This is a genomic window from Streptomyces lavendulae subsp. lavendulae (assembly GCF_002803845.1).
In the GTDB taxonomy this organism is placed as follows: Bacteria; Actinomycetota; Actinomycetes; order Streptomycetales; family Streptomycetaceae; genus Streptomyces; species Streptomyces lavendulae.
The window spans coordinates 5,157,501-5,215,171 of record NZ_CP024985.1; the positions used below are offsets into that span (position 1 = coordinate 5,157,501).

Annotated in this window: 40 protein-coding genes, 3 rRNA genes, 1 other RNA gene and 2 pseudogenes (2 of these 46 cut by a window edge); 24 read left to right on the forward strand and 22 right to left on the reverse strand. The window is 72.0% G+C overall.

Annotated elements, in window-relative coordinates:
* From SLAV_RS22855 to rrf, 3 genes are all read left to right on the forward strand, one after another.
* A 16S ribosomal RNA gene (locus SLAV_RS22855) occupies positions 1–43 on the forward strand (it extends 1,482 nt beyond the left edge of the window).
* Between the two features lie 284 nt (positions 44–327).
* Positions 328–3,450, forward strand: a 23S ribosomal RNA gene (locus SLAV_RS22860).
* A gap of 74 nt (positions 3,451–3,524) precedes the next feature.
* Positions 3,525–3,641 (forward strand): 5S ribosomal RNA (rrf, locus tag SLAV_RS22865).
* The 16S, 23S and 5S rRNA genes sit together here, the layout of an rRNA operon.
* 92 nt (positions 3,642–3,733) lie before the next feature.
* Here rrf and SLAV_RS22870 read toward each other — a convergent pair.
* The 6 genes from SLAV_RS22870 to SLAV_RS22895 form a co-directional block, all read right to left on the reverse strand.
* The gene (locus tag SLAV_RS22870) at positions 3,734–4,330 is read right to left on the reverse strand and encodes a Uma2 family endonuclease (RefSeq protein ID WP_051841595.1); all 597 of its coding nucleotides are present in this window, start codon (positions 4,328–4,330) and stop codon (positions 3,734–3,736) included.
* 68 nt (positions 4,331–4,398) lie between these two features.
* Positions 4,399–5,709, reverse strand: a complete 1,311-nt coding sequence (locus tag SLAV_RS22875; protein WP_030242250.1) for a DUF58 domain-containing protein — start codon at positions 5,707–5,709, stop codon at positions 4,399–4,401.
* Positions 5,709–6,671 (reverse strand): AAA family ATPase, encoded by a 963-nt coding sequence (locus tag SLAV_RS22880; protein WP_030242247.1) that lies wholly within the window; start codon positions 6,669–6,671, stop codon positions 5,709–5,711. Before SLAV_RS22880 ends, SLAV_RS22875 begins: the two co-directional genes overlap by 1 nt.
* Complete coding sequence (locus SLAV_RS22885; protein ID WP_244225244.1) at positions 6,668–8,131, reverse strand: DUF4350 domain-containing protein; 1,464 nt, start codon at positions 8,129–8,131, stop codon at positions 6,668–6,670. Before SLAV_RS22885 ends, SLAV_RS22880 begins: the two co-directional genes overlap by 4 nt.
* Complete coding sequence (locus tag SLAV_RS22890; RefSeq protein ID WP_030241809.1) at positions 8,128–8,808, reverse strand: DUF4129 domain-containing protein; 681 nt, start codon at positions 8,806–8,808, stop codon at positions 8,128–8,130. Before SLAV_RS22890 ends, SLAV_RS22885 begins: the two co-directional genes overlap by 4 nt.
* Positions 8,809–8,815: 7 nt before the next feature.
* A complete protein-coding gene (locus SLAV_RS22895; protein ID WP_030241807.1) occupies positions 8,816–10,042 on the reverse strand; it encodes a hypothetical protein in 1,227 nt (408 codons plus the stop codon).
* A 234-nt stretch (positions 10,043–10,276) separates the two neighbouring features.
* Here SLAV_RS22895 and mtrA point away from each other — a divergent pair, with 234 nt between their 5' ends.
* The 6 genes from mtrA (at position 10,277) to SLAV_RS22930 (ending at position 17,665) form a co-directional block, all read left to right on the forward strand.
* Positions 10,277–10,966: a two-component system response regulator MtrA gene (gene mtrA / locus SLAV_RS22900; protein ID WP_199922253.1), complete on the forward strand. Its 690-nt coding sequence runs from the start codon at positions 10,277–10,279 to the stop codon at positions 10,964–10,966.
* A 1-nt stretch (position 10,967) separates the two neighbouring features.
* Positions 10,968–12,932: an MtrAB system histidine kinase MtrB gene (gene mtrB / locus SLAV_RS22905; RefSeq protein WP_234333976.1), complete on the forward strand. Its 1,965-nt coding sequence runs from the start codon at positions 10,968–10,970 to the stop codon at positions 12,930–12,932.
* Positions 12,919–14,811 carry an LpqB family beta-propeller domain-containing protein gene (locus SLAV_RS22910; RefSeq protein WP_051841561.1) on the forward strand — a complete coding sequence of 631 codons (1,893 nt, stop codon included), beginning with the start codon at positions 12,919–12,921 and terminating at the stop codon, positions 14,809–14,811. The genes mtrB and SLAV_RS22910 overlap by 14 nt, the downstream gene beginning before the upstream one ends.
* 65 nt (positions 14,812–14,876) lie before the next feature.
* The gene (locus tag SLAV_RS22915) at positions 14,877–15,626 is read left to right on the forward strand and encodes a ComF family protein (RefSeq protein WP_030241797.1); all 750 of its coding nucleotides are present in this window, start codon (positions 14,877–14,879) and stop codon (positions 15,624–15,626) included.
* 364 nt (positions 15,627–15,990) lie between these two features.
* A complete protein-coding gene (gene hpf / locus SLAV_RS22925) occupies positions 15,991–16,686 on the forward strand; it encodes a ribosome hibernation-promoting factor, HPF/YfiA family (RefSeq protein WP_030241794.1) in 696 nt (231 codons plus the stop codon).
* A 229-nt stretch (positions 16,687–16,915) separates the two neighbouring features.
* Positions 16,916–17,665: a response regulator gene (locus SLAV_RS22930; protein ID WP_030241791.1), complete on the forward strand. Its 750-nt coding sequence runs from the start codon at positions 16,916–16,918 to the stop codon at positions 17,663–17,665.
* 50 nt (positions 17,666–17,715) lie between these two features.
* Here the strand turns inward: SLAV_RS22930 and SLAV_RS22935 are convergent, their stop codons facing one another.
* Complete coding sequence (locus SLAV_RS22935) at positions 17,716–18,903, reverse strand: winged helix-turn-helix domain-containing protein (protein WP_030241789.1); 1,188 nt, start codon at positions 18,901–18,903, stop codon at positions 17,716–17,718.
* Between the two features lie 10 nt (positions 18,904–18,913).
* Positions 18,914–19,522: a GNAT family N-acetyltransferase gene (locus SLAV_RS22940; protein ID WP_030241786.1), complete on the reverse strand. Its 609-nt coding sequence runs from the start codon at positions 19,520–19,522 to the stop codon at positions 18,914–18,916.
* Between the two features lie 227 nt (positions 19,523–19,749).
* Between SLAV_RS22940 and secA the strand changes: the two genes are divergently transcribed.
* From secA to SLAV_RS22970, 6 genes and pseudogenes are all read left to right on the forward strand, one after another.
* Positions 19,750–22,545 carry a preprotein translocase subunit SecA gene (gene secA / locus SLAV_RS22945; protein WP_030241783.1) on the forward strand — a complete coding sequence of 932 codons (2,796 nt, stop codon included), beginning with the start codon at positions 19,750–19,752 and terminating at the stop codon, positions 22,543–22,545.
* 503 nt (positions 22,546–23,048) lie between these two features.
* Entirely contained in the window at positions 23,049–23,492 is a 444-nt protein-coding gene (locus tag SLAV_RS22950; protein WP_030240522.1) for an Rv3235 family protein, read from the forward strand.
* Between the two features lie 31 nt (positions 23,493–23,523).
* Positions 23,524–24,024: a DUF6912 family protein gene (locus SLAV_RS22955; protein WP_030240519.1), complete on the forward strand. Its 501-nt coding sequence runs from the start codon at positions 23,524–23,526 to the stop codon at positions 24,022–24,024.
* Positions 24,021–24,689, forward strand: coding sequence for an HAD family hydrolase (locus tag SLAV_RS22960; protein ID WP_030240517.1), 669 nt, complete (start codon positions 24,021–24,023; stop codon positions 24,687–24,689). Before SLAV_RS22955 ends, SLAV_RS22960 begins: the two co-directional genes overlap by 4 nt.
* A 365-nt stretch (positions 24,690–25,054) precedes the next feature.
* On the forward strand, positions 25,055–30,022 hold the full coding sequence (locus tag SLAV_RS22965; RefSeq protein ID WP_030240514.1) for an NAD-glutamate dehydrogenase: 4,968 nt from the start codon (positions 25,055–25,057) through the stop codon (positions 30,020–30,022).
* A gap of 701 nt (positions 30,023–30,723) precedes the next feature.
* A pseudogene (locus tag SLAV_RS22970) lies at positions 30,724–31,026 on the forward strand (immunity 49 family protein); the annotation flags it as partial.
* A 26-nt stretch (positions 31,027–31,052) separates the two neighbouring features.
* Here SLAV_RS22970 and SLAV_RS22975 read toward each other — a convergent pair.
* Together SLAV_RS22975 and SLAV_RS22980 are read right to left on the reverse strand one after the other, a co-directional pair.
* On the reverse strand, positions 31,053–31,865 hold the full coding sequence (locus SLAV_RS22975) for an ABC transporter ATP-binding protein (RefSeq protein ID WP_234333933.1): 813 nt from the start codon (positions 31,863–31,865) through the stop codon (positions 31,053–31,055).
* Positions 31,858–32,751, reverse strand: a complete 894-nt coding sequence (locus SLAV_RS22980) for an ABC transporter permease (protein WP_051841491.1) — start codon at positions 32,749–32,751, stop codon at positions 31,858–31,860. The genes SLAV_RS22975 and SLAV_RS22980 overlap by 8 nt, the downstream gene beginning before the upstream one ends.
* 159 nt (positions 32,752–32,910) lie before the next feature.
* Between SLAV_RS22980 and SLAV_RS22985 the strand changes: the two genes are divergently transcribed.
* Entirely contained in the window at positions 32,911–33,525 is a 615-nt protein-coding gene (locus SLAV_RS22985) for a TetR/AcrR family transcriptional regulator (protein ID WP_030240508.1), read from the forward strand.
* Between the two features lie 9 nt (positions 33,526–33,534).
* Here the strand turns inward: SLAV_RS22985 and SLAV_RS22990 are convergent, their stop codons facing one another.
* From SLAV_RS22990 to SLAV_RS23010, 5 genes are all read right to left on the reverse strand, one after another.
* Positions 33,535–35,823, reverse strand: coding sequence for a bifunctional glycosyltransferase/CDP-glycerol:glycerophosphate glycerophosphotransferase (locus tag SLAV_RS22990; protein WP_051841490.1), 2,289 nt, complete (start codon positions 35,821–35,823; stop codon positions 33,535–33,537).
* A gap of 98 nt (positions 35,824–35,921) precedes the next feature.
* On the reverse strand, positions 35,922–36,779 hold the full coding sequence (locus tag SLAV_RS22995) for a carbohydrate ABC transporter permease (protein WP_030240502.1): 858 nt from the start codon (positions 36,777–36,779) through the stop codon (positions 35,922–35,924).
* Positions 36,776–38,041, reverse strand: coding sequence for a carbohydrate ABC transporter permease (locus SLAV_RS23000; protein ID WP_037689035.1), 1,266 nt, complete (start codon positions 38,039–38,041; stop codon positions 36,776–36,778). The genes SLAV_RS22995 and SLAV_RS23000 overlap by 4 nt, the downstream gene beginning before the upstream one ends.
* Before the next feature lie 235 nt (positions 38,042–38,276).
* On the reverse strand, positions 38,277–39,638 hold the full coding sequence (locus SLAV_RS23005; protein ID WP_051841489.1) for an ABC transporter substrate-binding protein: 1,362 nt from the start codon (positions 39,636–39,638) through the stop codon (positions 38,277–38,279).
* A gap of 129 nt (positions 39,639–39,767) precedes the next feature.
* A complete protein-coding gene (locus SLAV_RS23010; RefSeq protein ID WP_030240495.1) occupies positions 39,768–42,815 on the reverse strand; it encodes an FtsK/SpoIIIE domain-containing protein in 3,048 nt (1,015 codons plus the stop codon).
* Between the two features lie 456 nt (positions 42,816–43,271).
* Here SLAV_RS23010 and SLAV_RS23015 point away from each other — a divergent pair, with 456 nt between their 5' ends.
* Together SLAV_RS23015 and SLAV_RS23020 are read left to right on the forward strand one after the other, a co-directional pair.
* Positions 43,272–45,062, forward strand: a complete 1,791-nt coding sequence (locus SLAV_RS23015) for a serine/threonine-protein kinase (protein ID WP_030240492.1) — start codon at positions 43,272–43,274, stop codon at positions 45,060–45,062.
* Between the two features lie 170 nt (positions 45,063–45,232).
* On the forward strand, positions 45,233–46,486 hold the full coding sequence (locus tag SLAV_RS23020) for a serine/threonine-protein kinase (RefSeq protein ID WP_030240489.1): 1,254 nt from the start codon (positions 45,233–45,235) through the stop codon (positions 46,484–46,486).
* Positions 46,487–46,547: 61 nt separating this feature from the next.
* Here SLAV_RS23020 and SLAV_RS23025 read toward each other — a convergent pair whose 3' ends face one another.
* On the reverse strand, positions 46,548–47,612 hold the full coding sequence (locus tag SLAV_RS23025; protein ID WP_234333932.1) for an isopenicillin N synthase family dioxygenase: 1,065 nt from the start codon (positions 47,610–47,612) through the stop codon (positions 46,548–46,550).
* A gap of 316 nt (positions 47,613–47,928) precedes the next feature.
* Here SLAV_RS23025 and prfB point away from each other — a divergent pair, with 316 nt between their 5' ends.
* Positions 47,929–49,038 carry a peptide chain release factor 2 gene (prfB, locus tag SLAV_RS23030; protein ID WP_030240484.1) on the forward strand — a complete coding sequence of 370 codons (1,110 nt, stop codon included), beginning with the start codon at positions 47,929–47,931 and terminating at the stop codon, positions 49,036–49,038.
* A 91-nt stretch (positions 49,039–49,129) separates the two neighbouring features.
* On the opposite strand, the gene SLAV_RS23035 is transcribed toward prfB, so the two are convergent.
* Complete coding sequence (locus SLAV_RS23035; RefSeq protein ID WP_030240481.1) at positions 49,130–49,318, reverse strand: hypothetical protein; 189 nt, start codon at positions 49,316–49,318, stop codon at positions 49,130–49,132.
* Positions 49,319–49,540: 222 nt separating this feature from the next.
* Between SLAV_RS23035 and ftsE the strand changes: the two genes are divergently transcribed.
* Both ftsE and ftsX read left to right on the forward strand, forming a co-directional pair.
* Positions 49,541–50,230 carry a cell division ATP-binding protein FtsE gene (gene ftsE / locus SLAV_RS23040; protein WP_030240478.1) on the forward strand — a complete coding sequence of 230 codons (690 nt, stop codon included), beginning with the start codon at positions 49,541–49,543 and terminating at the stop codon, positions 50,228–50,230.
* A gap of 16 nt (positions 50,231–50,246) precedes the next feature.
* Positions 50,247–51,209, forward strand: a complete 963-nt coding sequence (gene ftsX, locus SLAV_RS23045) for a permease-like cell division protein FtsX (protein WP_030240471.1) — start codon at positions 50,247–50,249, stop codon at positions 51,207–51,209.
* Positions 51,210–51,226: 17 nt separating this feature from the next.
* Here the strand turns inward: ftsX and SLAV_RS23050 are convergent.
* Positions 51,227–52,447: pseudogene (locus tag SLAV_RS23050) on the reverse strand (RNA-guided endonuclease InsQ/TnpB family protein); the annotation flags it as partial.
* A gap of 133 nt (positions 52,448–52,580) precedes the next feature.
* Here SLAV_RS23050 and SLAV_RS23055 point away from each other — a divergent pair.
* The 3 genes from SLAV_RS23055 (at position 52,581) to ssrA (ending at position 54,742) form a co-directional block, all read left to right on the forward strand.
* Positions 52,581–53,765, forward strand: coding sequence for a S41 family peptidase (locus tag SLAV_RS23055; protein WP_030240468.1), 1,185 nt, complete (start codon positions 52,581–52,583; stop codon positions 53,763–53,765).
* Between the two features lie 18 nt (positions 53,766–53,783).
* Positions 53,784–54,269 (forward strand): SsrA-binding protein SmpB, encoded by a 486-nt coding sequence (gene smpB, locus SLAV_RS23060; RefSeq protein WP_030240466.1) that lies wholly within the window; start codon positions 53,784–53,786, stop codon positions 54,267–54,269.
* Between the two features lie 84 nt (positions 54,270–54,353).
* Positions 54,354–54,742: a transfer-messenger RNA gene (ssrA, locus tag SLAV_RS23065) on the forward strand.
* An 87-nt stretch (positions 54,743–54,829) separates the two neighbouring features.
* Here the strand turns inward: ssrA and SLAV_RS23070 are convergent.
* The 4 genes from SLAV_RS23070 to SLAV_RS23095 form a co-directional block, all read right to left on the reverse strand.
* Positions 54,830–55,093 carry a Txe/YoeB family addiction module toxin gene (locus SLAV_RS23070; protein WP_030240465.1) on the reverse strand — a complete coding sequence of 88 codons (264 nt, stop codon included), beginning with the start codon at positions 55,091–55,093 and terminating at the stop codon, positions 54,830–54,832.
* Positions 55,090–55,362, reverse strand: coding sequence for a type II toxin-antitoxin system Phd/YefM family antitoxin (locus SLAV_RS23075; RefSeq protein ID WP_030240463.1), 273 nt, complete (start codon positions 55,360–55,362; stop codon positions 55,090–55,092). The genes SLAV_RS23070 and SLAV_RS23075 overlap by 4 nt, the downstream gene beginning before the upstream one ends.
* Before the next feature lie 142 nt (positions 55,363–55,504).
* Positions 55,505–56,728 carry an SH3 domain-containing protein gene (locus SLAV_RS41830; RefSeq protein WP_051841488.1) on the reverse strand — a complete coding sequence of 408 codons (1,224 nt, stop codon included), beginning with the start codon at positions 56,726–56,728 and terminating at the stop codon, positions 55,505–55,507.
* A gap of 45 nt (positions 56,729–56,773) precedes the next feature.
* On the reverse strand, positions 56,774–57,671 hold the 3' portion of the coding sequence (locus tag SLAV_RS23095; RefSeq protein ID WP_391470831.1) for an MFS transporter. It continues 407 nt past the right edge of the window; 898 of the gene's 1,305 nt are visible here — the last part of the coding sequence; its start codon lies off the right edge, out of view — the gene reads right to left on this strand; its stop codon occupies positions 56,774–56,776.

Genomic DNA, 57,671 nt, shown 5'->3' on the forward strand with positions numbered 1-57,671 from the left:
ACAAGGTAGCCGTACCGGAAGGTGCGGCTGGATCACCTCCTTTCTAAGGAGCATATAGCCGACTGCGATCGAATGAATCGCACGGTTGCTCATGGGTGGAACGTTGATTATTTGGCACGGTTTCCAGAACATCCTGTAAGTACTGCTTCGGCGTGGAAAACAGTGATAGTCGAGGGGATCGTGCCTGGCACGTTGTTGGGTATCTGAGGGTACGGCCGTAAGGTCTTATCTTCGCGATGCCGGCCCCAGTGAACCTGGTCCTTTGGGATGAGGGTGATGGGTGGCTGGTCGTTGCTTGAGAACTACACAGTGGACGCGAGCATCTGTGGCCAAGTTTTTAAGGGCGCACGGTGGATGCCTTGGCACCAGGAACCGATGAAGGACGTGAGAGGCCGCGATAGGCCCCGGGGAGCTGCCAACTGAGCTTTGATCCGGGGGTGTCCGAATGGGGAAACCCGGCAGTCGTCATGGGCTGTCACCCATGCCTGAACACATAGGGCATGTGGAGGGAACGAGGGGAAGTGAAACATCTCAGTACCCTCAGGAAGAGAAAACAACCGTGATTCCGGGAGTAGTGGCGAGCGAAACCGGATGAGGCCAAACCGTATGCGTGTGATACCCGGCAGGGGTTGCGCATGCGGGGTTGTGGGAATGAGCTTGATCGGTCTGCCGGCCGGTCGGCGAGTCAGAAACCGTTGATGTAGTCGAAGGACATGCGAAAGGTCCGGCGTAGAGGGTAAGACCCCCGTAGACGAAACATCAGCGGCTTGCTTGCTCATCTCCCAAGTAGCACGGGGCCCGAGAAATCCCGTGTGAATCTGGCGGGACCACCCGCTAAGCCTAAATATTCCCTGGTGACCGATAGCGGATAGTACCGTGAGGGAATGGTGAAAAGTACCGCGGGAGCGGAGTGAAATAGTACCTGAAACCGTGTGCCTACAAGCCGTGGGAGCGTCGCTGTATGTGCTTGCACATACAGTCGTGACTGCGTGCCTTTTGAAGAATGAGCCTGCGAGTTAGCGGTGTGTAGCGAGGTTAACCCGTGTGGGGAAGCCGTAGCGAAAGCGAGTCCGAATAGGGCGATTGAGTTGCACGCTCTAGACCCGAAGCGGAGTGATCTAGCCATGGGCAGGTTGAAGCGGAGGTAAGACTTCGTGGAGGACCGAACCCACCAGGGTTGAAAACCTGGGGGATGACCTGTGGTTAGGGGTGAAAGGCCAATCAAACTCCGTGATAGCTGGTTCTCCCCGAAATGCATTTAGGTGCAGCGTCGTGTGTTTCTTGCCGGAGGTAGAGCACTGGATAGGCGATGGGCCCTACCGGGTTACTGACCTTAGCCAAACTCCGAATGCCGGTAAGTGAGAGCACGGCAGTGAGACTGTGGGGGATAAGCTCCATGGTCGAGAGGGAAACAGCCCAGAGCATCGACTAAGGCCCCTAAGCGTACGCTAAGTGGGAAAGGATGTGGAGTCGCAGAGACAACCAGGAGGTTGGCTTAGAAGCAGCCACCCTTGAAAGAGTGCGTAATAGCTCACTGGTCAAGTGATTCCGCGCCGACAATGTAGCGGGGCTCAAGCGTACCGCCGAAGTCGTGTCATTGCAGCAATAGGGCCAACGCCCGCTGTGATGGGTAGGGGAGCGTCGTGTGCCGGGTGAAGCAGCAGCGGAAGCTAGTTGTGGACGGTTCACGAGTGAGAATGCAGGCATGAGTAGCGATACACACGTGAGAAACGTGTGCGCCGATTGACTAAGGGTTCCTGGGTCAAGCTGATCTGCCCAGGGTAAGTCGGGACCTAAGGCGAGGCCGACAGGCGTAGTCGATGGACAACCGGTTGATATTCCGGTACCCGCTTTGAAACGCCCAATATCGAATCAGGCGATGCTAAGTCCGTGAAGCCGTTCCGGACCCTTCGGGGAAAGGAAAGTGGTGGAGCCGACGAACCAGACTTGTAGTAGGTAAGCGATGGGGTGACGCAGGAAGGTAGTCCAGCCCGGGCGGTGGTTGTCCCGGGGTAAGGGTGTAGGCCGAGGGGTAGGCAAATCCGTCCCTCATTAAGGCTGAGACCTGATGCCGAGCCGATTGTGGTGAAGTGGATGATCCTATGCTGTCGAGAAAAGCCTCTAGCGAGTTTCATGGCGGCCCGTACCCTAAACCGACTCAGGTGGTCAGGTAGAGAATACCGAGGCGTTCGGGTGAACTATGGTTAAGGAACTCGGCAAAATGCCCCCGTAACTTCGGGAGAAGGGGGGCCATCACTGGTGATCGGACTTGCTCCGTGAGCTGGGGGTGGCCGCAGAGACCAGCGAGAAGCGACTGTTTACTAAAAACACAGGTCCGTGCGAAGCCGTAAGGCGATGTATACGGACTGACGCCTGCCCGGTGCTGGAACGTTAAGGGGACCGGTTAGTGACCTTTCGGGGTTGCGAAGCTGAGAACTTAAGCGCCAGTAAACGGCGGTGGTAACTATAACCATCCTAAGGTAGCGAAATTCCTTGTCGGGTAAGTTCCGACCTGCACGAATGGCGTAACGACTTCTCGACTGTCTCAACCATAGGCCCGGTGAAATTGCACTACGAGTAAAGATGCTCGTTTCGCGCAGCAGGACGGAAAGACCCCGGGACCTTTACTACAGTTTGATATTGGTGTTCGGTTCGGCTTGTGTAGGATAGGTGGGAGACTTTGAAGCCGTGACGCCAGTCATGGTGGAGTCGCCGTTGAAATACCACTCTGGTCGTGCTGGATGTCTAACCTCGGTCCGTGATCCGGATCAGGGACAGTGTCTGATGGGTAGTTTAACTGGGGCGGTTGCCTCCCAAAGGGTAACGGAGGCGCCCAAAGGTTCCCTCAGCCTGGTTGGCAATCAGGTGTTGAGTGTAAGTGCACAAGGGAGCTTGACTGTGAGACCGACGGGTCGAGCAGGGACGAAAGTCGGGACTAGTGATCCGGCGGTGGCTTGTGGAAGCGCCGTCGCTCAACGGATAAAAGGTACCCCGGGGATAACAGGCTGATCTTCCCCAAGAGTCCATATCGACGGGATGGTTTGGCACCTCGATGTCGGCTCGTCGCATCCTGGGGCTGGAGTCGGTCCCAAGGGTTGGGCTGTTCGCCCATTAAAGCGGTACGCGAGCTGGGTTTAGAACGTCGTGAGACAGTTCGGTCCCTATCCGCTGTGCGCGTAGGAATATTGAGAAGGGCTGTCCCTAGTACGAGAGGACCGGGACGGACGAACCTCTGGTGTGCCAGTTGTCCTGCCAAGGGCATGGCTGGTTGGCTACGTTCGGGAGGGATAACCGCTGAAAGCATCTAAGCGGGAAGCCTGCTTCAAGATGAGTATTCCCACCTCCTTGAGAGGGTAAGGCTCCCAGTAGACGACTGGGTTGATAGGCCAGATGTGGAAGCCCGGTAACGGGTGGAGCTGACTGGTACTAATAGGCCGAGGGCTTGTCCTCAGTTGCTCGCGTCCACTGTGTTAGTTCTGAAGTAACGGACCGTGTCCATGCCCGGTTGGTCAACTTCATAGTGTTTCGGTGGTCATAGCGTTAGGGAAACGCCCGGTTACATTCCGAACCCGGAAGCTAAGCCTTTCAGCGCCGATGGTACTGCAGGGGGGACCCTGTGGGAGAGTAGGACGCCGCCGAACAATCATTGTGGGAAAGCCCCGCACCTTATGGTGCGGGGCTTTTCTGCGTTTACGGACCGGTTCCGGGACTGACGTATCCCGGCGCAGCCCCTTCACCAGTCGGCGGGATAGCTCTTGAGGCTGGTCGTGTCGAGCGTCCAACGGCCGGCGGTGACGGTGTCGCCGAAGGCGTAGGGGACCGTCTTGCGGTAGCGGATGCCGTCGGGGCCCTGTGAGGGGTCGCTGTGCACGGTCACGGCCTTCTTGTCCCTGCGGGGGTCCACGACGACATACGTTGGGACGCCCATCCTCGGGTAGTCGTGCAGCTTGTCACGGATGTCGGTGAGCGAGTTCGTGCGCGAGACGACCTCCACCACCATCAGGACATCGCGCGAGTTGACGACCTTCGCCGTGTCATCGGTGTCCTCTTCCGCGATGACCATGAGATCGGGGACCTTGGTCAGGCCTGTGTGGGGATCGCCCATGTTCGTGTCGTTGAGCGCCATGACCTCCGGGGTCTGGGCCTCGATCTGGCGGCGGAGCCGCACCACGTTGAGTCCGTGGGGAGCCGTGGGGCTCATCAGCGTGAGGAAGATCTGACCGTCGGTGGTCTGTACCTTCCACTGGTCCTCCTGGTGCTCCGCCAGCTCCGCGAGCTGCTCCGCGAAATCGTGCATGCGGCGCATCTGCTCGGGGGTGAGGTCGGCCATGGTGTCCTCCTGGTGGGTCCCCGACCAGGGTATCCAGCTGAAGCCTGTGGGCGAGCGGTGCGGGAAGGCTAGAGCCGGCCGGCGGCCTTGAGGGAGAGGTAGGCGTCGGCCAGGGCGGGGGCCAGGGTGTCGGGGGTGGCGTCGACGACGTGGACGCCGTGGCGGGAGAGCTGCTCGGCCGTGCGCAGCCGCTGGGAGCCGGTACGGGTGGCCGCGGCGGCCTCGTAGACGGCGTCCAGGGAGCCGCGGGAGGCGGCCATCTCCGCGATGTGCGGGTCCGCCACGGACGCCAGGATCACCGTGTGCCGCTGGGTGAGGCGCGGCAGGAGCGGGAGCAGGCCCTCCTCGATCGGGGCCGCGTCCAGGCTGGTCAGCAGCACCACGAGGGAGCGGCGCGGGGCGCCGCGCAGGATCGTGGAGACCAGTGCGCGGGAGTCCGTCTCGACGAGTGCCGGTTCGAGGCCGGCCATGGCGTTCACGAAGGCGGGCAGGGTGTCGGCCGCGGAGCGGCCCTGGACCTGGGCGCGCGGTCGCCGGTCGTGGGCCAGCAGGTCGACGCGGTCGCCGGCGCGGGTCGCCAGGGCGGCGAGCAGCAGGGCCGCGTCCATGGCGGAGTCCAGGCGGGGGGCGTCGCCTACGCGGCCCGCGGCGGTGCGGCCGGTGTCCAGGCAGATCAGGATGTGCCGGTCGCGTTCGGGGCGCCAGGTGCGGACGGCGACCTTGTTCCGGCGGGCGGTGGCCCGCCAGTCGATGGAGCGGGTGTCGTCGCCGGGGACGTAGTCGCGGAGGCTGTCGAACTCGGTGCCCTCGCCGCGGGTGAGGACGCTGGTGCGGCCGTCCAGTTCGCGCAGGCGGGCGAGGCGGGACGGGAGGTGCTTGCGGCTCGTGAAGGGGGGCAGGACCCGCACGGTCCAGGGGACGGTGTGCGAGCCCTGGCGGGCGAGCAGGCGGAGCGGACCGTAGGAGCGGATCGTGATGCGGTCCGCCCGGCGGTCGCCGCGCCGGGTGGGGCGCAGGCGGGTGGTCAGGCGGCGGCGCTCGCCGGCGGGGACCGTCAGGGAGTGGCGGGAGGCGGCGGCCTCGGTGCCCGGGGTCCAGCTGCTCGGCGGCCAGGCGTCGCGCACGTCGGCGCGGAGCGTGCGGGTGCCCGGGTTGGTGAGGGTGAGGTGCACGTCGGCCGGCTCGCCGAGGCGGACCGAGGTGGCGCCCGAGCGGGCCGGCTTCAGGGTGCGTACGGGGGCCGCCAGGGCGTAGTCGACGGCGCAGGCCAGGGCGAGGGAGCCGTTGACCGCGAGGAGGCCCGTCCAGCTCGGTCCGAGGAGCCCTACGGGGACGCTGCCGAGGGCCGCCAGCAGGGCGGCGCGTCCGGTGAGGGCCATCAGCGGGGGACCGGGACGCGGGTGAGGATCGCGGAGATGACGCTGTCGGAGGTGACGCCCTCCATCTCGGCTTCCGGGCGGAGCTGCACGCGGTGGCGCAGGGTCGGGAGGGCGAGGGCCTTCACGTCGTCGGGGGTGACGTAGTCGCGGCCGGTGAGCCAGGCCCAGGCGCGGGCGGTGGCGAGCAGGGCGGTGGCGCCGCGCGGGGAGACGCCGAGGGTGAGGGAGGGCGATTCGCGGGTGGCACGGCAGATGTCGACGACGTAGGCGGTGATCTCGGGGGAGACGGTGGTCTCCTCGACGGCCTTGCGGGCGGCTTCGAGGTCGCGGGGACCGGCGACCGGGCGGATGCCGGCGGCGTGCAGGTCGCGCGGGTCGAAGCCGGCGGCGTGCCGGGTCAGGACCCCGATCTCGTCCTCGCGGGAGGGCAGCGGGACCGTCAGCTTGAGGAGGAAGCGGTCCAGTTGGGCCTCGGGGAGGGGGTAGGTGCCCTCGTACTCGACCGGGTTCATGGTGGCGGCGACGAGGAACGGCTCGGGGAGCCTGCGGGGGGTGCCGTCGACGGTGACCTGGCGCTCCTCCATCGCTTCGAGGAGCGAGGACTGGGTCTTGGGGGGCGTGCGGTTGATCTCGTCGGCGAGGAGGAGGTTGGTGAAGACCGGGCCGTCCTGGAAGGAGAACTCGGCGGTCCGGGCGTCGTAGACGAGGGAGCCGGTGACGTCGGTCGGCATCAGGTCGGGGGTGAACTGGACGCGCTTGGTGTCGAGTTCGAGGGAGGCGGCGAGGGCGCGGACCAGGAGGGTCTTGGCGACGCCGGGGACGCCTTCGAGGAGGACGTGGCCCCGGCACAGGAGGGCGACGACGAGACCGGTGACGGCGGAGTCCTGGCCGACCACGGCCTTGGCGATCTCGGTGCGGAGCGCTTCCAGGGAGGAACGGGCGCTGTCCGTGGTGGCCGTCATGAGGAGCGGACCTCTCTTTCGAGGGCGTCGAGGTGGTCGGCGAGCGCGACGAGTGCCGCGTCGTCGGCGGGGGTGGTGCCGAAGAGGAGGGCGGCCGGGTCGGACGGGCGTCCGCCGGCGGTGAGGCGGGCCGATACGGCGGGGACCAGGGCAGCGGGGTCGTGGGCCTGCGGGGCCGGTACGCCGACCAGCGGGGCGAGGCGTTCGCGGGCGGCGGCGCGCAGCACGGTCGCGGCGCGGTCGCGGGCGTCGGCCCTGCGGTAGAGGCGGGCGTGGCCCTCGGTGGCCTCGGAGGCGCGGATGGCGACCGGGAGGTCCTCGGTGACGAGGGGGCCGAGCCGGCGGGCCCGCCACAGGGCGGCGAGGGCGGCGGCGAAGAACAGCTGGAGCAGGGCCCAGGTCCAGCCGGCCGGGACCAGGTCGAGGAGGGAGGGGTCCTGGGCGTCGGTGCCGGGGTCGGCGGACATGTCCGCGGGGGTGGGCAGGTACCAGACCAGTTCCGGGCGGGAGCCGAGGAGCTGGAGGGCGAGGGAGGCGTTGCCCTCGTCGGCGAGGCGCTTGTTGAGCAGGAAGGTCTCGGAGCCGAGGAGGACGGTGTCGCCGCCCTTGGTGGTGCTGGGGAGCACGAGCAGGGTGGGGTGGCCGCCGCTGGGGTAGCAGCCGGTGGCCCCGGGGAGGTCGGTGGTGTAGCGGAGGCCGTCGCCGGTGCCGGCCCGGCCGGCCGTGCCGGCGGAGGGGAGGGTGCAGGCGGGGGTGCCGGGGTCGAGGTCGCGCTGGTGGGCGAAGCCCTTGGCGTGGGCGGCGGGGGCCAGTTCCGGGAGGGCGGGGCTGCCGGGGGCGACGAGGACGGTGCGGCCGCCGGAGAGGTCGATGGCCGAGCGGATGGCGCGCCGCTGGGGTTCGCCGAGCAGGTCGGGGTCGGCGACGAGGAGGGTGGTGCCGGGGCCGGCGGCCGCGGCGGCCTCCTGGGCGTCGGTGACCACGCGGGTGGTGACGCCGCGCTCCTTGAGGAGCTGGGCGAGGGCGCGGCTGCCGTCAGGGTCGGCGGAGCGGGGGTCGAGCCGGCCGTGGTGGTCGCCGGCCTGGAGGCCGGCGAGGGCGACGGCGGCGGTGAGCAGGACGGCGACCGCGAGGAGGAAGCCGCGGGCCCGGGTCCAGAGCTGGGCGCGGGTGAGGGCGGTGGAGGTGGTGCCCGTGCCCTGGCCGGGCGGGGTGGTGGGGTGGCCGGGGCCGCCGGAGCCGCCGGGGTGCGTGCCGTCCGTTCCGTGATCGGTGCCTGGACGGGCGGGCCCGGTGTCGGTGGTGGTGCCCGAAGGGGCCGGCATGGCGGTGTTCCGGGGGTGTCCGGTCCCGTTTCCGGTGCCCGAAAGGGCGGGCGTGGTGGTGTCCTGGGCGGGGCCGGTGCCGTTGCCGGGGTCCGGAGGGGTGGGCCGGGTGGGGTCGGGTGGGGTGGGTGTCATGGGGTGGGGCCCGTCAGGAGGGGCTTCGTGCGGGTCAGGGTGAGGTCGAGGTCGCGCAGGCGGGCGTAGGTGCCGGGGTCGCCGGTGCGGCCGCCGTAGGTGACGTCGTCGAAGGCGCGGGCCGCCGCGCGCAGGTCCTCGGCGTGGCCGGGGAGGGAGGCGGCGGCTTCGGCGGCGGCCTCGTCGGCGGTGCGGCCGGGGCGGGGGTCGAGGAGGGTGCGTTCCTCCAGGGAGCGGACGACGGCGCGCATGCGTTCCTGGACGGCCTCGGTCCAGCGGCCGGCGTCGGCGTGGGCCTCGGCGGCCGCGCGGTGGTCGGCGGCGCTGCGCGGGCCGTCGTCGAAGAGGGTGCCGGCGCCGGTGGCGGTGCGGCGGGGGGTGCCCAGGCGCCACCACAGGGCGGCGACGGCCAGGACGACGAGGAGGACGATGGCGAGGAGACCGAGCCCGCCGCCCGGAGTGGCTCCGGCGGCGCGGTCGAGGAACTCGCCTATCCACTCCCAGAAGCGGTCCAGGGCGCGCTGGAGGAGCCCCGGGTCGTCCTGGTGGTACACGGGCTTGGACAGCTCGTGTTCGGCCGCCTCGCGGGCCGCCTCGCGCGACGTGGTCGGTGGTGGTGTCCCGTCGCGCGGCAGCAGGGCCGCCGCGGCCGTGACGATGAGTCCCCCCGTGCTCATCAGTGCGTCAGCCTCCGGTGACCAGTCCGCCGCCGTCCTGGCCGGCGGCCCGGGCGAGTTCCAGGTCCAGGGCCTCGCGGCGGATGCGCTGGTCGACGTAGAGGAGGGTGGTGACACCCGTCTGCATCGGCAGGGTGACGGTGGCGGCGACGACCGATCCGATCGCGGTGATGATCAGGAAGGGCCAGCCCATTTCCGCGGAGCCGTCGAGCAGGGAGCCGAAGCCGCCGGGGGTCAGGAACAGGGCGACGGCCGCGAACGGCATGACGATGATCGCGGAGGTGATCCCCCGGAGCACCCAGGTCAGCAGGCTGATGCCGAAGATCCGCCACCACGAGCCGCGGACCAGCTTGGCGGAGCGCTTGAGGGAGGCGGTGACCGAGCCGCGCTCCAGCACCAGCGCGGGCGGCGCCAGCACGAAGGTCACGTAGAACCAGGCCAGGAGCGCCATGGAGACGGGGACGCCCAGGACCGCCAGACCGGCGCTGCCCGCGAGGATGCCGGGCAGCAGCGGCAGGACGGCGGCGGCGAGGGCGCCCAGCAGAAGGAGGGCGATGAGGCCGGCCAGGCGCGGGGCCAGCGGGCGGACGGCCCGCAGGGTGGCGGGGAGCGTGGAGGACCGGCCGAGGACGGCGTGGCTGACGACGGGCGCGAGCAGTGCGGTGACCAGGAACAGCCCGAGGATCTCCAGGTAGTACTCGGCGCCGTACAGGAGCGCGGTGTCGCCGAGGAGCTTGCTCGTCTCGGCGGCGCTCGGCGTCCGGCCGGTGGTGATCACGGCGCTGTCCATGGTGGCGCGCTGGACGAAGAGCAGCGCGATCTGGGAGAGGGCGGCGACGACCAGGCTGATGGACAGGACGGGGCGCCAGTGGCCGCGCAGGGTGCTCACGGCGCCGTCGAGGATCTCGCCGAGGCCCAGGGGGCGCAGCGGGATGACGCCGGGCTTGGCGGCGGCCGGCGGGCCGCCCCAGCCGCCGGGGTGGGCGTACGGGGCGCCGTAGGGCGTGCCGGGCTGCTGCTGCGGTCCGGAGTCGTACGATCCCCAGCCGGTCTGCTGCTGCGGAGCCGGGGCCTCGGGCGGGGTCCGGCCCTCGGCCGGGCTCGACCACTGGCCGGGCGGCGGCTGGGTGGCCGACCATTTGCCGTCGGCGGGCGGCGCGGCGGGCCGGTCGCCTTCGGGGCGCCGGTCGTCGGACGGGGATCCGGGCGTGGCCCAGCCCGGAGAGTCGTTCATCGTCGCTCCTTCACGTGCGCCCGCCGCGGCCGGCGCGCTGGTCGGCTGCCATCGTGCCACGGGGACCACGGAACGAACCGGCCGTACCCCCGGGTTCCCGGGCCGCTCGCCCTTCAATTGTCGCGTGGATCCGGGGCAGACTGGTCGTCCTGATCACCACGCAGGTCCGAGGGGCGATTTCCAGCCCTTTTGGCTGTGGGACAGCTCACCGCCGGGTAACGATTAGCTAATGGGATGATGTCAAGCATGAAGGGACGAGTCCTTGTCGTCGACGACGACACCGCGCTGGCCGAGATGCTCGGCATTGTGCTGCGTGGAGAAGGTTTTGAGCCGTCGTTCGTAGCGGACGGCGACAAGGCACTGGCTGCCTTCCGGGAGGCGAAGCCGGATCTGGTGCTGCTCGACCTCATGCTGCCCGGACGGGACGGCATAGAGGTCTGCAGGCTGATCCGCGCGGAGTCGGGCGTACCGATTGTCATGCTCACCGCCAAGAGCGACACGGTGGACGTGGTGGTGGGCCTGGAGTCCGGCGCCGACGACTACATCGTCAAGCCGTTCAAGCCGAAGGAGCTGGTCGCCCGCATCCGGGCGCGCCTGCGCCGGTCGGAGGAGCCCGCACCCGAGCAGCTGGTCATCGGTGACCTGGTCATCGACGTGGCCGGGCACTCGGTCAAGCGCGAGGGCACCTCGATCGCCCTGACCCCGCTGGAGTTCGACCTGCTGGTCGCCCTGGCGCGCAAGCCCTGGCAGGTGTTCACCCGCGAGGTGCTGCTGGAGCAGGTCTGGGGCTACCGGCACGCGGCGGACACCCGCCTGGTCAACGTGCACGTGCAGCGGCTGCGCTCCAAGGTCGAGAAGGACCCGGAGCGCCCCGAGATCGTCGTGACGGTCCGCGGTGTGGGCTACAAGGCAGGACCGAGCTGACGTGCAGCCCGGCACGCCCCGGGGCGGCCCCCGACGGGGAGTCCTGAGGGGCGGCCGGCTGCTCCAGGAGGGAGCGCCCGGCGGCCCCCTGTTGCGGTTGTTCCGGCGTCTCGTCCGGCGGCCGCTGCTTCCGGCTGTCCGCCTGTGGCGGCGCAACATCCAGCTGAGGGTGGTCGCGGCGACGCTGCTGATGTCGCTCGCCGTGGTCCTGGCCCTGGGCTTCGTGGTCATCGCGCAGGTCAGCAAGGGCCTCCTCGACGCCAAGGAAGAGGCCGCGCAGAGCCAGGCCGCGGGCGGTTTCGCGGTCGCACAGGAGAAGGCCAACACGCCGTCCGTGGCCGACGGGGCCGAAACCACCGACAACAAGGTCGGCCAGGACGCCAGCACCTGGATGAACGCGCTGGTCAAGCAGCTCGCCAGTGGGGGGCAGACCGCCTTCGAGGTGGTCGCGCTCGGTGCGGGCACCGGTGAGCAGGCGGCCGGCGCCCAGGGCGTCAAGGGCGCCCGTGCCTCCGGCAACGTGGACCCGACCGCGAGCGTCCCGGCGGCGCTGCGCAGGTCCGTCAACCACGGCACCGGGACCTTCAAGACCTTCTGGCAGATCCGGTACACCGCGGGCACCGGCGACAAGGCGCCGGAGCCGGCGCTGGTCGTCGGCAAGCGGCTGACCGACATCAACGGGGACCCGTACGACCTGTACTACCTGTTCCCGCTCACCCAGGAGGAGGAGTCCCTCAACCTGGTCAAGGTCACCTTCGCCACCGCCGGCGTGTTCGTGGTCGTCCTGCTCGGCGCCATCGCCTGGCTCGTCGTACGTCAGGTCGTGACCCCCGTCCGGATGGCCGCCGGGATCGCCGAGCGGCTCTCGGCCGGACGGCTCCAGGAGCGGATGAAGGTCACCGGCGAGGACGACATCGCCCGTCTGGGCGAAGCCTTCAACAAGATGGCCCAGAACCTCCAGCTCAAGATCCAGCAGCTGGAGGACCTGTCCCGGCTGCAGCGCCGCTTCGTCTCCGACGTCTCCCACGAGCTGCGCACCCCGCTGACGACGGTCCGGATGGCCGCCGACGTGATCCACGACGCCCGCGTCGACTTCGACCCGGTCACCGCTCGGTCCGCGGAGCTCCTCGCGGGGCAGCTCGACCGCTTCGAGTCCCTCCTCGCCGACCTGCTGGAGATCAGCCGGTTCGACGCGGGCGCGGCCGCGCTGGAGGCGGAGCCCATCGACCTGCGGGACGTCGTACGCCGGGTCATCGACGGCGCCGAGCCGCTCGCCGAGCACAAGGGGACCCGGATCCGGGTCCTCGGCGACACCCAGCCGGTGATAGCCGAGGCCGACGGGCGGCGGGTGGAGCGCGTGCTGCGCAACCTGGTCGTCAACGCCGTCGAGCACGGCGAGGGCCGTGACGTGGTCGTCCGGCTCGCCTCGGCGGGCGGGGCCGTGGCGGTGGCCGTCCGCGACTACGGCGTCGGGCTCAAGCCCGGCGAGGCCACCCGTGTCTTCAACCGGTTCTGGCGCGCCGACCCGGCGCGGGCGCGCACGACCGGCGGGACGGGCCTGGGCCTGTCCATCGCCGTCGAGGACGCCCGGCTGCACGGCGGCTGGCTCCAGGCCTGGGGCGAGCCCGGCGGCGGCTCGCAGTTCCGCCTCACCCTGCCGCGCACCGCCGACGAGCCGCTGCGCGGTTCGCCGATCCCGCTGGAGCCCGAGGACTCCCGGGCCAACCGGGCGCGGGCCGCGGCGGAAGCCGCCGGGCGCGGCAACGGGACCGCCGGTCCGGGCGCCCGCCCCGGCGCGGCCGCCGAGCGGGACGGCCGTTCGCCGATCCCGCCGCGGCCGGCCGTCACCACCGCCCAGCCGGTGCCCGCCGACCCGACGGCGCTGCCCGGCAACGGCGCCCGGGTCGTGTCCAGGCCCGCCGATCAGGGAGCAGCACAGGAGGATGGATCCGGTGGAGGACGCTGAGCGCGCGTCGGCGTACGCAGGACGTGCGGGGCGGGCGGTGCCCGGGGACCGGGTGCGGGGCGTGCGGCGCGCGGGCGCGGCGGGCGGGCGGGCCGTGGCGGCCCTCGGGGCGGCCGGGCTGCTGCTGTCGGGCTGCGCCTCCATGCCCGACCACGGGGAGATCCGCCGGGTGGACGCCTCGCAGGGCGTCGACTCCCAGGTACGGGTCTTCGGCGCGCCGCCGGCCGACAAGGCCAGCCCCGCCGACATCGTCGACGGCTTCCTGGAGGCCATGACCAGCGACGACCCGCAGCTGGCCACCGCCCGCAAGTACCTCACCGAGGACGCCGCGAAGGACTGGCGGCCGGGTTCGGCCGTCACCGTGCTCTCCGCCGGTCTCGACCGGGTGCGCGTCGAGGGCGAGAAGGACCCGGACTCGCCCCGCTGGAAGGTCACCGGCAAGAAGCTGGCGACGGTCGACGAGCGCAGCGCGTACCAGCCGGAGACCGGCGGCAAGCGCTACGAGGAGTTCCTGCAGCTGGTCCAGGTCAACAAGCAGTGGCGGATCTCGACCCCGCCCAGCAGCCTGGTGCTCAGCGAGTCCGACTTCCAGCGCATCTACAAGCCGGTGAACAAGTACTACTTCTCGGGCGGCACGCTCGTCGCCGATCCGGTGTACGTGCGCCAGCGCAGCGATCCCGACTCCCGGATGGACCCGACCACACAGACGGTGCAGTCGCTGCTGGACGGGCCCTCGAAGTGGCTCGGCCCGGTCGTCTCCACCGCCTTCCCCAGCGGTACGGCGCTGCGCGAGGGCACCAAGTCCCTTTCCTACGACGGCCAGAACACCCTGCGCGTGCCGCTCAACGAGAAGGGCAGCAACGTCGGGCAGCCGCAGTGCCAGAAGATGGCCACCCAACTCCTGTACACGGTGCGGGACCTGACGGCCTCCCGGCTCGACCGGGTCGAACTGCTGCGCTCCGACGGCAAGTCGTCGCTGTGCTGGGTGACCGGTGTGGCCGCCGCGTCCATCGCCGGGCGTCCGGCGCCGCCGGAGCACCAGTACTACGTGGACAAGGACTCCAAGCTGGTCCGGATGGTCCTGAACGCCAACGCCGACGAACAGCAGCAGGACAAGCCGGAGGTGGCGCCGGGGCCGCTGGCGACGGCCGCCGGCTTCAAGGTGGGTTCGGCGGCGATCGCCTACGACGAGAAGCGGGCCGCGGTCGTCTCCGACGACGGGCACGGGCTGTACGTGGTGACGCTGACGACGGCCGGGCAGATGCCGCAGCCGCTGCTGACGAGCAAGACCGGCAAGCTGACCCCGCCCAGCTGGGACGCCCAGGGCGACCTGTGGGTGGCGGACCTCGACCCGCAGACCCAGGGCCTGTACCGGATCCCGGGCGGGACGGGGGCCCCGCAGAAGGTGGACGTCGCCGGGCTGGACGGCGGGCGGATCAGTGCGCTGAAGGCCTCCTCGGACGGGGTGCGCATCGCGCTGCTCGTCGAGAAGGAGGGCGGTCGCAAGAACCTCTTCATCGGGCGGATCGAGCGGCCCGAGGGCAAGGGGGACACCTCGCGGCTGTCGGTGCGGGAGCTGCGGCCCGCGGCCCCGCAGATGGCGGAGGTCACGGCGATGAGCTGGGCGCCGCGGGGCCGGCTGCTGGTGGTGGGCCGGGAGAGCGGCGGGGTCGACCAGGCCCGTTACATGCTGGCCGACGGTTCCATGGTCGCCGCGGGGCTGCCGGGGGCGACCGGGCTGACCGCGATCGCGGCCGCCGACGACGACTCCAAGCCGGTGGTGGCGTTCTCCGGTGAGGACGGGATCGTGTGGCTGCCGCCGGGGGCGCAGTGGCGCACGGTGGCGGCGGGCGGCAAGGCCCCGGTCTACCCGGGCTGAGGGGCCCGCGGGGCCGGTTGTCCACAGGGGTCGCGCGGACGGTGGGCGCCGGGCAGGCTGGAGGCATGCGGGGGTGGTGGCAGGAGCTGGCCGGGCTGGTGCTGCCGGGTGACTGCGCGGGCTGCGGGGCGGCGCGGGCCGTGCTGTGCCCGCGCTGCCGGGATGCGCTGAGCGGGGCCGGTGCCGGGCCGGTGCGTCCCGCGACGCGGCGGGCGGGTCCGGTCGGGCTGCCGGGTGTGCACGCGGGGGCCCGGTACGAGGGGGCCGTACGGGCGGTCGTACTGGCCCACAAGGAACGCGGGGCTCTGCCCCTGGCGGGCCCGCTGGGCACGGCCCTGGCGGCGGCGGTGCTGCGGGGCGGCGGGGGAGGGGCGGGGGCCGGGGCGGGGGAGCTGGTGCTGGTGCCGGTGCCCTCGGCGCGGCGGGCGGTGCGGGCGCGCGGGCACGATCCGGCGCGCCGGATCGCCCTGGCGGCGTCGGGGCGGCTGCGCCGTGCCGGTGCGCCCGCGCGCGTGGCGCCCGTGCTGCGGCCGCGGCGGCGGGTCGCGGACCAGGCGGGCCTGGGGGCGCGGGAGCGGCTGGAGAACCTGGCGGGGGCCCTGGAGGTGTGCCGCGGCGGGGCCCGGGTGACGGCCGGGGCGCGGATCGTCCTGGTCGACGACGTGATCACCACCGGGGCCACGCTCGCGGAGGCCGCGCGGGCGCTGCGGGCGGCGGGTCTGGGGGTGGCGGGGGCGGCCGTGGTCGCGGCGCCGGCGGACTCCTTCGTACGGATCCGGTCGGCAACTCGTACAGAGCAAAAATCTTGTGAATAGATTTGGAACTGCCGGGGAATGCGCATCGTTGCAGGTAGTAAGAGGGAACAGCCACCTGAACGGAGGTACGTTCCAGTAGCGGGTGCCGACAACCGGCTTTGAGGGATATGTTCGGTTGTGAGGAACTGGCGATCCTTGGGCACCGGGTACCGGAGCACCAGTCCGCCCGTTTTATTGCCAACCTTGTGTCAGTACCTGTTCAGGGGGTTTCTCTCTACTCCGAAGTCGGTGGGATGTGGATCTTGCCGATGGGGGAGGAGGAGGTGAAAGTCGCCAAGTCCGAGGCTCCGGTGTTCACCGGGGCCTGGTGCGAAAGGGAGCGCTTCGCCGCTGATGGCGGGGCTCTCCGGGAACGGAGTTCTGCGTGGACATCGTCGTCAAGGGCCGCAAGACCGAGGTGCCCGAGCGGTTCCGCAAGCACGTGGCCGAGAAGCTGAATCCGGAGCGGATCCAGAAGCTCGACGCCAAGGTGATCAGCTTGGACGTCGAGGTGTCCAAGGAGCACAACCCGCGCCAGGCCGACCGTTCCGACCGCGTGGAGATCACCCTGCGTTCGCGGGGCCCGGTGATCCGGGCCGAGGCCGCCGCCGCCGACCCGTACGCGGCGCTCGACCTCGCCCAGGACAAGCTGGAGGCCCGGCTGCGCAAGCAGCACGACAAGCGGTTCACCCGCCGTGGCAACGGACGGCTCTCGGCGGCCGAGGTCGCCGACGTGGTGCCGGGCGTCGCCACGCTCAACGGCAACGGCGAGCCGGTCGGTGAGGAGAAGGCGGACGGGATCCCGACGACCCGGATCGGTTCCCTGGAAGTGCAGGGCGAAGGCCCGCTCATCGTCCGCGAGAAGACGCACTCGGCCGGCCCCATGTCGCTCGACCAGGCCCTGTTCGAAATGGAACTGGTCGGACACGACTTCTACCTGTTCGTCGACTCCGAGACCAAGATGCCCAGCGTCGTCTACCGCCGTCACGCCTACGACTACGGCGTCGTCCACCTGAACTCCGACGGAGCCTCCAGCTCGGACGAACCGGCCGCGGGCGCGGGCGGCGCGCTGGGCGGCTGATCATCCATCCGTTGCCCCTGCGGAACGCCCCGGCGATCCGCAGGGGCACTCGTGTGCGGTGCGGTGGCCAGTAGTCATCGGCGGGTGGCCGGTAGTGGCGTGTATGAGCCAGACGGGCTTCCGCGGACCCCCTCGCGGTCATCCGGGCATGGAATCATGGCGGGCAGTCAACCGGCGGCCGCTCCCGCCGGATTGGCCCAGCGGCTCAGCACATGCAGGGGGAGGAACGATGGCGGACACCTTCGGGCCGGTACGCGGTGACGACGGCGCGGACTGTCGTGCGGCGGACCCGGCGGACCCGGCGGCGGACGCGGCCGGCGAGCCCATCCGGGTGCTCGTGGTCGACGACCACGCCCTCTTCCGGCGCGGCCTGGAGATCGTCCTCGCGCAGGAGGAGGACATCCAGGTCGTCGGCGAGGCCGGGGACGGGGCGGAGGCGGTGGACAAGGCCGCCGACCTGCTGCCGGACATCGTGCTGATGGACGTGCGGATGCCGCGCCGGGGCGGGATCGAGGCGTGCACCTCGATCAAGGAGGTGGCCCCCTCCGCGAAGATCATCATGCTGACGATCAGCGACGAGGAGGCGGACCTCTACGACGCGATCAAGGCCGGTGCGACGGGCTACCTGCTGAAGGAGATCTCGACGGACGAGGTCGCCACGGCGATCCGCGCCGTGGCGGACGGGCAGTCGCAGATCAGCCCCTCGATGGCGTCGAAGCTGCTGACCGAGTTCAAGTCGATGATCCAGCGCACCGACGAACGCAGGCTGGTGCCCGCGCCGCGGCTGACCGACCGCGAGCTGGAGGTGCTGAAGCTGGTGGCCACGGGGATGAACAACCGGGACATCGCCAAGCAGCTGTTCATCTCCGAGAACACCGTCAAGAACCACGTCCGCAACATCCTGGAGAAGCTGCAGCTGCACTCGCGGATGGAAGCGGTCGTCTACGCGATGCGCGAGAAGATCCTGGAGATCCGCTAGCCGCAGCCGCAGCCGCAGCCCGGGGTCCCTCGCCCGGCTGCGGGCCGGGGCTAGAGCGCGGCCAGCTCCGCCGTGACCGCCGCGGCCTCCGCGGGCGAGGAGGCGCGCTCGACGCGGACCGCGTCGCAGCCGACCCACTCCGCCGCCTCCCGCAGGGCGCGGGCCATCGCGGGCGCCGCCTTCGGGGTCGTCAGCGAGAGCTGGCGGGCCACCAGCGTGGTCCCCTCGCGGCCCGGGTCCACCCGGCCCTGGAGCCGCCCCCCGGCCAGCAGCGGCATCGCGAAGTAGCCGTGGATCCGCTGGGGTTTGGGGACGTAGGCCTCCAGCTTGTGCGTGAAGCCGAAGATCCGCTCGGTGCGGGGGCGGTCCCACACGAGCGAGTCGAACGGCGACAGCAGCGTGGTGCGGTGGCGGCCCGCGGGGGCCTCGGCCAGGGCGGCCGGATCCGCCCAGGTGGGCTTGGCCCAGCCCTCCACCGTCACCGGGACCAGCCCGGAATCCGCCACCACCGCGTCGAACTGCTCGCCCTTGAGGCGGTGGTAGTCGGCGATGTCCGCGCGGGTGCCGACGCCCAGGGACCGCCCGGCCAGGGCCACGAGCCGGCGCAGGCACTCGTGGTCGTCCAGGTCGTCGTGGAGCAGGGCGTCCGGGACGACCCGCTCGGCGAGGTCGTAGACCCGCTTCCAGCCGCGCCGCTGCGAGCAGACCACGTCACCGGTGTCGAGCAGCCACTCCACCGCGATCTTGGTCTCGGACCAGTCCCACCAGGGGCCGCCGTTCTTCGCGCCGCCCAGCTCCGTCGAGGTGAGCGGGCCGTCCGCCTTCAGCCGGTCCAGGACCAGGGCGCAGGAACCCTCCCGGTCCTTCATCCTGTGCCAGCGGTAGCCGTGCGCCCGCTTGACCCGGCGGCGGAACGCGAAGTGCGGCCACTCCTCGATCGGCAGGATGCACGCCGCGTGCGACCAGTACTCGAAGGCGTGGTTCTCGCTCCAGTAGGCCTTCTCCACGGTGTCCCGGCCGACCGCGCCCAGGCGCGCGTACGGGATCAGCTCGTGCGAGCGGGCCAGCACCGAGATCGTGTCCAGCTGTACGGCGCCCAGGTGGCGCAGCACCCCGCGGACCCCTCCCCGGCGGTCGGGCGCGCCCAGGAAGCCCTGTGCGCGCAGGGCGATGCGGCGGGCCTCGTCGGCGGAGAGGGACGCGGACGGCTGTGGCGTGCTGGCCGGGCTGCTGGTCATGGTGGGCAGCCTAGGCGGCGCCACCGACAGCGGGTCCGGGCTCCCGGGCGGGGAGGTGGGGCAGCCCGGGGGTCAGGCCGAGGTCAGAGGGGAGCAGGGCGGCGATCCAGCAGTCGCGCGTGGTGCCGTTGCGGAGCAGGGCGGCCCGCAGGGTGCCCTCGAAGCGGAAGCCGACCTTCTCGGCGACGGCCCGGGAGCCCGTGTTGCCGACCTCGGCGCGCCATTCGAGCCGCAGGGCGCCGAGCGCGGTGAACGCCCAGCGGGAGACGGCGTCCAGGGCCTCGGCCATGTAGCCGTTGCCGCGGTGTTCCCGGGTCGCCCAGTAGCCGACCTCGTACAGCTTCTCCCCGAACGCCTCGTGCACGTAGACGCCCGTGGCCGCGACCAGCGGGCCGCCGGCGCCGAGGCGGACCGCGAAGGCGTACCCCGTGTCCTCGCGCCATCCGGCGGGGACCCGCTCGCTCACGAAGGTCTTCGCGTCGGCGCGCGTGTAGGGGGAGGGGACCATGGTCCAGCGCTGGATGTCGGGGTCCTGCCCGGCGGCGTGCGCCTCCTCCTCGTCCGACGGGGCGAAGGGCCGCAGGTCGAGGCGGGGGGTGCTCAGTATCACGGGTTCCATGGACGGATTGTGGCGGTGCGGGGGGTTGCGGGCGAGCAGTTTTCATCCGGCCCGGCACCTTCGGCCGGGTCCACACGTTCTCATTCCGGGCACCCGTGCCCTGCGGACACGGCGGACCTCCCGGCGCGACCACGTCCTCGCTTACGATGGCCGTTGCGGTGGGGCCCACCTGCCGTGCCCGGTTACGAAACAGTGCCCAGGCCCGACCGGCAAGGAGACAAACCTCGGTGTCCGTCTTCAACAAGCTCATGCGTGCAGGCGAAGGCAAGATCCTGCGCAAACTGCACCGCATCGCGGACCAGGTCAACTCCATCGAAGAGGACTTCGTCAACCTCTCCGACGCCGAGTTGCGCGCGCTCACGGACGAGTACAAGCAGCGCTACCAGGACGGCGAGAGCCTGGACGACCTGCTGCCCGAGGCCTTCGCGACCGTTCGCGAGGCCGCGAAGCGCGTGCTCGGCCAGCGGCACTACGACGTCCAGATCATGGGTGGCGCCGCGCTGCACCTCGGCTACGTCGCCGAGATGAAGACCGGTGAGGGCAAGACCCTCGTCGGCACGCTGCCGGCGTACCTGAACGCGCTGTCCGGCAAGGGCGTCCACCTGATCACGGTGAACGACTACCTCGCCGAGCGCGACTCCGAGATGATGGGCCGGGTCCACAAGTTCCTGGGCCTGTCGGTCGGCTGCATCCTGGCGAACATGTCCCCGGCCCAGCGCCGGGAGCAGTACAGCAGCGACATCACGTACGGCACGAACAACGAGTTCGGCTTCGACTACCTGCGCGACAACATGGCGTGGTCGCAGGACGAGCTCGTGCAGCGCGGCCACAACTTCGCCGTGGTCGACGAGGTCGACTCGATCCTCGTCGACGAGGCCCGTACCCCGCTGATCATCTCCGGTCCGGCCGACCAGGCCACGAAGTGGTACGCGGACTTCGCCAAGCTGGTCACCCGGCTGACCAAGGGCGAGGCCGGGCAGCCGCTCAAGGGCATCGAGGAGACCGGCGACTACGAGGTCGACGAGAAGAAGCGCACCGTCGGCATCCACGAGGCCGGTGTCGCGAAGGTCGAGGACTGGCTCGGCATCGAGAACCTGTACGAGTCGGTGAACACCCCCCTCGTCGGGTACCTCAACAACGCGATCAAGGCCAAGGAACTCTTCAAGGTCGACAAGGACTACGTCGTCATCGACGGCGAGGTCATGATCGTCGACGAGCACACCGGCCGTATCCTCGCCGGCCGCCGCTACAACGAGGGCATGCACCAGGCGATCGAGGCGAAGGAAGGGGTGGACATCAAGGACGAGAACCAGACCCTCGCCACGATCACCCTGCAGAACTTCTTCCGCCTGTACTCGAAGCTGTCGGGCATGACCGGTACGGCCATGACCGAGGCCGCCGAGTTCCACCAGATCTACAAGCTGGGCGTCGTGCCGATCCCGACGAACCGGTCGATGCAGCGCAAGGACCAGCCCGACCTGATCTACCGCACCGAGGTCGCCAAGTTCGCGGCGGTCGTCGACGACATCGCGGAGAAGCACGAGAAGGGCCAGCCGATCCTCGTCGGCACGACGTCGGTCGAGAAGTCCGAGTACCTCTCCCAGCAGCTCTCCAAGCGGGGCATCCCGCACGAGGTGCTGAACGCCAAGCAGCACGAGCGCGAGGCCACGATCGTCGCCCAGGCCGGCCGCCGCGGCGCGGTCACGGTCGCCACGAACATGGCCGGCCGCGGTACCGACATCAAGCTCGGCGGCAACCCGGACGACCTCGCCGAGGCGGAGCTGCGCCAGCGCGGCCTCGACCCGGAGGAGCACATCGAGGAGTGGGCGCACGCCCTGCCCGAGGCGCTCAAGCGGGCCGAGGCGGCCGTGAAGGCCGAGTTCGAGGAGGTCAAGGAGCTCGGCGGGCTGTACGTGCTGGGCACCGAGCGGCACGAGTCGCGCCGTATCGACAACCAGCTGCGCGGCCGCTCCGGCCGTCAGGGCGACCCGGGCGAGTCCCGCTTCTACCTGTCGCTGGGCGACGACCTGATGCGCCTGTTCAAGGCGCAGATGGTCGAGCGGGTCATGGCGATGGCGAACGTGCCGGACGACGTGCCGATCGAGAACAAGATGGTCACGCGGGCCATCGCCTCGGCGCAGTCGCAGGTCGAGACCCAGAACTTCGAGACCCGCAAGAACGTCCTGAAGTACGACGAGGTCCTCAACAGCCAGCGCGAGGTCATCTACGGCGAGCGCCGCCGCGTCCTGGAGGGCGAGGACCTGCACGAGCAGGTCGTCTTCTTCATGGACGACACGATCGACGCGTACATCGCGGCCGAGACGGTCGAGGGCTTCGCCGAGGAGTGGGACCTGGACCGGCTGTGGGGCGCCTTCCGGCAGCTCTACCCGATCAAGGTGACGGTGGAGGAGCTGGAGGAGGCCGCCGGCGACCGCGCGGGCATCACGGCCGAGTTCATCGCCGAGTCCGTCAAGGACGACATCCACGAGCAGTACGCGGCGCGCGAGAAGACGCTCGGCTCCGACGTCATGCGCGAGCTGGAGCGGCGCGTGGTGCTGTCGGTGCTGGACCGCAAGTGGCGCGAGCACCTGTACGAGATGGACTACCTGCAGGAGGGCATCGGCCTGCGGGCGATGGCCCAGAAGGACCCGCTGGTCGAGTACCAGCGCGAGGGCTTCGACATGTTCAACGCCATGATGGAGGGCATCAAGGAGGAGTCCGTCGGCTACCTGTTCAACCTGGAGGTCCAGGTCGAGCAGCAGGTCGAGGAGGTTCCGGTGCAGGCCGCGGCGCCGTCCCTGACGAAGGAGCCGGCCGCGGGCGGGCGTCCCGAGATCCGGGCGAAGGGGCTGGACGCCCCGCAGCGGCCGGACCGGCTGCACTTCTCCGCGCCGTCGGTGGACGGTGAGGGCGGGGTCGTCGAGGGCGACTTCGACGCGGACGGCTCCGCCGGTGACGGGATGACGCGGGCGGAGCGGCGCAAGGCGCAGAAGGCCTCCGGCGGTCGTCGGCGCAAGAAGTAACCCCGCTGGGGTTCGCAGCACCACCACCGGCCGGGGCCGGACACCGAGGGGTGTCCGGCCCCGGCCGCGTTGCGTCGCACGGCGGTGCGGCGCCACTGCCGGGGGCTCCGCCCCCGGACCCCCGCGCCTCAAACGCCGGCGGGGCTGGATTTGGCGGGGCCGGGTCCGGAGGGCTGGGGTCGGCGGGGCTGGGTTTGGCTGGGCCGGGTGGGGCGGGGCCGGGTTTGGCGGGGCCCGGTGGGGTGGGGGCGGGTGCCGCCGGTTGGGTGAGTGGGGGTCGCCCATTGGGGGGTGGCGTACGGCCTGCGGGCCCCGGGTGAGCGGCTTGGGCGGCCGGCCCCAGGGGTTTCGGGGGCGGGTGGTCACCCGGATAGGTGGTGTGGGGGTGGTGGGGGGGCGGGAGGGGCGGTGTGGTTGCGGAGGGTGATCGGCGGTCGTAGAAAAAACGCGTCGAGTTACCGCCCGGTACCACCGCCGGGCCCGGCCCGTACGGGGGAACCGCCATGGACACCACCAAGAGCCCGAACCGCAGCCGTCCCGCCGGGCGGCGCGACTCGTCCCGGCCGGCCGGGACCCCGCGGGCCCGGCGCCGGCCCGGACCGCACGACTGGTTCGCGGAGCGCCTCCTGGCGGTGCTGAGCGGCCAGCGGCCCGTCCACTCGCTGCTGGGCCTCACCGTAGGCCCGGCCTACGAGCAGCTGGCCGACCTGGCCCCCACCGGGCCCCCGCTGGGCCGCCCCCGGCCCGTCCTGCGCCACTGCGGCCGCTTCCACCCCGGCCCTGGGGTCATCGAGGCCTTCGCCCGCATCGCCACCGGCGACCGCGTCTCGGCGATGGCCTTCCGCCTGGAACAGGGCCCCGACCTGCGCTGGCGCTGCGCGGCGATCGAGATCCGGGGCCCGCGCACCCGGGGGGATTCGGCCCGCGGGGCGGCGGTCGTATCCTGAGGGCGTTTCCGCCTACCGAAAGCAGCCGGCCATGCGCGTGTACGTCCCCCTGACACTCCCCGGGCTCGCCGAGGCGCACAAGGCGGGCGAGCTGGGGCCCGCCCCGCTCCGCGCCTACGCGGTGACCCCCGGGCTGCGGGAGTGGTACGTCTCGGACGACATCGAGGAGCTGGAGTACGCCGCCCTCAGCCGTGCCGCCGAGGCCTCCCTGCGCCTCCTGGCGGCCGACGCGGACGCCCCCCGCCGACGGGTCGTCGTCGCCGTGGACGTCGACGACAAGGCCGCCTCCGCGGTCCCCGGCGTCGACGAGGCCACCCTGGGCCAGGTCGCCCTCGCCGCCGCCGTACGGCTCAAGGTGGCCGCCGCCGTGCACGTCGACGCCGACGACGCGACCGAGGACGTCGCCGCGGCCGCCGCGGCGCTGCCGGCCGCCGACGCCGGGGACGACGACGCCCGCTTCACCGTCGACGGCGCCGAGGACCACGAGCTGCTGTGGTTCGGCGTCCAGGAGATCCCGGGGCTGCTGACGTGAGCGGCGGCGGAGCCCACATCGTCTGGGACTGGAACGGCACGCTGCTGCACGACATCGACGCCGTCATCGTCGCGACCAACGCCTCCTTCGCGGAGTTCGGCTTCGCGCCGATCACCCTGGAGACGTACCGCGACCTGTACGTCGTACCGGTCCCCAAGTTCTACGAGCGCCTCATGGGCCGGCTGCCCACGGAGGAGGAATGGCTCGTCATGGACGAGACCTTCCACCGGTACTACTGGGCGGCCGCCGACGACGCCGGTCTCGCCGAGGGCGCGCTGGAGCTGCTGCGCGGCTGGCAGGCCGACGGACTCACCCAGTCCCTGCTGTCCCTCGCACCCCACGAGAAGCTGCTGCCGCTGGTGCGCACGCACGGCATAGACGGGCACTTCCTGCGCGTGGACGGCCGCACCGGCCCCTCCCACACCACCAAGGCGGGACACCTCGTACGCCACATGGCCGCCATGGAGTCCGCCGGGGTGACCGCCGGACGGACGGTGCTCATCGGCGACGCCGTGGACGACGCGCTCGCCGCCGCCCACGTGGGCGCACGGGCCGTGCTCTACACGGGCGGTTCGCACAGCCGCACCAGTCTCGAAGCCGCGGGCGTGCCCGTCGTCGACACCCTGGCCGAGGCCGTCGCCACCGCCCGCGAGCTGGCCGGATAGGCACCGGCACGACCGGTCCGGCCGCGTCGCTGGCCAGAGTGTCCAGGTTTCCCCCCGGGATTTGTACAGATGCTGTCAATGACGACCGGGGGGTGGGGCGAGATAGCCTGGACCCGTGATCAGCGCGATAGTCATCGGGGGCACGGACGCCCCCGGCCCGCGCCCGGCGCACATCCGTGCCCGGGCCCTCGCTGGTCCCCACCGCCGGGACGTCCTGCCGATCATGGCCGAATCCCTCCCGGTCGGTTTTCCCGACGCCTCGGCGTCGACACAGAATCCGGACGCACCCACCGCCCCAGGGCGGCGCTGTGTCATTCCTTCCTTCACCTACGTCACGCAACGGCGCGCGACAGGAGCCAGAGGACATGCAGACCAAGCTGGACGAAGCAAAGGCCGAGCTGCTCGCGCGGGCGGCACGGGTAGCTGAGAACAGCCCGGCCGGGGGGCTACTTCCGACTGGGTCCGAGCAAGGGGAGCGTCCCGAACAGGGATCGACGCTCGCCTACCTCCAGCGCTACTACCTGCACACCGCCCCCGAGGACCTCGCCGACCGGGACCCGGTCGACGTGTTCGGAACGGCGCTCTCCCACTACCGGCTCGCCGAGAACCGGCCGCAGGGCACCGCGAACGTGCGCGTGCACACCCCCACGGTCGAGGAGAACGGCTGGACCTCCAGCCACTCCGTGGTCGAGGTCGTCACCGACGACATGCCCTTCCTCGTCGACTCCGTCACCAACGAGCTGTCCCGCCAGGGTCGCGGCATCCACCTGGTGATCCACCCGCAGGTGGTCGTGCGCCGTGACGTCACCGGCAAGCTGATCGAGATCCTCGGCCCCGACTGCGACGCCCACGGTCCCCGGACCGCCCGTCCGCACGACTCCCTCGTCGAGTCCTGGATCCACGTCGAGATCGACCGCGAGACCGACAAGGCCGACCTCAAGCAGATCACCGCCGACCTGCTGCGCGTCCTGTCCGACGTCCGCGAGTCCGTCGAGGACTGGGAGAAGATGCGCGACGCCGCGCTGCGCATCGCCGACGAGCTGCCGAACGAGCCCACCGCGCCCGACCTGCGCGAGTTCGAGCTCGAAGAGGCCCGCGAGCTGCTGCGCTGGCTCGCCGACGACCACTTCACCTTCCTCGGCTACCGCGAGTACAACCTCGTCGACGGCGACGCCCTCGCCGCCGTGCCCGGCACCGGCCTCGGCATCCTGCGCTCCGACCCGCTGCACAGCGGCAAGGAGGACGGCCACCCGGTGTCCCCGTCCTTCAACCGGCTGCCCGCCGACGCCCGCGCCAAGGCCCGCGAGCACCGCCTGCTGGTGCTGACCAAGGCCAACAGCCGCTCCACGGTGCACCGCCCCTCGTACCTCGACTACGTCGGCGTGAAGAAGTTCGACGCCGACGGCAACGTGGTCGGCGAGCGCCGCTTCCTCGGCCTGTTCTCCTCCGCCGCCTACACCGAGTCGGTGCGCCGCGTCCCGGTCATCCGCCGCAAGGTCGTCCAGGTCCTCGACGAAGCCGGCTTCGCCCCGTCCAGCCACGACGGCCGCGACCTCCTCCAGATCCTGGAGACCTACCCGCGCGACGAGCTGTTCCAGACCCCGGTCGACAAGCTCCGCGAGATCGTCACCTCCGTCCTGTACCTCCAGGAGCGCCGCCGGCTGCGGCTGTACCTGCGCCAGGACGAGTACGGCCGCTACTACTCCGCGCTGGTCTACCTGCCGCGCGACCGCTTCACCACCGGCGTCCGCCTTCGCCTGATGGACATCCTGCGCGAGGAGCTCGACGGCATCAGCGTCGACTTCACCGCCTGGAACACCGAGTCGATCCTCTCCCGCATCCACTTCGTGGTCCGCGTCCCGCAGGGCACCGAGCTGCCCGTGCTGACCGACTCCGACGTCGAGCGCATCGAGGGCCGGCTCGTCGAGGCCGCCCGCTCCTGGGCCGACGGCTTCGGCGAGGCGCTGACCGCCGAACTGGGCGAGGAGCGCGCCGCCGAGCTGCTGCGCAAGTACGGCACCTCCTTCCCCGAGGGCTACAAGGCCGACCACTCGCCGCGTGCGGCCGTCGCCGACCTGTGCCACCTGGAACGGCTCTCCGCGAGCGACCGCGAGTTCGCGCTGTCGCTGTACGAGCCGGTCGGCGCGGGCCCCGGCGAGCGCCGCTTCAAGATCTACCGCACCGGCGAGCAGGTCTCCCTCTCCGCCGTCCTGCCCGTCCTGCAGCGCCTGGGCGTCGAGGTCACCGACGAGCGTCCGTACGAGCTGCGCCGCACCGACCGGGTCAGCGCGTGGATCTACGACTTCGGTCTGCGGATGCCGCTCTCCGCCGGCAACGGCGACTCCTACCTCGGCGACGACGCCCGCGAGCGCTTCCAGGAGGCCTTCGCGGCCGTCTGGACCGGGGAGGCCGAGAACGACAACTTCAACACCCTCGTCCTCGGTGCCGGGCTGACCTGGCGGCAGGCCGTGGTGCTGCGCGCGTACGCCAAGTACCTGCGCCAGGCCGGCTCCACCTTCAGCCAGGACTACATGGAGGACACCCTCCGCAACAACGTCCACACCACCCGGCTGCTGGTCTCCCTCTTCGAGGCCCGGATGTCGCCCGGCCGCCAGGTCGCCGGCACCGAGCTCATCGACGCCATGCTGGAGGAGCTCGACGGGGCCCTGGACCAGGTCGCCTCGCTCGACGAGGACCGCATCCTGCGCGCCTTCCTCACCCTCATCAAGGCCACCCTGCGCACGAACTTCTTCCAGCTCGACGAGGCGGGCGAGCAGCACGCCTACGTGTCGATGAAGTTCGACCCGCAGGCCATCCCGGACCTGCCGGCCCCGCGCCCGGCGTTCGAGATCTGGGTGTACTCGCCGCGCGTCGAGGGCGTCCACCTGCGCTTCGGCAAGGTCGCCCGCGGCGGCCTGCGCTGGTCCGACCGGCGCGAGGACTTCCGTACGGAGGTCCTCGGCCTGGTCAAGGCGCAGATGGTCAAGAACACCGTCATCGTGCCGGTCGGCGCCAAGGGCGGCTTCGTCGCCAAGAACCTGCCCGACCCGTCGGTGGACCGCGACGCCTGGCTCGCCGAGGGCATCGCCTCGTACAAGATCTTCATCTCGGCGCTGCTCGACATCACCGACAACATGGTCGCGGGCGAGGTCGTGCCCCCGCAGGGCGTCGTCCGCCACGACGAGGACGACACCTACCTCGTCGTCGCCGCCGACAAGGGCACCGCCACCTTCTCCGACATCGCCAACGGGGTCGCCGAGGACTACGGCTTCTGGCTGGGCGACGCCTTCGCCTCGGGCGGCAGCGCCGGCTACGACCACAAGGGCATGGGCATCACCGCCCGCGGTGCCTGGGAGTCGGTCAAGCGGCACTTCCGCGAGCTGGGTCACGACACCCAGAGCGAGGACTTCACGGTCGTCGGCGTCGGCGACATGTCCGGCGACGTCTTCGGCAACGGCATGCTGCTCTCCGAGCACATCCGCCTGGTCGCCGCCTTCGACCACCGGCACATCTTCATCGACCCGAACCCGGACGCGGCCACCTCCTACGCCGAGCGCCGCCGCCTGTTCGACCTGCCGCGCTCCTCCTGGGCGGACTACGACACCGCGCTGCTGTCGGCGGGCGGCGGCGTCCACCCGCGCAGCGCCAAGGCCATCCCGCTGAACGCGCACGTCCGCGAGGCCCTCGGGATCGAGTCGGGCATCACCAAGATGACCCCGGCCGACCTGATGAAGGCCATCCTCCAGGCCCCCGTGGACCTGCTGTGGAACGGCGGCATCGGCACGTACGTCAAGGCGACCGCCGAAACCCACGCCGACGTCGGCGACAAGGCCAACGACGCCATCCGCGTCAACGGATCCGACGTCCGTGCCAAGGTCATCGGCGAGGGCGGCAACCTGGGCCTGACCCAGCTCGGCCGCATCGAGTTCGCCCGCACCGGCACCGGCGGCGAGGGCGGCAAGGTCAACACCGACGCCATCGACAACAGCGCGGGCGTGGACACCTCCGACCACGAGGTGAACATCAAGATCCTGCTCAACGCGGTCGTCACGGACGGGGACATGACCGTCAAGCAGCGCAACAAGCTGCTCGCCGAGATGACCGACGAGGTGGGCCGCCTCGTCCTGCGCAATAATTACGCGCAGAACACCGCGCTCGCCAACGGCGCCGCCCAGGCGCCCAGCCTGCTCCACGCCCAGCAGCGCTTCATGCGCCGTCTGGAACGCGCCGGGCAGCTCGACCGGGGGCTGGAGTTCCTGCCCACCGACCGGCAGATCCGCGAGCTGCTGAGCAACGGCAAGGGCCTGACCCAGCCGGAGCTGGCCGTCCTGTTCGCCTACACCAAGATCACGGTGGCGGACGAGCTCATCGCCACCGAGCTGCCCGACGACCCGTACCTGCGCCGCCTGCTGCACGCGTACTTCCCCGGCGCCCTGCTCTCCCGGTTCCCAGAGCAGATCGACGCCCACGCGCTGCGCCGGGAGATCATCACCACCCTGCTGGTCAACGACACCGTCAACACCGGCGGTTCGACCTTCCTGCACCGCCTGAAGGAAGAGACCGGCGCCTCCACGGAGGAGATCGTGCGGGCGCAGCTCTCGGCCCGCGAGATCTTCGGCATGGCCGAGGTGTGGGACGCGGTCGAGGCCCTCGACAACAAGGTCGCCGCCGACGTCCAGACCCGGGTGCGCCTGCACGCGCGGCGCCTGGTCGAGCGCGGTACGCGCTGGCTGCTCAACAACCGGCCGCAGCCGCTGCAGATCACCGAGACCATCGAGCTGTTCGCGGCCCGGGTCGAGCAGGTGTGGTCGGAGCTGCCGAAGCTGGTGCGCGGCGCCGACCTGGAGTGGTACGGGTCGATCCTGGACGAGCTGACCGGCGAGGGCGTGCCGGAGGAACTCGCGGCGAAGGTGGCCGGCTTCTCGTCCGCCTTCCCGACGCTGGACATCGTCGCGATCGCCGACCGGACCGGCGTGGACCCCCTCGCCGTCGCCGAGGTGTACTACGACCTCGCCGACCGCCTGGACATCACGCAGCTGATGGACCGGATCATCGAGCTCCCGCGGTCCGACCGCTGGCAGTCGATGGCCCGTGCCTCCATCCGCGAGGACCTGTTCGCGGCGCACGCCGCGCTGACCGCCGACGTGCTGGCGGCCGGCAACGGCACTTCCACCCCCGAGGAGCGCTTCAAGCTCTGGGAGGAGAAGAACGCGGCGATCATCGGCCGGGCCCGGACGACCCTGGACGAGATCCGCGGGTCGGACGACTTCGACCTGGCGAACCTGTCCGTGGCGATGCGCACGATGCGTTCGCTGCTGCGCGCGCACAGCTGAGTGACGCCCCCTTCGGGGGGTGGGTGAACGGGCGGCCCGGGACCATCGGTCCCGGGCCGCCCGCCGTGCGTCCCGCCGCAGGTCATAGGCTGTGCGGTCGAACACGGCGGCGGGGGGACGGGCAGTGCGGATCGTCGGCCGGGACCGGCGCCCGGACGCGGTCCTGCGGCTGCGGGAGGCCGGGGTGGTGGAGCTGGAGCGGCCCACCGGACGGCAGTCGAGGTACGCGGGCTACGAGGCCGACTCCGAGCGTCCCATCCGCGCGGCGTACCTCCCGCAGGACGGCGAGCGGCCGGACGCGTGGGAGCTGGCCGGGGCGCTGGACGACCAGGAGAGGCTCTTCAGGGTCCTCGCCTCGCGCGGGCCGGACGCCACGGACGAACAGGTGCGGGGGGTGCGGCGGGCCGCGCAGCTGGGTGCCGCGCTGTTCCGTACGACGCCGGCCGACCCGGACACGGAGGCCGTCTCGACCGTCGACGGCCACACCGTCACCCACCCGGCGTACCGGGGCGACCGGGCCGGGCTCACCCAGTGGCTGGCCGCGACGCACTTCGCCCTGATCGCCGGAGCGGACGAGGACCTGGCCCCGCTCGTGGCGGCGGGCCCGCCGTGGCTCGGGTCGGGCAGTCCCGCCTACGCCGGGTACTGCGAGGCGCTGCACGCGCACCTGAGCTTGCGGGGACGCGCGCCCGGCGGCGGAGCGGGCCGTGGCGGCGTACGCGAAGGAGAAGCCGACGGGCTTCCTGCCACCGCCGTCCGTGCTGCTGTCCCAGTTCGTCGAGGGGGACGAGGAGAGCTTCGGGCTGGCGCTGCTCGACGCCCTGGAGGCCCACCGCGACCACCACGCGGTCGCCGACCGGGCCGGGGACTCCGCCGCCGTGCTCGACCTCGGAGTCCTGGCCCTGGCCTGCCACGCCCGGCGCCGCGGCTGGCGGGTCCCGGTGGCCTCCCCCTACCTGCCGCCGCGTCTGCTGGCGGCGGCCGTGCCCCTCGCCGGGAGCTGAGGGGCGGGGGCCGGGGGGCGGTCGGGTCAGCCGCCCGAGGTGAAGGCCTCGTAGGCGTCGCAGACCTCGCCGGAGGGGCCGTCCATGCGCAGGACGCCCGATTCCAGCCAGATCGCGCGGTCGCAGGTCTCGCGGACCGTTCCGATGCCGTGGCTGACGAGGAAGACGGTGCCCGCGCTGGCCCGCAGTTCCTCGATGCGGGCCTGGCTGCGGCGCTGGAAGGCGGCGTCGCCGGTGGCCAGGGCCTCGTCGATCATCAGGACGTCGTGGTCCTTGGCGGCGGCGATGGAGAACCGCAGCCGGGCGCCCATGCCGGAGGAGTAGGTGCGCATGGGCAGGGAGATGAAGTCGCCCTTCTCGTTGATGCCGGAGAAGTCGACGATGTCCTGGTAGCGCTCGCGGATCTGGCGGCGGGTCATGCCCATCGCGAGTCCGCCGAGGACCACGTTGCGCTCGCCGGTGAGGTCGTTCATCAGGGCCGCGTTCACGCCCAGGAGCGAGGGCTGGCCGTGCGAGTAGACGGCCCCCGAGGCCACGGGCTGGAGTCCGGCGATGGCCTTGAGGAGGGTGGACTTGCCGGAGCCGTTGGAGCCGATGAGGCCAATCGCCTCGCCCTTGTAGGCGGTGAAGCTGACGCCCTTGACGGCGTGCACCTCACGGATGCCGGGGGCCGGCCTGCGGGAGAAGATCCGGCTGAGGGCGGCGGTGGCGCCGCCCTTGCGGGTGGCGCCGTGCACCTTGTAGACGACGTGGACCTCGTCGGCGATCACGGTCGGGACGCGGGTGTCCGCCGCCGTGCGGTCGGTGGACGTCGTGCTGCGGGTCAGGGTGTCAGCCACGGCCGTACTCCTCCTCTGCCTTCCAGAAGTAGACGAACCCGCCGACGCCGGCGAGCAGGGCCCAGCCGATGGCGATCGGCCAGACGTGGTGGGGGAGCGAGGCGGCCTTGAAGCTGTCGATCAGCGCGAAGCGCATGAGGTCGATGTAGACGGCCGCCGGGTTGGTCTTGAGCAGCAGGGTGACCCAGTGCGGCAGGTGGTCCGTCCGCAGGACGGAGTCGATGGACCACATCACGCCGGAGGAGTACATCCAGGTGCGCAGGACGAAGGGCATCAGCTGGCTGACGTCCGGGTTCTTGCTGCCGACGCGGGCCATGACCAGGGCGCAGCCCGCGCAGAAGACGGCCATCAGGAAGAGCGCCGGGAGGGCGAGCAGCCAGGCGGGACCGGGGGTCTGGCCGAAGGCCAGGAGCAGGACGACCAGGGCGCCCATGGTGACGAGCAGCTGCTGGAAGAGCTGTACGACGGAGGAGATGGGCAGGCTGGCGCGGGGGAAGTGCAGGGCGCGGACCAGGCCCAGGTTGCCGTGGACGGCGCGGGTGCCGGCGTTGACGGAGCTGCCGATGAAGTCCCAGACGAAGACGCCGGTGATCAGGAACGGCACGTAGTCCGGCACGTGGTGGCTGGCGTTCATGACGACGCCGAAGATGAAGTAGTAGACGGACGCGTTGAGCAGCGGGGTCATCAGGTGCCAGACCTGGCCGAGCCTGGCCGTGCTGTACGTGGCCTGCATGCGGGCGCCGGCGTACGCGGTCACGAAGTGGCGGCGGCCCCAGAGCTCGGCCAGGTAGCGGGGCAGGGAGGGGCGGGCGCCGCTGACGGTCAGGCCGTGGGCTGCCGCCAGCTCTGCGGGGCTCTGCGGTGCGGTAACGGTGGTCACGGTCACGGGGAGTCGCTTTCGACGGGGTCGGGGCGTCGCTGGCGGGTGCCTCCGGGCGGAGGCTGGGGACGGGACGGGTCCGTATCGTCGCTACGTGGAGCGTAGGGCTCCGCACGTCGGAACGCAACCGTATCGTCGTGACGTGCGCGCAGCTATGCTCTGTGCATGACCACCGAGCCCGCCCCCGCCCCCGCCCGCCGCGCCCCCGCCGGGGCCGCCGTCCTGCGCGAGGACGTGACCGAGGCGATCCGGGCGGCGGTCGTCGAGGAACTCGCGGCGGTCGGCTTCGCCCGGATGTCCATCGAGGGCATCGCCCGGCGCGCCGGGGTCGGCAAGACCGCCGTCTACCGGCGCTGGAAGTCCAAGCTCCACCTGGTGCTCGACCTCGTCGGCGTTTTCGCCGCCGACGGCCTGCCCGTGCCGGCCACCGGCTCCCTCTACGGGGACCTCCGGGCCCTCCTGGAGGTCATGTCCCACGTGCTGCGCCACCCCGTGGCCTCGGCCGTCATCCCCGACCTGCTCGTGGAGGCCGCCCGGAACCCGGAGATCGCGGACGCGGTGCGCGGAGCCCTCCTCGACGGCCAGCGCAGGCTCGCCGAGGGGATCGTCGCGGAGGCCGTCGAGCGGGGCGAACTGCCCGCGACGGCCTGCCCCGAGCGGGCGCTCGACCTGGCCATCGGGCCGCTGTACTGGCGGCAGGTCGTCGTACGGGACGCCGTGCCGGCCGGCTACCTCGACGAACTGGCGCGCGCCGTCGTGGCGGGGCTGCGGGCCGGCTAGCCGGGCGCGTCAGAACGCGTAGCGGTGCGCCGACGCCGGCTCCGGGGCCTGCGAGGGCGCCGGCGGGGCGGGACGGCGGTCCTCCAGCGGGGTGATCGCCGGGAGCGGCGCCGACTGGCCCAGGAAGACCCGGCGGACCACCCGTTCCGCCGCGTGCCCGTCGTCGAAGGAACAGAACCGCGACCGGAAGGCGGAGCGCAGCTGCGCCGAGCGCGAGCCCTGCCAGTGGCCGGTGGCGAAGATGTCCACGAGCTCGTCCTCGGTGCGAGCGACCGCCCCCGGCGGGCACGCCCGCAGGTCGAAGTAGGTGCCGCGGGCGGCCTCGTACGCCTCCCAGTCGTCCGCGTGGATCACGATCGGCCGGTCCAGCGCCGCGTAGTCGAACATCAGGGACGAGTAGTCCGTGACCAGCGCGTCCGAGGCCAGGCAGAGCTCCTCCACCGACGGGTGGGCCGAGACGTCGATCAGCCGGGGGTGCGGGTCCCACGGCCGGTCCGTGCCCGCGTACGTCAGGTGCGTGCGGGCCAGCAGCGTGAAGCGCGGGCCCAGGTCCCGCAGGACCCGCTCGAAGTCCAGGTGCTCGGGCCGGCTGCGCCGGTAGTCGCGGTGGGTCGGGGCGTAGAGGATCGCCGTGGAACCCGGCGGGACGCCCAGGCGTTCGCGCAGCTCCAGCACGTCGGACTGGGTGGCCCGGTGGAAGGCGTCGTTGCGCGGATAGCCGTATTCGAGGGTGGTGTACGAGGACGGCACCGCCCGCTCCCACACAAGGGTGGAGTGCCGGTTGGAGGAGAGCAGGTAGTCCCACTGGTCGGCGCCGCGCAGCAGACCGGCGAAATCCGGGGTCGGGGTGGCCGCCGGACGGTCCTGGAGGTCGAGGCCGACCCGCTTGAGCGGGGTGCCGTGCTGGGTCTGCACCAGGATCTGCCCCGGGCGCTTCTGCAGGGCGCGGTCGAAGTTGACGTTCGTGGTGAGGTACGTCGCGCGGGCCAGGGCCGTCCAGTACGCGGCCGAGCCCGGGCGCAGCGGGGTGGTCCCGGCCGGGAGCGTCGCGGCGTGCCGGGGGTCGCAGATCCACGCCGTGCGCATCCGCGGGGCCAGCTCCCGCAGCTTCGCCTCGATGGCCGCCGGGTTGCAGGCGTAGCCGCCGTGCCAGTACGCGGAGAACACCGCCAGTTCCGGGCGCAGCGGCAGCAGGCGCTGGACCCGGTAGTGCAGGCGCAGCAGGGACTCGCGCAGCCCCCGCCCCAGCGCGCTCCCTGCCCGGCCCGCCGCCAGGGACGCCGAGCGCACCACGGACAGCAGCCGGTAGACGCGCCGCAGGCCCAGCCGCATCAGGGAGTGCCGCAGCCGGTCCGTGCGGGACAGGGACAGCGGCAGGGAGCCGGAGCCCGCGCCGGGGGCCCGGTGGCGGCGCAGCAGGGCCGAGGCCCGCGCGAAGAACTCCGGGCGGGCGCCGGGCGGGATGCGGCCCCGGTGGGCGTACAGGACGCAGAAGTGCTCGGCCATCCGCCGGTGCACGGCCGGCCGCCAGCGCTCCAGCTCCGGGCGGGTGGCGAGGTAACCGAAGACCCGCTCGTACTGGTCGAAGACGTCCAGGTGGCGGCGGGTGGAGGTGGTCAGGATCGAGCCGGTGCGGCGCTGGCGGTAGTGCACGCAGACCCGGTCCAGGACGGCCACGGACTCGGCGGCCAGCAGCGCCGGATAGGTCCAGGGCGTGTCCTCGTAGAAGCCGGGCGGGAAGGAGAGGCCCTCGCGCTCCACGTACTCGCGGCGGTACGCCTTGTTCCACACCACCATCAGCATGCCGAGGAGCGCGGGGCGGTCGGCGAGGCGGAAGCTGGCCGGGCCCTCCTCGCGCAGCCGGTGCGCGAGCCGGTTGCGGACCAGTTCGCCGGTCCAGATGGAGCGCGCGTAGTCGTAGACGAGGACGTCGGGGGAGCCCGTGGCCTTGAGCCGGTCCGTGATGGCCTGGAGGGCGCCGGGGGCCAGGGTGTCGTCGCCGTCGAGGAAGAGCACGTAGTCGCCGCCCGCGCGGGCCAGACCCGCGTTGCGGGCCGGGCCCAGGCCGAGGTTCTGCGCCAGGTGCACGGCCGTGACCCGGGGGTCGCGGGCCGCGTACTCGTCGATGATCGGGCCGCAGGCGTCCGGCGAGGCGTCGTCGACCGCGATCAGCTCCAGATCCGGGTACGACTGGGACAGGACCGAGTCCAGGCACTCCTGGAGGTACGCCTGAACCTTGTACGCGGGCACGATGACGCTGAACCGGGGCACGGCACATCCAGGGGTCGGCGCGGGCATGTCCCCCGGGAACCGCGGGCGCGGCGTTCGGGTTACGCAGTGTGCGCCAATCGGGTTACCCGGCGTCAACGCCGCACGTCAACGCCGTGATCACGGAGCTACTTGACGGCTCCGGCCATCACCCCCGTCACGAACTGCCGCTGGAACGCGAAGAACACGACGAGCGGTACCACCATCGACAGAAAGGCCCCGGGCGCCAGCACGTCGATGTTGTTCCCGAACTGGCGCACCTGCTGCTGGAGCGCCACCGTGACCGGCGGGTGCGCCGAGTCGGCGAACACCAGCGCCACCAGCATGTCGTTCCACACCCACAGGAACTGGAAGATGCCGAGCGAGGCGATCGCCGGAGCCCCCAGCGGGAGCACCACCCGGGCGAACAGCCGCAGTTCGCCCGCCCCGTCCAGGCGCGCCGCCTCCAGCAGCTCGCGCGGGATCTCCGCGAAGAAGTTGCGCAGCAGGAACACCGCGAAGGGCAGTCCGAAGGCGGTGTGGAAGAGGACCACCCCCGCCGTCGTCTCGAACAGGCCGATGGCGCCGAAGAGTTTCGACACCGGGATCAGCGCCACCTGGACGGGGACCACCAGCAGCCCCACCACGACCAGGAAGAGCCAGTCGCGGCCCGGGAACTCCAGCCAGGCGAAGGCGTATCCGGCGAGCGAGCCCAGCACGAGCACGAGCAGGGTCGCCGGAACGGCGATCGCCACCGTGTTCAGCAGCGAGCCGGTGATCGTGTCGTTGCCCAGCAGCCGGGCGTAGTTCGTCACCGTCAGCTTCGAGGGCGCGGTCAGCGCCTGCCACCAGCCGCCCGTGTTCAGGTCGGTGGGGGACAGGAACGAGGAGATCAGCAGCCCGAGGGTGGGCAGCAGCCAGAAGAGCGCGGCCAGGACGAGGAAGACGCGGACGGCGCCGGACGCGGCACGGGCCGCGAGCCGGCCGACGGCGGCGGGCGTGCTCATCGGGACCCCTCCTTCCGCAGCCTGCGGATGTTCAGCAGCATCACCGGCACCACCAGAATCAGCAGCAGCACCGCGATGGCACTGCCCAGCCCCTGGTCGGCGTCCGTCCCGAACGAGGTCCGGTACAGCTGGAGCGCCAGCACGTTCGCGTCGTCCTGGACCGCGCCCGGCGCGATCACGAAGACCAGGTCGAAGATCTTCATCACGTTGATGACGAGGGTCACCAGGACCACCGCCAGCACCGGCGCCAGCAGCGGCACGGTGATCCGCCGGAACACCTGCCACTCACCCGCCCCGTCCACCCGCGCCGCCTCCAGCAGCTCCCGCGGTACGGCCGCCAGCCCGGCCCCGATCAGCACCATCGCGAACCCGGCCCACATCCACACGTACGCCCCGATCACCGCCGGGGTCACCAACGCCGGCCCCAGCCACTCCACCCCCGCGTACGCCTCCCGGAAGTTGGAGCCCGGCAGCCGCAGCAGCGCCCCGTCCGCCGCCGCCGGCAGGACGAAGGTGCCGTCCGCGCGGGCCGTCGCCGAAGCCACCACCCGCCCGCCGCGCACCGCCTCCACGCGCATCCCGGAGAAGCCCTGCTCGCTCGGGTCGACCGCGTTCGTGCGGCCGCCCCCGCCCCGGGTGAAGTCCTGCCAGACGGTGCCGGTGACCTTCCCCGGCTCCGCGGGCGCCGCCGCGGCCGTACGGGTCCCCGCGGGCAGGGCCTCCGGGGCCACGCCGACCAGCGGCAGCAGCACCGGAACCCCGGCCCGTACGGGCGTCCGGGTCACGAAGGCGCCCCCCTCGGCGGGCTCCAGCGGGGAGTCCCTGCCCGGCCGGGCCTTGGGGAAGGCCGAGGACTGCGCGAAGGTGTCGTGCACCCCCACCCACACCGCGTTGGCCACGCCCCGGTGGGGGTCGTGGTCGTAGACGAGCCGGAAGATGATGCCCGCCGCCAGCATCGAGATCGCCATCGGCATGAAGACGAGCAGCTTGAACGCCGTCCCCCAGCGCACCCGTTCCGTCAGCACAGCGAAGACCAGGCCGAGGGCGGTGGCCACCGCCGGCGCCAGCACCACCCACAGCGCCGTGTTGCGCAGCGCCGTGCGGATCGTCGGGTCGGTCAGGAGCTCCCGGTAGTTGCCCGTGCCGACGAACACGTCCCCGGAGCGGTCGAAGAGGCTGCGGTAGAGGGAGTACCCGATGGGCTGCACGACGAGCGCGCCGAGCAGCACCAGCGCGGGCAGCAGGAACGCCGCCGCGATCAGCCGCCGCCGCCCGGCGGCGGACCGTCCGGCGGTCGACCGTCCGGCGGTCGACCGTACGCCCGTCGACCGTACGCCCGTCGACGGGCCGTCCGCCGACCGTCTGCCCGGCGTCCGGGCGCCCGCCGTTCCGCTGTCCGCCGTTCCGCCGCCCGGTGCCCGGCCGCCCGCCGGGCGCGCCGCCCCGGCGTCGTCCGGGTCACCGGCCGGTTCCTTGCCGGTCGTGGCCGCCACCGGATCAGTTCCCGTAGGCCTTGGCCGCGTCCGCCTCCAGTTTCGCCTGGGTGCCCGCCACGTCCGACGGGTTCGCCAGGAAGTCCTGGAGCGCCTTCCACTCCCCGGCGCCCGGCGTCCCGCCGAACGCCGCCGGAGCCTGGTCCGACATGTCGAAGCGGAAGTCGTCACCGGCCGCGACCAGCGCCTTCGCGATGTCCCGCTGGATCGGATTCGGGTAGGCGCCCGGGTTCACCGCCTTGTTCGGGGAGACGAAACCACCCTCGCGGGCCTGGATCTCCGCCGCGTCCGCCGAGGCCAGGAACGTCAGCAGCGCCTGCGCGCCCTTCGACGGCTTCAGCGCCACCGCCACGTCACCGCCCGACACCACCGGCGCCTTCGCGCCCACCGCCGGGAACGGGAACACCTTGGCGCCCTCGCCCACCTTCTCCCCGGTCTGCGCGATGTTCACCGCCACGAAGTCGCCCTCGAAGACCATCGCCGCCGCGGGCCGGTCGCCCCCGGTGAAGGTCTGCGTCACCGACTTCGGGAACTCCGTCGCCAGCGCCCCGCTCGTACCGCCCGCCAGGAAGTCCTTGCGGCCGAACAGCTGCCCGAGCGTGGTCAGCGCATCCTTGACGCTGTCGTCCGTCCACTTCAGCTCGTGCCGCGCCAGCTTGTCGTACTTCTCCGGACCGGCCTGCGACAGGTAGACGTTCTCGAACCAGTCCGTCAGGGTCCAGCCGTCCGCGCCCGCCACCGAGACCGCCGGGGTGCCGGAGGCGGACAGCGTGTCCGCCGCCGCGATCAGCTCCTTCCAGGTCTTGGGGGGCGCGACGCCCGCCGCCTCGAAGGCCTTCGCGTTGTACCAGACCAGCGACTTGTTGGCCGCCTTGTAGTACACCCCGTACTGGGTGCCGTCGACCGCGCCCAGCTTCTTCCAGCCCGGCGAGTAGTTCGCGTCCAGCTGGGCCGCGGCCTCCGGGCCCACCGGCTGCGCCCACTTGTTGTGGACCGCCGACACCAGCGCCCCGACCTGCGGGAGCAGCGCCACGTCCGGCGGCTGACCACCCGCGATCTTGGTGCCGAGGAAGGTGACGATGGGGTCCTGGGCCGGTACGAAGGTGACCTTCGCGCCCGTCCGCTTCTCGAACTCCTTCAGCACCTTGGTGAAGTTCGCCTGTTCGGGCCCCGTCCAGACCGCGGCGACCTCCAGCTTCTCGCCGTCCAGCTTCGGTAACTGCACCCGCGGCGCCGCCGTGCCGGCCGGCCCCGGATCTTCCGGCCCCGGCTGCGGACCGCCCCCGCACGCCGAGAGCGCGAGCGCCCCCGCGGCCGCCAGGGCCGCCCACCCGATCGTCGTCCGGCTCGTTCCGTGCTCGCGCATGGCTGTGCCCCCGATGCCCGTGTGTGTCCCGGACCACAAGGTCTACGCCGACCCGCGCGACCCCGCAATACCGCGTGACGGGGCCGCCGCGGGCCCGTCACGGGGACACCGCGGCGCGGGAGGGCGACGTCAGGGGGCGGGCGGGAACAGCACCGGGGTCGCCGACACCAGGTGGGAGGCCCGGTCCAGGGCGCTCGCCAGCAGCGCCAGGTCCGTCGGGCCGTTGCCCAGCTCGCGCACCGGGCGGCGGGCCGGCGGATCACCCATCCGGTCCCACTCCACCGGCACCACCGTCGGCCGCAGCGTCGCCGTCCGCGGGATCCGGCCGGTGACCCGGCCCGCCTGGAACGGCACCTCGCGCCCGTCCGCGTACCGCAGCACACCGCGGCCCGGACCCGGCTGGTCCGGGGCGTCCAGCTCGACCCGCAGCGTCGAGCGCCGGGCCAGCTCGGTGTCGGCCGTACGGTCCGGGCGGGCGCTCGCGGCTATGAGGTGCACCCCGAGCCGGGTGCCCTCCCGGGCCACCGCCTCCAGCGCCCGCACCACCGAACCGGCGGCCGGCCGGCCCGTGCTGCCCAGCGCGGGCGCCACCAGCGCGTCGAAGTCGTCCACCAGCACCACCAGCCGCGGCAGCGGACTCGGCCCCGCCGCGGGCTCGGTGCGCGGGGCGGAGGCCCGCAGCCGCAGGGTGCCGCTGCGCTGCGGATCGAGGTCACCGCGCAGCTCGCCCGGCGTGGGCTGGCGGGGCGCGACCATCCGGCCCGTCGCCTCCCGGCCCGCGTGCCACTGCGCGAACGCCGTCCCGTCCAGCAGCTCGTGGCGGCGCTTCAGCTCGGCGCCGAGGGCCTGCGCGAACTCCCGCATCCGCAGCGGGTCCGAGGCCACCAGGTGGGCCGACACGTGCGGGAGTTCCGTGCAGGGCGCGAGGCCGTCGCCGCGCTCCCCGCCGGCGCCGTCCAGCAGGACCAGCCCCAGCCGGTCGGGGCGGGCCGCCGCCGACAGGGACGCCGCCAGCGAACGCAGCAGCTCCGTCCGGCCGCTCCCGGCGGGCCCCTCCACCAGCAGGTGCGGGCCGTCCTGGACCAGTTCGGCGCCGACCGGGCCGCGCCGGCCCGCGCCGAGGACGATCTCCGCCCGGCCGCCGACGCCCTGCCCCTGGTCGGTGGCGGCCGCCCAGCGGGCCATCAGGGAGGCCGGGGTGGCCCGGGCCAGGCCGAGCTCGTCGAGGAGGCGCGCGGCCGCCGGGAGGCTCGCGGCGGCCGGACGGTACCCGGCGCCCTCCGCGGGCGCCGCGTCCGCGCGCAGCGGTGCCAGGGCCCGGGCGAACCGCTCCGCCCAGGCGAGGGAGACTCCGTCCGCGACCGCCGTCTGCCCGGAGCCGGTCGGCCGGCCGTCCGCGACCGGGAAGCTGCGCACCGCCGTGGCCACGTCGCCGCTCAGCAGGGCGGCCCGGCCGCAGTCCCGGAACGCCGGGGAGCTCGCGCAGGCCGCCTCGTACGTCGCGGCCACGGGGGAGGCGGGCGTCGCCGCCGGGGCCTGCGCCAGGACCAGGACGTGGATGCCCGCCGCCGGCCCGTGCGAGGCCAGCCGGCCCGTCACCTCGCGCAGGTGGCCCGCGCCCGGATCGCCGTCCACGACCACCAGCGTGCGGGGCCCCTCGTAGGCGTACGCGGCCCGGCGCAGCGCCTCCGCGTCGGCGGCGGCCCAGTTGGCGCCGAGCGCGCTGTCGTCCAGGCGCCGGGTCAGCTCCCCGGTCCGCGCGGCCGCCTGGTCCCGGTCGTACGCGAGCAGCAGCCGGCAGTCCTGGCCGTGCGCGGGCCGTACGTGGGGCAGCCAGCCCAGCCAGCCCCAGTCGCGCCGCCGCTCCTGGACGGGGTACGCGCGGTCCGACGCCAGCAGCACGACCTCCAGCCGCGCGGGCGCGTGCAGCCCGGCCAGCTGGGCGATCACGGACCGGGCCACACCGGTCAGCCGGTCCCGCGGGCCCGCGATCCCGAGCGAGCCGCACTCGCGCAGCGAGACCCGGCTGCCCGCGCCGAGCCCCGCCTCCAGGAACCGGGGGTTCCCGGTCCCGCGCGACCACAGCCGCCGCGTCGGCCCGAGCGCGGCCAGCAGCAGCGCCGCCGGGTCGTCGGCGTCCGGTGCCGCGGCCCTGGCCGGCGCGTCCGGCTCCGCCTCCGCCGCCTCCTCGGGCTCCTCCCCGCGCACCCACCTGCGCGCCCAGGCGCCGAGCCCCCGGCGCTTGGCCGCGCCGGGCGTCCCGGGCCGCTCCTCGGAGCCGGGGGCTGCGGGGAGGGGGGCGCCGGAGTGCCGGCCGGGTTCCGTGCCGGTGCCGGTGCCGGTGCCGGTGCCGGGGGCGTCCGGTGACGCCGGGTGGGCGGTGGCGGGGTGCGCCGCGCCGGGGGTGCCGGGGCGGGGGGTGCCGGGGCGCAGGCCCAGGGCGGGGTCGGGGCCGGCCGCGGAGGGAGCCGCCGCGGTGGGCTCCGTAGCGCCGGAGGGGGCCGGAGCGGGGAGGGAGAGGTGGCCCTCCAGGTCCGGGACCACCGTCAGCGGCCGGGCGTCCCCGGAGCGGGCGTCCCCGGAGCCGGAGGCCAGCCGGAGCGTGGACTCGCCGACCCGCAGCAGCGCGCCCGGCGGCAGCGGTACCGTCCCCGCGCCCACCGGGGCGCCGTCGAGGGTGGTGCCGTTCGTCGAGCCGAGGTCGGCCACGGTCACCCGGCCGTCCGCCCGCACGGTCACCGCGCAGTGCAGCCGCGACACGTCCGGGTCGTCCAGCGGTACGTCCGCGTCCGCCGAGCGCCCGATCCGGACCGCCCCGGGGTGCAGCAGGTGGACCCCGCCCGCGTCGGGACCGGCCACCACGTGCAGCTGCGGGGCGGGGTGTCCGTCGTCGGCCGGCGCGTCTCCCTCGGGCGCGGGGGTGTGCAGCGTCAGCACCGCCCCGTCGACCAGCGGCGGCTCGCCGAGCACGGCCCGCTGGAGGTCGAGCCGGCGCGCTCCGGCGTACAGCACCACCGTGCCGCCGGTGTCGGGACCGCCCACGGTCGCCGCGAGCCCGGAGGCGACCGCGGCCAGCACGGTGCCGACGGGCGCGGTGACGAGGACGTCACAGCCGGCCGCCGCGGTGGCGGCCTGGTGGCCGCTGCGCGGCCCAAGGACGGTCAACCGGATCTGCATCGCCGTCAGCGGTCCCTTCTGCGCGGAGCGCAGTGCGCGGTGCGTGCGCCCGGCAGGGGAACGGCGGGGCATGCCTGCCCGATCACCCCCCCCGCCCGGCACGGACGCGTCGTCCGGTCAGGTCTGCCGGAAGGCAGGGCTCCCGTCCCGGCCGTTCCGTACGGGTGCATCCTCGCACCTGTCGCGTTCGACACGCCCGGCACCCGCCCACAATTGATCTTGATCGGTCACGGGGTGCCCGGCCCGCCGTACGAATACGGACAGGGAGCTGCGCAAAATCGCCTCCGGCATACCCCGCAAAACTCACCCTTCGCACATATGTGCGGCAACCAACCTCCGTCGGCCAGCGTCTTCCCCGGGGACACCCCCTAGAGTTGGGCCGGAAACCCACACAGCGGAATCAGCCGGAACACTCCGGGAAAGACCCGACCACACGACAGCAGGGGAGCGCGAGACGTGCGGCCAGTCGGCAGCAAGTACCTGCTCGAAGAGCCGCTCGGACGCGGCGCGACGGGCACCGTCTGGCGGGCCCGCCAGCGGGAGACCGCCGGCGCGGAAGCGGCCGTCGCCGGGCAGCCCGGTGAGACCGTGGCCATCAAGGTCCTCAAGGAGGAGCTGGCCCAGGACGCGGACATCGTCATGCGCTTCCTGCGCGAGCGTTCCGTCCTGCTGCGCCTGACCCACCCCAACATCGTCCGCACCCGCGACCTCGTCGTCGAGGGGGACCTGCTGGCCCTGGTCATGGACCTGATCGACGGCCCGGACCTGCACAGGTACATCCGCGAGAACGGCCCCTTCAGCCCGGTCGCCGCCTGCCTGCTGACCGCGCAGATCGCCGACGCGCTCGCCGCCAGCCACGCCGACGGCGTCGTCCACCGCGACCTGAAGCCCGCCAACGTGCTGCTCGACGAGCGCGGCGGCCAGATGAAGCCGATGCTCACCGACTTCGGCATCGCGCGCCTGGCCGACTCCCCGGGCCTGACCCGCACCCACGAGTTCGTCGGCACCCCCGCCTACGTGGCGCCCGAGTCCGCCGAGGGCCGCCCGCAGACCTCCGCCGTCGACATCTACGGCGCCGGCATCCTCCTCTACGAGCTCGTCACCGGCCGCCCGCCCTTCGCCGGCGGCACCGCGCTCGAAGTGCTCCACCGCCACCTCAGCGAGGAGCCCCAGCGGCCCCCGACGGTGCCCGAGCCGCTGTGGATCGTCATCGAGCGCTGCCTGCGCAAGGAGCCCGACGAGCGCCCCAGCGCCGAGAACCTGGCCCGCGGCCTGCGCGTGGTCGCCTCCGGCATCCGCGTGCACTCCTCGCCCGACGAGGTCGAGGCCGCGCTCGGCGTCGGCGCCCTGCTCGTGCCCGACCCCTCGCCCGCGCCCGTCCCCACCGTGCCCGGCGCCGCCGACCCGACGCAGGCGCTGCCTGCAGGGGCCGGCGCCGCGCAGCCGGGCGCGTACGACCCGAACGCCATGACCAGCGTGCTGCCGCCGATCGGCGGTGCCGACGCCACCACCGTGCTGCCCAGCACCGCAGCCCCGGGCGCGCCCGGCGGCGCCCCGGACCCGACCTCCGTGATGCCCCCCGTGCAGCGGCCCGACTCCCCGCACCCGTGGGAGTCGCAGATGCGGGCCGCCCGGGACCGCAACGAGCAGACGCAGATGCACTACCTCGACCCGAGCGAGGACCCGCTGCGCCGCCGCCCCCAGCGGCAGGCCCCGCCGCCTCCGCAGCACCAGCCCCGGCCGCAGCAGCAGCAGTACCCGCAGCAGCCGCCCCAGTACCGCCCGGCCCCTTCGCCGCAGCAGTACCAGCAGCCGCAGCAGTATCAGCAGCCGCAGTACCAGCAGCCCCAGCAGCAGTACCAGCCGCAGCAGTACCAACAGCCGCAGCAGCCCCAGTACCAGCCGCCGCAGCCGCCTCCGCAGCAGCAGCAGCGCCCCCAGGCGCAGGCCCGCCCGCAGGCCCCCCAACAGCAGCGGCCCCCGCGCGAGCCCCGTGAACCGCGTGAGCCCCGCCGTCGCAGCGCCAACCCGATCCGGATCCCCGGCCTCGGCTGCCTCAAGGGCTGCCTGGTCATGATCCTGCTGCTGTTCATCGGCGGCTGGCTGGTCTGGGAGCTCACCCCGCTCCAGGAATGGGTCGGCACCGGCAAGAACTGGTGGGACCAGGTGTGGAGCTGGGGCAACGACGCCGTCGACTTCGTCACCTCCATCGGGGACTCGGCCAGCGGCGGCGGTGGCACTCCCTGACACCCCCCTGGCAACCCTCCGGAGGGCTCCCGTAGCGCCGACTTCATGGATTTGTCGACATCCAGGACGTGATTTCGCCCGCAGAAGTGAAGGTCGCCGCGATCCGGAGCGCCCAACCCCCATTCGGCCGCGTAGCTTTGTCGCGTACTCCAGCCGCTGAGGGAGCAGTCGTGGCACGGAAGATCGGCAGCCGGTACACCGCGCACCAGATCCTGGGGCGGGGCAGCGCGGGCACGGTGTGGCTCGGCGAGGGGCCCGACGGGCCCGTCGCCGTCAAACTGCTGCGCGAGGACCTCGCCTCCGACCAGGAACTGGTCGGACGCTTCGTCCAGGAGCGCAGCGCGCTGCTCGGGCTGGAGCACCCCCACGTCGTGTCCGTCCGCGACCTCGTCGTCGACGGCAACGACCTCGCCCTCGTCATGGACCTCGTCCGCGGGACGGACCTGCGCACGCGGCTCGACCGCGAGCGGCGGCTCGCACCCGAGGCGGCCGTGGCCATCGTCGCCGACGTCGCCGACGCCCTCGCCGCCGCCCACGCGGCCGGGGTCGTCCACCGGGACGTCAAGCCGGAGAACGTCCTCCTCGACATGCAGGGCCCCCTCGGGCCGGGCGGCGCGCACCCCGCCCTGCTCACCGACTTCGGCGTGGCCAAGCTCATCGACTCCCCCCGGCGGGCCGCCGGGGGCCGGGCCACCGCGCCGACCACCCGGATCATCGGGACGCCGGACTACCTCGCGCCGGAGATAGTGGAAGGCCTGCCCCCGCGGGCGGCCGTCGACATATACGCCCTGGCCACCGTGCTGTACGAGCTGCTCGCCGGGTTCACGCCCTTCGGCGGGGGCCACCCGGGCGCGGTGCTGCGCCGGCACGTGACCGAGACCGTGGTGCCGCTGCCGGGGATCCCCGACGAGCTGTGGCAGCTCATGGTCCAGTGCCTGGCCAAGGCCCCCGCCTCCCGGCTGCGGGCCTCGGAGCTGTCCGTCCGGCTGCGGGAGCTGCTGCCGCTGCTGGCCGGGATGCCGCCGCTGGACGTGGACGAGCCGGACGACGCGGAGACGGAACCGGAGCCCGCGGAGGAACCGGCGGCCGACCCCGTACGGCGCCGGGGCGTGGTCCCGCTGGTGCCCGGGTCCGCGACGGACTCCAACCGCGACACCCACACCTCCATGCGCGTGCCCGCCCCCGACGAGCTGGCCGGCGGCGCCCTGGGCACCGCCCGCGTCCCGCGTCCGGCGGGCGGCCACCGTCCGGGCTCGGCCCGGCACCGGGCCGAGGCCGCCCGCAAGCGGCGCCTGGTGCTCTCGGCGTCGGCGCTGGCGCTGGCCGCCGCGGTCGGGGTGGGGAGCTGGCTCGCGGTGTCGGGCGGCGAGGACCCCGCCCCGCCGAAGCAGGACGGCAAGCACTCCGCCCCGGGCCCCCGCTAGCCCCGCCAGGCCCCCGGCAGGCCGCGGCCGGGCCCTTCGCGGGGCCCGGCCGTCGTACGGCTCACGCGGTGGCGAGCTCCGGGTGCCAGCGCCGGGCCACCTCCGGGTGCGCACGGACCCAGCCCTTGAGCTCGTTGCGGCCGTACTCCGCGTGCAGCGGGTTCGAGTCGTCCTGGGCGATGCCCGGCGCCGCGCGCAGGTAGTCCCCGGGGACGGTCTCCACGACCGCGTCCAGCCGGGGGTTGTAGAAGAACGGCACCGAGAACCGCTCCACCGCGCCCGGCGGGCTGACCACCCGGTGGTCGGTGGCCCGCAGGTACCCCTCGGTGGCGATCTCCAGCAGTTCGCCCAGGTTCACCACGAAGGCGCCCGGCAGTGGCGGGATGTCGACGTACGCGCCGTCCCGGACCACCTGGAGCCCGCCCACCGAGTCCTGCAGGAGCAGCGTCAGGAACCCGTAGTCCTTGTGCGCGCCCACCCCCTGGTCGGCGCCCGACGGCGCGGACCCGGGGTAGCGGATCAGCTTCGTGTGCAGGTGGGGGCGGTCCGCGAAGGCCGCGTCGAAGAAGTCCGCGGGGGCGCCGATCGAGACGAGCAGCTCCCGGAGCAGCCGGTGCGCCACCGCCGCCAGCCGCGTCTGCCAGTCCAGGACCACCTCCCGCAGCTCCGGCAGCGCCGCCGGCCACTGGTTGGGGCCCTCCAGCCACAGGTACGCCGGGTCGTCCGGCCCCAGCACCGGGGCCGGCCGCTCGGCGCCGACGTCGAGCTGGTCGCGCCAGTCCGAGGAGCCGCCCGTCAGCTCGTGCCCGATCCGGGTGTAGCCCCGGAAGTGCGGGGAGTTCAGATTGCTCACGGCGAGCCGGTCCGCCTCCGGCAGGGCGAAGAACGCCCTGGTCAGCTCCAGGATCCGGGCGGTTTCGGACGCGCCTATGCCGTGCCCGGTCAGGTACAGGAAGCCGGTGTCCCGGGCGGCCGCGTGCAGCTGCTTGAGGAAGTCGGCCCGCTCGGCCGGGTCGTCCGCCCGGGAGAGGTCGATGACGGCGAGCGACGACGACGAAGACGGCGAGGGCGACGGGGAGGCGGAGAGCGTGGAAGAAGAAGAGGAGGAGGGGTGCGCGGACGGCATGACGGCTCCGTTTCGGATGTCACGGGGTCCTGTGCCCCAAAGATGGCGGGGCAGCGGGTGGGAGCGTGCCGCCGGCAGGGATGGCGCCGGGGCGGCGGGGCCGCGTAGCAGGACCGAAGTCGGATCGGGGTGGATCAGGCTCGTGCGAGGTCCGGCGGCAGACAGCTCGTGGTGGTGACACGCATGTGGTCCACATGGCGGCGCTTCACGAGTAGAACGGTCATACGGTGAGGGTACGCCCGTACGTACCCCTCTCCGTACGGGTTGATCCGGCCTGGCCGGAGAGTGCCGCCCGGGGACCGGCTACGCTGGACCCGTGGCAGTCGTCGATGTTTCCGAAGAGCTGAAGTCCCTCTCCTCGACCATGGGGTCGATCGAGGCCGTCCTGGACCTCGACAAGCTGAGGGCAGATATCGCCGTGCTTGAGGAGCAGGCCGCCGCGCCGTCCCTGTGGGACGACCCGGAAGCCGCCCAGAAGATCACGAGCAAGCTTTCGCACCTCCAGGCAGAGGTCCGCAAGACCGAGTCCCTGCGCAACCGCATCGACGACCTCGCGGTGCTCTTCGAGCTCGCCCAGGAGATGGACGACGCGGACACCCTCGCCGAGGCCGAGGCCGAGCTGGTCTCCGTCCGCAAGGCGCTGGACGAGATGGAGGTCCGCACCCTGCTCTCCGGCGAGTACGCCGAGCGCGAGGCGCTGGTCAACATCCGTGCCGAGGCCGGCGGCGTCGACGCCTCCGACTTCGCCGAGCGCCTCCAGCGCATGTACCTGCGCTGGGCCGAGCGGCACGGCTACTCCACCGAGATCTACGAGACCTCGTACGCGGAAGAGGCCGGCATCAAGTCGACCACCTTCGTCGTCAAGGCCCCGTACGCCTACGGCACCCTCTCCGTCGAGCAGGGCACGCACCGCCTCGTGCGCATCTCGCCCTTCGACAACCAGGGCCGCCGCCAGACCTCCTTCGCCGGCGTCGAGGTCCTCCCGGTCGTCGAGACCAGCGACCACGTCGAGATCGACGAGACAGAGCTGCGCGTGGACGTGTACCGCGCCTCCGGCCCCGGCGGCCAGGGCGTCAACACGACCGACTCGGCCGTGCGCATCACGCACCTGCCGACCGGCATCGTCGTCTCCTGCCAGAACGAGCGTTCGCAGATCCAGAACAAGGCCAGCGCGATGAACGTGCTCCAGGCCAAGCTCCTGGAGCGCCGCCGTCAGGAGGAGCAGGCCAAGATGGACGCCCTCAAGGACGGCGGCAGCTCCTGGGGCAACCAGATGCGCTCCTACGTCCTGCACCCGTACCAGATGGTCAAGGACCTGCGCACGGAGTTCGAGGTCGGCAACCCGCAGGCGGTCCTCGACGGCGAGATCGACGGCTTCCTGGAGGCCGGCATCCGCTGGCGCAAGCAGCAGGAGCAGAGCGCGTAACGCCTCACGCGCGCAGTGAACGGAGAAGGGCCCGGACACCATCAGGTGTCCGGGCCCTTCGTCCTTACGTGTGATCGGGACGCGGCGTCGGCTACGCGGTCCGAGCCACCAACGCCAGTGCCGCCACCAGCGCCACCAGAAGCGCGATGAGCGTCACCGGATTCAGCCCGGCGAAGGGGCCCTCCTGCTGGAGGCGCTCCCGGTTCGCCCGGCACACAGGGCATCGGCCCTGGCTGACGGGTGCCGCGCAGTTCGCGCACACGAGCCGGTCATATGTCATGCGCTCCTCCTCTCGTCCCCTTCGTTAACGGCGTGGGGACCGAGTCCGTTCCCCCTACCACTGTGCCAGCTCCGCCGACATTCGGCGCGGCCCGTCCGGGCAATCGCGAAACCGCACCGCCGAGAGCCGGGATATATCGGGCAAGTGCGGATGCCGGGTCCCCACCTCGCGCCCGGTCGCGTATGGTCACGCACACCTACTCCCGGCGACCGTGGTGCACCCGTGATCCGATTCGACAACGTCTCCAAGTCCTACCCGAAGCAGAACCGTCCCGCACTCAGAGACGTCTCCCTGGACATCGCCAAGGGCGAGTTCGTCTTCCTGGTCGGCTCCTCCGGCTCCGGCAAGTCCACGTTCCTGCGGCTGGTCCTGCGCGAGGAACGGGCGAGCCACGGTCAGGTGCACGTCCTGGGCAAGGACCTCGCGAAGCTCTCCAACTGGAAGGTCCCGCACATGCGGCGCCAGCTGGGGACCGTCTTCCAGGACTTCCGTCTCCTGCCCAACAAGACGGTGGCCGAGAACGTCGCCTTCGCGCAGGAGGTGATCGGCAAACCGCGCGGCGAGATCCGCAAGGCCGTCCCGCAGGTGCTGGAGCTGGTCGGCCTCGGCGGCAAGGAAGGGCGGATGCCGGGCGAGCTCTCCGGCGGTGAGCAGCAGCGCGTCGCCATCGCCCGCGCCTTCGTCAACCGGCCCGCCCTGCTGATCGCGGACGAGCCGACGGGCAACCTCGACCCGCAGACCTCCGTCGGGATCATGAAGCTGCTGGACCGGATCAACCGGACCGGCACCACCGTGATCATGGCGACGCACGACCAGCAGATCGTCGACCAGATGCGCAAGCGCGTCATCGAACTCGAACAGGGCCGACTCGTGCGCGACCAGTCGCGCGGCGTCTACGGCTACCAGCACTGAAAGGTCCCCAGACGCCATGCGCGCCCAGTTCGTCATGTCGGAGATCGGCGTCGGCCTCCGCCGCAATCTCACCATGACCTTCGCGGTCATCATCTCCGTGGCCCTGTCGCTGGCCCTCTTCGGGGGCTCCCTCCTCATGCGCGACCAGGTCAGCGCGATGAAGGGGTTCTGGTACGACAAGGTCAACGTCACCGTCTACCTCTGCACCAAGAACGACGCCATCGACGCGGCGGGCGCCCCGGCCACCGCCGGAGCACCCGCCGCGGGCGGCGGCAAGCCCTGCTCGAAGGGGGCGGTGACCCCGGAGCAGAAGCAGGGCATCGAGACCGAGCTCAAGAAGATGGCGCTCGTCCAGACCGTCATGTACGAGTCCTCGGACGAGGCCTACAAGCACTACAAGGAGCGCTTCGGGCACACGGCGCTCGCCTCGGTGGTCACCCCGGACCAGATGCCGGACTCCTTCCGGGTCAAGCTGCGCAACCCGGAGAAGTACGCGGTCATCACCTCCGCCTTCGCGGGCCGCGACGGGGTCCAGTCGGTCGCCGACCAGAGCAGCGAGCTCGACAACCTCTTCGCCCTGCTCGGCACCCTCAACTGGGCGGCGCTCGGCATCATGCTGATCATGCTGATCGTGGCCCTGCTGCTGATCGTCAACACGGTGCGCGTCTCGGCGTTCAGCCGTCGGCGGGAGACCGGCATCATGCGGCTGGTGGGCGCCTCCGGCTTCTACATCCAGGTGCCGTTCATCATGGAGGCGGCCGTGGCCGGCCTCATCGGCGCGGGCCTCGCCTGCGGCATGCTCGGCGCGGGCCAGTACTTCGTCATCGACCACGGCATCGCGCTCCGCGACAAGCTCCAGCTGATCAACTTCATCGGCTGGGACGCCGTCCTCACCAAGCTCCCCCTGGTCCTGGTGATCGGCCTCCTGATGCCCTCCCTGGCGGCGTTCGTGGCGCTGCGCAAGTATCTGAAGGTTTGACGCCCTCCCCCTCCACCCAGGAGGGGGATTCCCGGCTCACGCTGCTGGGCGGACCGGCGGTCCGCCCAGTCTTCCGCGACGGCGCCGGCCGGGTCGAGACCTGCCCGGACGAGCATCACGCGTGCGGAGTTCTTGTCCCTGGGGGAGACGGCTCCGCACGCGGTGCACGTGTAGGTACGTTCCGACAGCGGCAGGGCGTGCTTGGTTCTCGCTCCGCACCGTCCGCAGTCCATGGTGGTGTGCGCCGGGTCCACGAGGTGGACGATCCGGCCGTGCTTGCGCGCCATGTTGATCAGCTCGCTCTTGGCGGACGCGATCGCCGCGTCGGCCGCCTTGCGCGCCATGGTGGACTTCGCGAGGAACTTGAGCCGGAAATTCTCCACCGCGAGCCGGTCGAAGTCCCTCACTACCTGCTTGGCCCATTTACGGGCAGTGTCCTGGCGCTGACGGACGGCCTTCTTGTGAGCCTTCGCCGCTTGCCGCTTCGCTGTTCGGTAGCCCTTCGAGGCCGCCTGCCCGCGCCCGGGCATACGGCGGGCCATCATCCGCTGATAGCGCGCCAACCGGTCGGCTGCTTTCTTCCCGTGTCCGGGGTGGGGGAGGTCGTGGGCGTCGCTCGTTGTCGTGGCGAGGTCCCGCACGCCCCAGTCGATACCGATCGCCTCGCCGGTTCCGGCGAGCGGCAGCGTTTCGGCGCGGACGACGAAGGAGGCGTACCAGTGCCCGAGGCTGTCCCGGTAGACGCGCACGCTGGAGGGATCAGACGGCAGTCTTCGCGACCACACCACCGTCAAAGCGATGCCGCCCGCCAGGTACAACCGTCCGTCCTTCAAACGGAAGCCGCGTCGGGTGTAGTTGAGCGACGGGTCCGTCCGGTCCTTCTTTTTGAGCCTGGGCATGCCCGCCCGTCGCCGCAGTGGCAACCGCGCCTTGATGTCCTTCAACGCTTTGGCCCTGGAAGCGGCGAAATCCCGGACAGCCTGCTGCTGAGGCACACTCCCACCTGCGCCCAGCCACTCATGCCCGGCGCGCCAGCCGGTCAGCATCCTGTCGAGTCCGGCAGGCCCGCATTTCTCTCCGGATCGGTGCGCCGCACGGGATGTGGCGACGCACTGGTTCCACACCCAGCGGCAGCGGTCCGCTTCATCGAGCAGAGCCGACAGCGCGGTGGACGAGACGCGCAGCCGGAAGGTGAACCGGGCGTGCCCCGTCTCGCGAATCCCCGTCGCCGTGGTCATGGCGCAAACCTAGAGCGGTGTCCTGCTTGCAGCCCGGGAACCTCGACACTCCACCCGAACGAGTGACCGACTGCACTGTGCGCTGTTCGTCAACCAGCCGTACCACGGCGGGGCTTGTCCTAGACTCGGCGCCATGCCGGGTCTGCCCGCTCTCTGTCTCCGGCCCCGCGACCTGCGTCGCGGGGCCGTTCTGACGTTGCTCTTCCTCGCCTCCGTGGGTGCCGGGGCGGGCACCGGTTCCTGGGTGCCCGAGGAGACGGAGGACGCCCGGCCGCTCACCCTCACCGGGACCCCCTTACCCTCCCCGCGCCAGAGCGGGACCGCGGACCGGGAGGCCGTCGCCCGCGCCGCCGCCGAGGCCGTCGCCGAGGGCAAGTCCGGCAAGAAGGCCGCCCAGGAGGTGGTCAGCCGCAGCGGAGACCGCTGGGGCACCGTCTACGACCAGGGCGAGTACGCGGCCTTCGCCGAGGACCTCGACGGCCGCTGGACCGGGGTGGGCCTGTGGACCGGACGCCGCCACGACGGCGTCATCGAGGTCGAACGGGTCCAGCCCGACAGCCCCGCCGCCCGCGCCGGACTGCGCGCCGGGGACCGGCTGCTGAGCGTGGACGGCCACGGCGTGACCGGGCTTCCCGTGGCCGACGTGGTGGCGCTGCTGCGCGGTGAGGCCGGCACCCCGGCGGTGCTCGGCCTCAGCCGGGACGGCGCCGGTCTCACCGAGACCCTGCGGCGGGAGCGGCTGCGCGCCGAGCCCGTCACCGTGCGCAGGCTCCCGGACGGCATCACCGTGATCAAGGTGGCCTCCTTCACCCGGGGGTCGGGGGAGCGGGTGCGCGACGCCGTCCGCGCGGCCCCGCCCGGCGGCGGGGTGATGCTGGACCTGCGCGGCAACCCGGGGGGCCTGGTCGCGGAGGCGGTGACGGCGGCCTCCGCGTTCCTGGACGGCGGGCTCGTCGCGACGTACGACGTACGGGGCTCCGAGCGCGCCCTGTACGCCGCCCCGGGCGGGGACACGGACCGCCCCCTGGTGGCCCTGGTCGACGGCGGCACGATGAGCGCGGCCGAGCTGGTCACGGGCGCCCTCCAGGACCGGGGCCGGGCCGTCACCGTAGGCTCGCGCACCTTCGGCAAGGGCTCGGTGCAGATGCCCACCGAGCTCCCGGACGGCTCGGTGGCGGAGCTGACGGTGGGCACGTACCGCACCCCGGCGGGCCGCAGCCTCGACGGCGGGGGCATCACCCCGGACCTGACGGCGGCGGGGGACGGCGCGGAGGAGCGGGCGCGCACGGTATTGGGTGGCACCGGGGTGGGTCCGTAGTGCGAAAATGACCGCACTATGGCTAAGGAAAAAGGGCGCAAGCTGATCGCCCAGAACAAGAAGGCGCGGCACGACTACACGATCATCGACACCTACGAGTGCGGGATCGTGCTCACGGGCACCGAGGTCAAGTCCCTGCGCCAGGGCCGGGCCTCGCTGGTGGACGGATTCGTGTCGGTCGAGGGCCGCGAGGTGTGGATGTACAACGTCCACGTGCCGGAGTACAGCCAGGGCACCTGGACCAACCACAGCGCGCGGCGCAAGCGCAAGCTCCTCATGCACCGGGAGGAGATCGACAAGCTGGAGCGCAAGGCGGACGAGTCGGGTCACACGGTCGTGCCGCTGGCCCTGTACTTCAAGGACGGCCGCGCGAAGGTGGAGATCGCGCTGGCGAAGGGCAAGAAGGAGTACGACAAGCGGCAGACCCTGCGGGAGAAGCAGGACACCCGTGAGACGAACCGCGCCATCTCGGCGATCCGCCGCAAGCAGCGGGGTACGGTTTAATCTCCTGGCACGCGGTGGTCCACTTCGCGTACCATGGCGTCAGCGCCTCCCGCTCGCGGGTGGAGCAGCTTGTTAACAAAACATGGGGATGATCGGTTTCGACAGCGGATGTCGATGCAGGGGAAGCGAGCCGAGGAAGCGGCAATGATCTCGCTAACCACATGTCGCAAACAATAATCGCCAACTCCAAGAGCGATAACTCCCGCTTCACCCTCGCTGCCTAATAACAGTGAGCTGAAGCCTCTGTGAGGAGCGTCAGCCCGGAAGTGGTCCCGGTCCGGATCCTGGCGTCAACAAGGGATCTAAACCTCTAGCCCCGGTCACGGGGGTTGGAGGGAAATCAAACAGTGACTGAGCCCGTCGGAGACTTGTCCGTGTGATCTCCGGGGCTGAGAAAAGCGCAGCGGACTGCGCTCGGAGAAGCCCTGCTTCTGCACCGTTGGACGCGGGTTCGATTCCCGCCATCTCCACTCATCCCATGTGGGCGAAGGCCCCGCAGCCGGTTGGCTGCGGGGCCTTCGGCTTTCCCGCCCGGTCCGAGCCGGTGGGCTCGTGCGACGTCAGTCCGAGTAGTGGTACCGGGCTTTGAGGATCTTCACTTCCTTGTCGTCGGCCCGGTAGACGAGACGGTGCTCGTCGTCGATCCGGCGGGACCAGTAGCCCGTCAGGTCACCCTTGAGGGGTTCGGGCTTTCCGATGCCCGCGAACGGAGAGCTCTGGATCTCGCCGATCAGGCGGGTGATCCGCCTGGCCATCTTGCGGTCCGCCCCGAGCCAGAACAGGAAGTCCTCCCAGGCGTCCGGGTCGAAGTGGACGCTCCTCACTCGTCACCGGCCAGGGCCTGGAGTTCCTCCATGCTCTTCGTAACGCTCGCGATCCCTTCCCTGTCGCGGGCGACGGCTTCCATCAGCCGGCGGGCGTTCGCGGGAGAGCGCAGCAGGTAGACCGTCTCCTGCCAGGAGTCGTAGTCGGCGGCCGACATGAGGACCGCGTCCCCGTTCTTGGAGCTGATGCGCACGGGTACGTGGTCGTCGTTGACGCGCTCGATGAGGGGGAACAGGGTCTTGCGTGCCTCGCTGGCGCTTATGGGCATCGGCCGCCTCCAACTCGTGATGGTACGACCTTATGGTACTGGTCTCGTACCGCATTGTGGTACAGATCTGGCTGTCGGGCCCTCGACGGGGACAGGCCCCCCAGCCGGGGGCTGAGGGGCCTGCGTCAGACGGTGGCGAGGATCAGCAGAACGGGACCTGGTTGAGGTTCTCGGCGTAGCGGGCGGCGATCCAGCCGGAGCCGTCGGCGAGCTTGTACCAGATCGAATTGCCCTCGACCGTCTCGCCGTTGACCTTGCACTGGAGGGCCACGGTCTCGCCGCGCAGGACCTTGCCCCGGTGCTCGTAGCCGGTGCCGGGGCCGGAGCGGACGCCGAGGCCGTTGCCGGTGGTGACGATGCGGGCCTTGGGGGCGCCGTGGCCGGGCTTACTGGGTTTGCCGGGCTTACTGGGCTTGCCGGGCTTGTCGTGGCCGGGCTTTCCGGGCTTGCCCGGCTTGTCGTGGTGGGCGTCGCACTTCTTGCAGTGACCGGGCTTGCCGGTGTCGCCCTTCTCGCCCTTCGGGCCCTGGGGTCCGCGGTCGCCCTTCGGGCCCTGTGGGCCGCGGGGGCCGGCGGGGCCCGTCTTGCCCTGGTCGCCGTGCTCGCCCTTCGGGCCGCGTTCGCCCCGGTCCCCCTTGTCGCCCTTCGGGCCGCCCGCCGGGCCCTGGTCCCCCTTCTTCCCCTTGGGTCCGCGTTCGCCCTGGTCGCCGCGTTCACCCTTGGGGCCGCGTTCCCCCTGGTCGCCGCGTTCGCCCTTCTCTCCGCGTTCGCCCTGGTCTCCCTTGTCGCCCTTGGGGCCCGGGCGGCCCGGCTTGCCGTGGTGGCCCGGCCTCCCGTCGTGGCCGTCGTGGCCCGGCTTTCCGTCGTCGCCCTTCGGGCCGGTCACCGGGGTGGCGACGGCGAAGAGGGCGGGGGCCTCGTTGCCGGTGGCCCACTCGCCGCCGTCGAGCGTCGTGCCCTGTGGGGCGTCGGCGTCCACCCGCAGGGACACCGCCAGCCGCGTCAGCGCGTTCGCCGGGAAGGCGAACCCCGCGCGGGTGCCGGCCTCGCAGGTCAGCAGGCGCGCGTCGGAGGACCGGGTGCAGGAGCCGCCCGCCCGCTGGCCGTTCCAGTAGAACCGGGCCTCGGGGAAGGTGGTCCGCTCCGGGGCGGTGATGCGGAAGCTCGTGCTGCGGGCCGCGTCCTCCCCGTTCGAGGCGGCGATGACCACGCGGCCCGTCGCGCCGGGGGCGATCGAGGGGACGTACGGCTGGGAGAGCCGCAGGTGCGAGGAGTCGGCGGCCAGGGCGGGTGCGGTCGGCACCAGGCAGGAGGCGGTGACGGCCGCGACGAACAGGGCGGCCGAGACGGAACGGGAAGCAGGCAAGGGGGGTTCCTCCGCGAAGGGAAGGGCGCTGGGAAGACCCCCCAGTTATTGCGGATCGCGCGCGCCGGTCGTGAGTACCACGCGGGTACGGTCACTCGGGCGCCGGACAAAGAGGGCAAACAGGGCGGCCATGGCCGGGAGGGCGTACGCGGTCGTCGTCCCCAGGTGGTCGACGGCCAGACCGGCCGTGGCGGAGCCGGCGGCAATCCCCGCCAGGATCGCGGTGACCGCGAGGGTCATGCCCTCGTTGAGGCGGCCCTCCGGCGTCACGGCCTGCACCCGGGACATGGCCGTCACCATCACCGGGGCCGTGGCCGTCCCCGCCAGCAGCAGGGCCCCGGCCAGCAGCGGCAGCGAGCCCGTGGCCGCCGCAGCCCAGGGCAGCGTCATCGCGCCGGCCAGTGCGGCCAGGCAGGCCCGCAGGCTCCGGGGTCGCAGGGTCCCGTAGAGCAGTCCGGCCGCGCAGGAACCCGCCGCCTGGAGCGCGAGTACGGGGCCGCTCGCGGCGCCGAGCCCCAGCCCGGCGAGATGGGCGACCGAGGTGACCTCCATCGACCCGAACACCACCCCGGTGGCGAGGAACAGGGCGAGCAGCGGGAACAGCGCGCGCACCGGGGAGGGGCCGCCGACGGAGCGGCGCCCGGCCGGCGGGGGCTCGGTGGCGCGGTGCGCGGTGAAGACGAGCATGCCGGTGAGGAGCAGCGCCGCCCCGGTGAGGGTGCCCGCCTCGGGGAAGACGGAGGTGCACAGCAGGGCCGCGAGGACCGGGCCCAGCAGGTAGCAGAGCTCGTCGGCGGCCTGCTCGAAGGACATCGCCGTGTGGTGCGCCTCCCGGGGCAGCAGATGGGTCCAGCGGGCCCGGGAGAGGCCGCCGATGTTGGGGGTCGTCGCGGTGGCCGCGTAGGAGGCGAACAGGGTCCAGGCGGGGGCTCCGGTGCGCACG

What these genes read in the sequence shown, in the direction of transcription:
- SLAV_RS22870 (WP_051841595.1), bottom strand. Translation starts at nt 4,330, where the DNA reads ATGGCCGACCTCACCCCCGAGCAGATGCGCCGCATGCACGATTTCGCG.
- SLAV_RS22875 (WP_030242250.1), bottom strand. Translation starts at nt 5,709, where the DNA reads ATGGCCCTCACCGGACGCGCCGCCCTGCTGGCGGCCCTCGGCAGCGTC.
- SLAV_RS22880 (WP_030242247.1), bottom strand. Translation starts at nt 6,671, where the DNA reads ATGACGGCCACCACGGACAGCGCCCGTTCCTCCCTGGAAGCGCTCCGC.
- SLAV_RS22885 (WP_244225244.1), bottom strand. Translation starts at nt 8,131, where the DNA reads ATGACACCCACCCCACCCGACCCCACCCGGCCCACCCCTCCGGACCCC.
- SLAV_RS22890 (WP_030241809.1), bottom strand. Translation starts at nt 8,808, where the DNA reads ATGAGCACGGGGGGACTCATCGTCACGGCCGCGGCGGCCCTGCTGCCG.
- SLAV_RS22895 (WP_030241807.1), bottom strand. Translation starts at nt 10,042, where the DNA reads ATGAACGACTCTCCGGGCTGGGCCACGCCCGGATCCCCGTCCGACGAC.
- mtrA (WP_199922253.1), top strand. Translation starts at nt 10,277, where the DNA reads ATGATGTCAAGCATGAAGGGACGAGTCCTTGTCGTCGACGACGACACC.
- SLAV_RS22915 (WP_030241797.1), top strand. Translation starts at nt 14,877, where the DNA reads ATGCGGGGGTGGTGGCAGGAGCTGGCCGGGCTGGTGCTGCCGGGTGAC.
- SLAV_RS22930 (WP_030241791.1), top strand. Translation starts at nt 16,916, where the DNA reads ATGGCGGACACCTTCGGGCCGGTACGCGGTGACGACGGCGCGGACTGT.
- SLAV_RS22935 (WP_030241789.1), bottom strand. Translation starts at nt 18,903, where the DNA reads ATGACCAGCAGCCCGGCCAGCACGCCACAGCCGTCCGCGTCCCTCTCC.
- SLAV_RS22940 (WP_030241786.1), bottom strand. Translation starts at nt 19,522, where the DNA reads ATGGAACCCGTGATACTGAGCACCCCCCGCCTCGACCTGCGGCCCTTC.
- SLAV_RS22950 (WP_030240522.1), top strand. Translation starts at nt 23,049, where the DNA reads ATGGACACCACCAAGAGCCCGAACCGCAGCCGTCCCGCCGGGCGGCGC.
- SLAV_RS22955 (WP_030240519.1), top strand. Translation starts at nt 23,524, where the DNA reads ATGCGCGTGTACGTCCCCCTGACACTCCCCGGGCTCGCCGAGGCGCAC.
- SLAV_RS22965 (WP_030240514.1), top strand. Translation starts at nt 25,055, where the DNA reads ATGCAGACCAAGCTGGACGAAGCAAAGGCCGAGCTGCTCGCGCGGGCG.
- SLAV_RS22985 (WP_030240508.1), top strand. Translation starts at nt 32,911, where the DNA reads ATGACCACCGAGCCCGCCCCCGCCCCCGCCCGCCGCGCCCCCGCCGGG.
- SLAV_RS22990 (WP_051841490.1), bottom strand. Translation starts at nt 35,823, where the DNA reads ATGCCCGCGCCGACCCCTGGATGTGCCGTGCCCCGGTTCAGCGTCATC.
- SLAV_RS22995 (WP_030240502.1), bottom strand. Translation starts at nt 36,779, where the DNA reads ATGAGCACGCCCGCCGCCGTCGGCCGGCTCGCGGCCCGTGCCGCGTCC.
- SLAV_RS23005 (WP_051841489.1), bottom strand. Translation starts at nt 39,638, where the DNA reads ATGCGCGAGCACGGAACGAGCCGGACGACGATCGGGTGGGCGGCCCTG.
- SLAV_RS23010 (WP_030240495.1), bottom strand. Translation starts at nt 42,815, where the DNA reads ATGCAGATCCGGTTGACCGTCCTTGGGCCGCGCAGCGGCCACCAGGCC.
- SLAV_RS23025 (WP_234333932.1), bottom strand. Translation starts at nt 47,612, where the DNA reads ATGCCGTCCGCGCACCCCTCCTCCTCTTCTTCTTCCACGCTCTCCGCC.
- SLAV_RS23035 (WP_030240481.1), bottom strand. Translation starts at nt 49,318, where the DNA reads ATGACATATGACCGGCTCGTGTGCGCGAACTGCGCGGCACCCGTCAGC.
- ftsX (WP_030240471.1), top strand. Translation starts at nt 50,247, where the DNA reads ATGCGCGCCCAGTTCGTCATGTCGGAGATCGGCGTCGGCCTCCGCCGC.
- SLAV_RS23055 (WP_030240468.1), top strand. Translation starts at nt 52,581, where the DNA reads ATGCCGGGTCTGCCCGCTCTCTGTCTCCGGCCCCGCGACCTGCGTCGC.
- smpB (WP_030240466.1), top strand. Translation starts at nt 53,784, where the DNA reads ATGGCTAAGGAAAAAGGGCGCAAGCTGATCGCCCAGAACAAGAAGGCG.
- SLAV_RS23075 (WP_030240463.1), bottom strand. Translation starts at nt 55,362, where the DNA reads ATGCCCATAAGCGCCAGCGAGGCACGCAAGACCCTGTTCCCCCTCATC.